Source organism: Niabella aquatica, from assembly GCF_054779315.1.
Map to the genome: position 1 here is coordinate 57672 of NZ_BAAGYM010000001.1, position 57671 is coordinate 115342.

At 42.7% G+C, this 57671-nt stretch carries 41 protein-coding genes (1 of these 41 only partly in view); 16 read left to right on the forward strand and 25 right to left on the reverse strand.

What is annotated here, in order from left to right; genetic code table 11:
* The first annotated feature begins 438 nt into the window (after positions 1 to 438).
* The 4 genes from ACYVBM_RS00270 to ACYVBM_RS00285 all read left to right on the forward strand — a co-directional run bounded on the left by ACYVBM_RS00270 (position 439) and on the right by ACYVBM_RS00285 (position 7424).
* Positions 439 to 1020 carry an RNA polymerase sigma factor gene (locus ACYVBM_RS00270; RefSeq protein WP_460683596.1) on the forward strand — a complete coding sequence of 194 codons (582 nt, stop codon included), beginning with the start codon at positions 439 to 441 and terminating at the stop codon, positions 1018 to 1020.
* Between the two features lie 47 nt (positions 1021 to 1067).
* The gene (locus ACYVBM_RS00275; protein ID WP_460683597.1) at positions 1068 to 2150 is read left to right on the forward strand and encodes a FecR family protein; all 1083 of its coding nucleotides are present in this window, start codon (positions 1068 to 1070) and stop codon (positions 2148 to 2150) included.
* A 156-nt stretch (positions 2151 to 2306) separates the two neighbouring features.
* On the forward strand, positions 2307 to 5762 hold the full coding sequence (locus ACYVBM_RS00280; protein WP_460683598.1) for a SusC/RagA family TonB-linked outer membrane protein: 3456 nt from the start codon (positions 2307 to 2309) through the stop codon (positions 5760 to 5762).
* A gap of 24 nt (positions 5763 to 5786) precedes the next feature.
* Positions 5787 to 7424, forward strand: a complete 1638-nt coding sequence (locus ACYVBM_RS00285; protein ID WP_460683599.1) for a RagB/SusD family nutrient uptake outer membrane protein — start codon at positions 5787 to 5789, stop codon at positions 7422 to 7424.
* Positions 7425 to 7941: 517 nt separating this feature from the next.
* On the opposite strand, the gene ACYVBM_RS00290 is transcribed toward ACYVBM_RS00285, so the two are convergent.
* Positions 7942 to 8292, reverse strand: a complete 351-nt coding sequence (locus ACYVBM_RS00290) for a TfoX/Sxy family protein (protein ID WP_460683600.1) — start codon at positions 8290 to 8292, stop codon at positions 7942 to 7944.
* Positions 8293 to 8400: 108 nt separating this feature from the next.
* On the opposite strand from ACYVBM_RS00290, the gene ACYVBM_RS00295 reads away from it, so the two are divergent.
* The 6 genes from ACYVBM_RS00295 (at position 8401) to ACYVBM_RS00320 (ending at position 15347) form a co-directional block, all read left to right on the forward strand.
* Positions 8401 to 9681: an ABC transporter permease gene (locus ACYVBM_RS00295; protein ID WP_460683601.1), complete on the forward strand. Its 1281-nt coding sequence runs from the start codon at positions 8401 to 8403 to the stop codon at positions 9679 to 9681.
* A gap of 108 nt (positions 9682 to 9789) precedes the next feature.
* Positions 9790 to 10698: an acetyl-CoA carboxylase, carboxyltransferase subunit beta gene (gene accD, locus ACYVBM_RS00300; RefSeq protein ID WP_460683602.1), complete on the forward strand. Its 909-nt coding sequence runs from the start codon at positions 9790 to 9792 to the stop codon at positions 10696 to 10698.
* 135 nt (positions 10699 to 10833) lie between these two features.
* Positions 10834 to 11280, forward strand: coding sequence for an SsrA-binding protein SmpB (smpB, locus tag ACYVBM_RS00305; RefSeq protein WP_460683792.1), 447 nt, complete (start codon positions 10834 to 10836; stop codon positions 11278 to 11280).
* A 13-nt stretch (positions 11281 to 11293) separates the two neighbouring features.
* Positions 11294 to 13897, forward strand: coding sequence for a phosphatidylglycerol lysyltransferase domain-containing protein (locus tag ACYVBM_RS00310; RefSeq protein ID WP_460683603.1), 2604 nt, complete (start codon positions 11294 to 11296; stop codon positions 13895 to 13897).
* 30 nt (positions 13898 to 13927) lie between these two features.
* The gene (locus tag ACYVBM_RS00315; RefSeq protein WP_460683604.1) at positions 13928 to 14590 is read left to right on the forward strand and encodes an AcvB/VirJ family lysyl-phosphatidylglycerol hydrolase; all 663 of its coding nucleotides are present in this window, start codon (positions 13928 to 13930) and stop codon (positions 14588 to 14590) included.
* A 25-nt stretch (positions 14591 to 14615) separates the two neighbouring features.
* The gene (locus ACYVBM_RS00320; protein ID WP_460683605.1) at positions 14616 to 15347 is read left to right on the forward strand and encodes a DUF481 domain-containing protein; all 732 of its coding nucleotides are present in this window, start codon (positions 14616 to 14618) and stop codon (positions 15345 to 15347) included.
* Positions 15348 to 15354: 7 nt separating this feature from the next.
* On the opposite strand, the gene ACYVBM_RS00325 is transcribed toward ACYVBM_RS00320, so the two are convergent.
* The 5 genes from ACYVBM_RS00325 to ACYVBM_RS00345 form a co-directional block, all read right to left on the reverse strand.
* Entirely contained in the window at positions 15355 to 16002 is a 648-nt protein-coding gene (locus ACYVBM_RS00325; RefSeq protein ID WP_460683606.1) for an MgtC/SapB family protein, read from the reverse strand.
* A gap of 109 nt (positions 16003 to 16111) precedes the next feature.
* Positions 16112 to 18628 (reverse strand): DNA gyrase/topoisomerase IV subunit A, encoded by a 2517-nt coding sequence (locus ACYVBM_RS00330; protein ID WP_460683607.1) that lies wholly within the window; start codon positions 18626 to 18628, stop codon positions 16112 to 16114.
* A 45-nt stretch (positions 18629 to 18673) separates the two neighbouring features.
* Positions 18674 to 19036, reverse strand: coding sequence for a DUF4260 domain-containing protein (locus ACYVBM_RS00335; protein WP_460683608.1), 363 nt, complete (start codon positions 19034 to 19036; stop codon positions 18674 to 18676).
* Positions 19036 to 19890, reverse strand: coding sequence for a DUF1835 domain-containing protein (locus tag ACYVBM_RS00340; RefSeq protein WP_460683609.1), 855 nt, complete (start codon positions 19888 to 19890; stop codon positions 19036 to 19038). Before ACYVBM_RS00340 ends, ACYVBM_RS00335 begins: the two co-directional genes overlap by 1 nt.
* 169 nt (positions 19891 to 20059) lie before the next feature.
* Positions 20060 to 21973, reverse strand: a complete 1914-nt coding sequence (locus tag ACYVBM_RS00345; protein ID WP_460683610.1) for a DNA topoisomerase IV subunit B — start codon at positions 21971 to 21973, stop codon at positions 20060 to 20062.
* Positions 21974 to 22467: 494 nt separating this feature from the next.
* On the opposite strand from ACYVBM_RS00345, the gene ACYVBM_RS00350 reads away from it, so the two are divergent.
* The gene (locus ACYVBM_RS00350) at positions 22468 to 24855 is read left to right on the forward strand and encodes a 3-hydroxyacyl-CoA dehydrogenase/enoyl-CoA hydratase family protein (protein ID WP_460683611.1); all 2388 of its coding nucleotides are present in this window, start codon (positions 22468 to 22470) and stop codon (positions 24853 to 24855) included.
* A gap of 141 nt (positions 24856 to 24996) precedes the next feature.
* Here the strand turns inward: ACYVBM_RS00350 and ACYVBM_RS00355 are convergent, their stop codons facing one another.
* The 6 genes from ACYVBM_RS00355 to ACYVBM_RS00380 form a co-directional block, all read right to left on the reverse strand.
* Complete coding sequence (locus tag ACYVBM_RS00355; RefSeq protein WP_460683612.1) at positions 24997 to 27036, reverse strand: hypothetical protein; 2040 nt, start codon at positions 27034 to 27036, stop codon at positions 24997 to 24999.
* A gap of 61 nt (positions 27037 to 27097) precedes the next feature.
* Positions 27098 to 27466, reverse strand: a complete 369-nt coding sequence (locus tag ACYVBM_RS00360) for a DUF2304 domain-containing protein (protein WP_460683613.1) — start codon at positions 27464 to 27466, stop codon at positions 27098 to 27100.
* A 7-nt stretch (positions 27467 to 27473) separates the two neighbouring features.
* A complete protein-coding gene (locus tag ACYVBM_RS00365) occupies positions 27474 to 28184 on the reverse strand; it encodes a glycosyltransferase family 2 protein (protein WP_460683614.1) in 711 nt (236 codons plus the stop codon).
* 322 nt (positions 28185 to 28506) lie between these two features.
* Complete coding sequence (locus ACYVBM_RS00370; protein ID WP_460683615.1) at positions 28507 to 30456, reverse strand: hypothetical protein; 1950 nt, start codon at positions 30454 to 30456, stop codon at positions 28507 to 28509.
* Positions 30457 to 30629: 173 nt separating this feature from the next.
* The gene (locus ACYVBM_RS00375) at positions 30630 to 31406 is read right to left on the reverse strand and encodes a LytR/AlgR family response regulator transcription factor (protein ID WP_460683616.1); all 777 of its coding nucleotides are present in this window, start codon (positions 31404 to 31406) and stop codon (positions 30630 to 30632) included.
* A 187-nt stretch (positions 31407 to 31593) separates the two neighbouring features.
* Positions 31594 to 32535, reverse strand: coding sequence for an NAD-dependent epimerase/dehydratase family protein (locus tag ACYVBM_RS00380; RefSeq protein ID WP_460683617.1), 942 nt, complete (start codon positions 32533 to 32535; stop codon positions 31594 to 31596).
* Between the two features lie 588 nt (positions 32536 to 33123).
* Here ACYVBM_RS00380 and kdsA point away from each other — a divergent pair.
* Positions 33124 to 33960, forward strand: coding sequence for a 3-deoxy-8-phosphooctulonate synthase (gene kdsA, locus ACYVBM_RS00385; RefSeq protein ID WP_460683618.1), 837 nt, complete (start codon positions 33124 to 33126; stop codon positions 33958 to 33960).
* A 540-nt stretch (positions 33961 to 34500) separates the two neighbouring features.
* Here kdsA and ACYVBM_RS00390 read toward each other — a convergent pair.
* The 9 genes from ACYVBM_RS00390 to ACYVBM_RS00430 all read right to left on the reverse strand — a co-directional run bounded on the left by ACYVBM_RS00390 (position 34501) and on the right by ACYVBM_RS00430 (position 44162).
* Positions 34501 to 35232 (reverse strand): 3-keto-disaccharide hydrolase, encoded by a 732-nt coding sequence (locus tag ACYVBM_RS00390; RefSeq protein WP_460683619.1) that lies wholly within the window; start codon positions 35230 to 35232, stop codon positions 34501 to 34503.
* Between the two features lie 31 nt (positions 35233 to 35263).
* On the reverse strand, positions 35264 to 35530 hold the full coding sequence (locus ACYVBM_RS00395) for an acylphosphatase (RefSeq protein ID WP_460683620.1): 267 nt from the start codon (positions 35528 to 35530) through the stop codon (positions 35264 to 35266).
* Complete coding sequence (locus tag ACYVBM_RS00400; RefSeq protein ID WP_460683621.1) at positions 35523 to 36011, reverse strand: GAF domain-containing protein; 489 nt, start codon at positions 36009 to 36011, stop codon at positions 35523 to 35525. The genes ACYVBM_RS00395 and ACYVBM_RS00400 overlap by 8 nt, the downstream gene beginning before the upstream one ends.
* Before the next feature lie 150 nt (positions 36012 to 36161).
* Positions 36162 to 36809 (reverse strand): LolA family protein, encoded by a 648-nt coding sequence (locus tag ACYVBM_RS00405; protein ID WP_460683622.1) that lies wholly within the window; start codon positions 36807 to 36809, stop codon positions 36162 to 36164.
* A gap of 208 nt (positions 36810 to 37017) precedes the next feature.
* Positions 37018 to 39588, reverse strand: coding sequence for a DNA translocase FtsK (locus ACYVBM_RS00410; protein ID WP_460683623.1), 2571 nt, complete (start codon positions 39586 to 39588; stop codon positions 37018 to 37020).
* A 147-nt stretch (positions 39589 to 39735) separates the two neighbouring features.
* Positions 39736 to 40119, reverse strand: coding sequence for a DUF423 domain-containing protein (locus ACYVBM_RS00415; protein ID WP_460683624.1), 384 nt, complete (start codon positions 40117 to 40119; stop codon positions 39736 to 39738).
* Between the two features lie 18 nt (positions 40120 to 40137).
* Positions 40138 to 40662 carry a shikimate kinase gene (locus ACYVBM_RS00420; RefSeq protein WP_460683625.1) on the reverse strand — a complete coding sequence of 175 codons (525 nt, stop codon included), beginning with the start codon at positions 40660 to 40662 and terminating at the stop codon, positions 40138 to 40140.
* Between the two features lie 135 nt (positions 40663 to 40797).
* Positions 40798 to 41982, reverse strand: coding sequence for an acyl-CoA dehydrogenase family protein (locus ACYVBM_RS00425; protein WP_460683626.1), 1185 nt, complete (start codon positions 41980 to 41982; stop codon positions 40798 to 40800).
* A 44-nt stretch (positions 41983 to 42026) separates the two neighbouring features.
* The gene (locus tag ACYVBM_RS00430) at positions 42027 to 44162 is read right to left on the reverse strand and encodes a M3 family metallopeptidase (protein ID WP_460683627.1); all 2136 of its coding nucleotides are present in this window, start codon (positions 44160 to 44162) and stop codon (positions 42027 to 42029) included.
* Between the two features lie 249 nt (positions 44163 to 44411).
* Between ACYVBM_RS00430 and nhaA the strand changes: the two genes are divergently transcribed.
* Entirely contained in the window at positions 44412 to 45563 is a 1152-nt protein-coding gene (gene nhaA / locus ACYVBM_RS00435; protein ID WP_460683628.1) for a Na+/H+ antiporter NhaA, read from the forward strand.
* Positions 45564 to 45598: 35 nt separating this feature from the next.
* Here the strand turns inward: nhaA and ACYVBM_RS00440 are convergent, their stop codons facing one another.
* From ACYVBM_RS00440 to ACYVBM_RS00455, 4 genes are all read right to left on the reverse strand, one after another.
* Positions 45599 to 47875, reverse strand: coding sequence for a GH92 family glycosyl hydrolase (locus tag ACYVBM_RS00440; protein WP_460683629.1), 2277 nt, complete (start codon positions 47873 to 47875; stop codon positions 45599 to 45601).
* A gap of 182 nt (positions 47876 to 48057) precedes the next feature.
* Positions 48058 to 48744 (reverse strand): basic secretory protein-like protein, encoded by a 687-nt coding sequence (locus tag ACYVBM_RS00445; protein WP_460683630.1) that lies wholly within the window; start codon positions 48742 to 48744, stop codon positions 48058 to 48060.
* A 63-nt stretch (positions 48745 to 48807) separates the two neighbouring features.
* Complete coding sequence (locus ACYVBM_RS00450) at positions 48808 to 50229, reverse strand: glycoside hydrolase family 125 protein (protein ID WP_460683631.1); 1422 nt, start codon at positions 50227 to 50229, stop codon at positions 48808 to 48810.
* 26 nt (positions 50230 to 50255) lie between these two features.
* Complete coding sequence (locus ACYVBM_RS00455) at positions 50256 to 52550, reverse strand: GH92 family glycosyl hydrolase (protein WP_460683632.1); 2295 nt, start codon at positions 52548 to 52550, stop codon at positions 50256 to 50258.
* Positions 52551 to 52571: 21 nt separating this feature from the next.
* Between ACYVBM_RS00455 and ACYVBM_RS00460 the strand changes: the two genes are divergently transcribed.
* From ACYVBM_RS00460 to ACYVBM_RS00470, 3 genes are all read left to right on the forward strand, one after another.
* A complete protein-coding gene (locus ACYVBM_RS00460) occupies positions 52572 to 53183 on the forward strand; it encodes an RNA polymerase sigma-70 factor (protein WP_460683633.1) in 612 nt (203 codons plus the stop codon).
* A 66-nt stretch (positions 53184 to 53249) separates the two neighbouring features.
* Positions 53250 to 54320, forward strand: a complete 1071-nt coding sequence (locus ACYVBM_RS00465; protein WP_460683634.1) for a FecR family protein — start codon at positions 53250 to 53252, stop codon at positions 54318 to 54320.
* A gap of 220 nt (positions 54321 to 54540) precedes the next feature.
* Positions 54541 to 57671: the 5' portion of a SusC/RagA family TonB-linked outer membrane protein gene (locus tag ACYVBM_RS00470; RefSeq protein ID WP_460683635.1), read on the forward strand. 190 nt of this gene lie beyond the right edge of the window; the window shows 3131 of its 3321 coding nt (coding positions 1–3131); it begins with the start codon at positions 54541 to 54543; its stop codon lies off the right edge, out of view.

Here is a 57671-nt window from a genome sequence, read left to right on the forward strand (position 1 = left end):
AACTAAGCGGTACTATTTTTGAACATCCTTAGAACCGGGACCCGGTAACCAAAGTTTTATTCCATCTGTCCGAGAGCCGCTGTATTCCCTCGTCCTATCTTTCTACCAATAGCATGTGGTAATGTTATTTCTGCAATATCGATGCAGTTATTCCTGCAACAGCAGAAAAAATATTATGCCGCCTCTTCACCCCTGAGGTCAAAAAACAACTCTATATTAATAAATCCCCCTTATGGAGATAACCATTTCTCCGTTTTGAAGGGCTTATAAATTGTTGTATGAAAAAAACCATAAAACCCTCGGGTACCCGGCTGCCACCGGGAATATCCAATACGATGATTTTCCCGGTGGTCACTGGCATTAATCATAAGTAAATCCACGGCTTTATCGGGATAAGTGTGGCTAAGATCAATTATACGCACGAAATGAACCAATAGCTTGAAGAAAGAATTATCGGATATATTGTATTGGCAGAAGCGGGTAGCCTATTTCAGGGATGAAAAGGCCTATAAAGCGCTATACTTTCATTTCTATACTTCCCTTCATCGCTTTGCAGTTGCCCTTTTGGGAGATCCCGAAACCTCAGAAGAGCTTGTATCTGATGTCATGATAAGGATTTGGCTGATGGAAGAAAAATTAAACAGTGTTAATCGCCTCGACCTGTACCTGTTCAAATCTGTCAGGAATGCTGCATTGGCATTCATAAATGAAAACAGGCCGGTGGTTTTGCATACCGGTAACCCTTCCTGCCAGGAGCAGACAGGTTATTTCACTGCTGATTCAAAAATCAACACCAACGAAATTAGCAACTGCATAGAAGCGGCAGTAAAGCGGCTGCCCCCCCAAAGCCGGCTGGTATTCAGGCTGGTGAAGGAGGAGGGTTTGTCTTACAAAGAAGTGCAATCGATAATGGGCATCAGCAACAATAGTATTAAAACACATATACGTATTGCCCTTAAACGTATCCGGCTGGCACTGGAAGATTTCACAAACGAAGCGAACAGGGAAAAAATAAAATAAACATCCGCTTCACCCCTGGCCCCTATATTTCGATCTATAAAAGAACAATGGATGATAATACGGTAGATATTGAATTTTACGACCTTTTAGGCTTAAAGATGGCAGGAGATGCGTCGCCTGAACAGTTAGCACGTTTAAAACAGATTTTGAACGAACATGCGGCATTATTATCCCTGTACAACCATCTGGAAAATACAGGTTATCCCCTACCCTATCCCGGTGAAGTACTGGAACAGTCTTATGCCAGTCATTATGTAAAAAAAAAATTACTCGCATCCCCGGTGCAGCATACTGCTGCACCTTCTGTAAAACGACGTACGACCAGATTCTATAAATACCTGATAATAGCAGTGGCTGCATTGATTGTTCTGACTTTTTCAAGCTATTACCTTTTTATATTAAATACGAAGCCCCCAAAAGCTTCGGACAATTTCAAAAACGAGGTAGCTACTGAAAAAGGTTCAAAATCGAAAGTAATGTTGCCGGATAGTACATTGGTTGTGCTCAACTCAGATAGCCGTCTTACTTATGACAACAGGTTTAACCAGCGCACACGCGAGGTAAGGTTAACGGGAGAAGCTTTTTTTGATGTAAAACATGACAGTGAAAAACCGTTTATTGTCCATATAGAAAAAACTGACATAAAAGTATTGGGTACCGCTTTCAATGTGCGCAATTATCCCCAGGAAGATTTAATGGAAACCTCGCTCATCAGGGGTAAAATAGAACTGACTTTTGATGATGAAAAAAACAACCGGGTGATCCTGAATGCTTCAGAAAAAATAGTCATCTCCAAAAGCGGCCTTTCAAAAAACACTAAAGAGAAGCCGATGAATGGGGAAGAAGATATTTTCAAGCTCACGCGCATCGCATTAAAAGACAGCACTATAGCAGAGCTTGCCTGGTTGGATAACAAATTCAGCTTTGTGAACAAGCCGCTGAGCCAGATAGCCAAAGAGCTTGAGCGGGAGTTTAAAACCACCATCATTTTCGGGAATGAGGCCGTGAAAAATTATAAGTACACGCTCCACAACGACAACTATGATTTGAACGAGATTATGCAGATAATAAAACTTTCAAAAGACATCAACTACAGGGTCATATCCAAAGACACACTAATGATTGAATAAAAAACCTTAAAACGATTGCCCATGCTTATTAATACAAGTTAACATACCACCCCAAAAGAAAGGAAAGGAGCATGCGCTAACATTCCCCTTTCCAGCATTACAATCACACATTGAGTTTGAGACCTTAATGTGATTTATTAATTGCAAAACGAAAATATGCAAAAAAATGTTCATTGGGGCGTAGCCAGCGCTATGCTTTTTAGAAGAATGCTTCTTTATATGAAATTGTCCCTGTTATTCCTGATAATTGCCTTGCAAGTGTCGGCCACTAATTTTGCTCAAAAGCGAATTAGCCTGAAGGCAGACAACCTTACCGTAGCGGATATTTTGAACCGCATAGAAAAAACATCGTCTTACCGTTTCAGTTATTCCAATGATGTACTACCCTCAGAAATGATTGTTTCCATCAATGTTGTCAATGCCAATATAGACGAGGTTATGTCCAAAATCTTTGAAGATTATCCCCTGCGTTGGAAAACCTACAAAAAAACCAATGTAGTCATTTCCCCGGTAGATGAAGTGGTTATTATGAAACCATCTGCTGTGGCGGAAACCATTACGGGAACTATTCTCAATGAAAAGGGAGAGCCTATTGCGGGCGCCTCCGTTACCATCAAAGGCTCTACCATTGGCACTACCACTTCATCAGATGGTAGCTTCTCCATCAATGCGAACAAAGGAGACGTGCTGATTATTTCGAGCATTGGATACACAGAACAAGAGGTAACAGTATCAGGCCAGCCCATAACAGTTGCACTTATTCCTATTGAAAACAAGCTGGAGGAGGTGGTAGTGGTAGGTTATGGCACCATGCGTAAATCAGATTTAACAGGCTCTATTGCTACTGCTAAAGGCAGCGACATTATCAAGGCCCAGTCTTTTAACGCCTTGGAAGGGCTGAAGGGTAAAGCTGCGGGGGTGAATATTTTTTCTAATACAGGACAACCCGGTGGAGAAATGCGTGTTATCATCCGCGGTCTTGCTACCATCAATGCTTCGGCAAATCCATTATATGTAGTGGATGGAGTGGTTATGCAGAACTTCCAGTTTCTCAATCCGAATGACATCGAGTCTATCGAAGTTTTAAAAGATGCCTCATCGGCTGCCATTTATGGTGCCCGTGGCGCTAATGGCGTTGTGCTGGTAACTACCAAACGTGGCGCCTCCGGCAGAGGTGGAAAAAATGCGCAAATCTCTTACGATGGTTCAATCTCTGTTGGTACAATGGCAAAGTATATGGATGTGATGGATGCCAATGAATGGATGGCAACGTTTAAACAAGGACTGGAAAACGCCAACGCATGGCAGGGCAGGAACTTTACCACCGATTTATCGAAGATATTTACAGATCCCGACCTGTTCAATACCGATGGTTCGCCCAAATACAATACAGACTGGCAAAAAGAGGCTTCCCGTACCGCTGTATCTCACAACCATCAAATCAACATTCAGCGGAGTATGGAAAATGCCTCGGTGGGTGCCTTTTTAAACTATACCGATCAGCAGGGTGTATTGCTCAACTCTTATTTCAAACGTCTCAATGCAAAGCTGGCTTATGACGATAAGCCGACCGATTGGCTATCAACGTCTGTTAATTTACTGGTAAACCATACCTGGGGCAACAGAACTTCAGACAACCCTTACGGTCAGGGTGCATTGCGTACGATGGTAGAACAATTGCCTTTCCTGCCCGTGAGGTTACCCAATGGGCAATATGCACAAACGAACGATATCAAAACAACAGCTATTCCCATAGATAAAAATAATCCCGGCGGCGCCACACAGGGATTTCAGCCCGAAGGTGTGGGCAATCCTGTTGAATTGCTGGAACGGATGCAAGCCATGCAATATCGCACACAGGTTTTTGGTAACGCGGCCCTGACATTCCATCTTACAAAAGACCTGGAACTGAAAACCCAGTTTGGTGTGGATTATCATAATAACCGCGCCGTCAATTATACCCCGTTCACTCCACGCCCACTAATCAACCAAAACTCCGAAGGATCAGCTTCGGCATCGCACTCCTCAACATTTTACTGGCAGGAAGAAACCTACCTTACTTATAAAAAACTCATCGGTAACCATTCGCTCAACGCAATGGCAGGTATATCCTGGCAGGAAAATACTTACAATTATTTTTCGGCCTCCGATAGTAAATATGTAGATGATTACTTTGGATTCTACAATATGGGAAGAGGCACCAATCGCCCTACTGTAGGAAGCGATTATGACAAATGGGCCATGAACTCTTATTTCTTTCGTGCGGCTTATTCTTACGACAGGAAATACATGGCTACCCTTACAGGACGTTACGATGGCTCCTCCAAGTTCGGACCCAACAACAAATATGGGTTCTTCCCGTCATTAGGCCTGGGCTGGCTGATTTCCAATGAAAAGTTTATGCAAAACGTTCATGGCATCAGCAGACTGAAGCTGCATTCCTCAATTGGTGCAACGGGTAACTCTGAGATTGGGACCTATGCATCCTTAGCTCGTATAGGGCAATCCAATACTATCATAGGCGATGCATTGCGTGTAGTTTCTTATTTAAGCAATATGCCCAATCCTGATTTAAGATGGGAAAGAACCACTCAATGGGATGCAGGAGTTGATCTCGGTTTGTTTAATAACCGCCTCAACCTGGAGCTTTCCTATTATTATAAAAATACCAAAGACCTGCTGCTGAGCCGCCCGCTCCCTCCTTCAGTTGGTTTCTCGTCTGTAACAGAAAACATTGGGTCTGTTTCCAACCGCGGTGTAGATATATTACTTACCGCATACCCGGTGCAGAGCAATGATTTCCAATGGACCTCAACTATTAACTTAGGCTATAACAAAAGCCGTGTGGAAAAACTGGATGAAAAAGCGTCTACTGATCCCATTACAGGTAAGCGCCAGATCACTACTGATGGCTTTGTTGGCTACGACATACTTATCCGTGAAGGTGATGAGCTTTCTGCGTTCTATGGTTACAAGCGTGCAGGCATCTATGATGGAGTTCCATCTAACTGGGATCCTCAAACCATGAATATTCCCGGCATTATTGGTGAAAAGGTTACCTATAAAGACCGCCAGGTTATCGGCCACGGCTTGCCCCGCTGGATGGGCTCGTTCATCAACACGTTCAACTACAGAGGCTTTGATCTGACTGTTGATTTACAGTACACATGGGGAGTGGAAGTGATGCAGGAATTTTTCCACTCAACAGAAGGGCGTTTCCTGACAAGCGGTATTGACCGTCTTTACCAGGAAGCATGGCATCCCACGCTCAACCCTGACGGCAAAGCACAGGCTATACGCCTGGCAAATTTCGGTATGGGTAGCAATGCCAATGCAGATGATACATGGGTTGCAGATGGCTCTTACCTGCGCGGTAATCTGTTCCAGCTGGGTTACACTTTTACGCCAAACGCTATCAGGAAAGCCGGCCTTTCATCATTCCGTTTATATGCTAATGTGAACAATGCATTCCTGATAACTTCATCCGAATACCTGGGATATGACCCGGACAACTCATCACGCCTGGGCGACAACAAGTGGGGAGCGAACCGTCAGTTCTTCACCTACCCGCGCCCTAGAACATTTACGTTCGGAGTTAATGTAACATTTTAATTCATGGTAATAAAAAATATACACATGAAAGCAAATAAAATATATATAGCAATTCTTTGTATGATCTCCTTTTCTTTACTTATGGGCTCATGCAACAAATTTTTGGAAGAAAACCCGCTGGATACGAAGATCGCCGGGCAATTCTGGAAAACCCCGGCTGATGCGCAATCGGCAGTAAACGGGCTTTATTTTGGCGGTGTCCCCTACCTGAACAATATAGATGTAGATGGGGGCTGGACTCCCAAGGCTACCATGTGGGGCGGTATCATGTCCGGGTTATTTGTAGATAAACGTAAGGACAGAACATTTACAAACGCATCTGAAAACTGTACTTTCAATATAGAGTCGTTCAACTCCACCGCCGCTAAATTGTGGAGCGAGTACTATATCGGTATTTCACGTGCTAATTTCGTTATCGCCAATATCCCCACAATGACCAGTGTGCTGGACCAGGCCACGATCGATAATTATGTATCACAGGGAAAGTTCTTCCGTGCCCTGGCTTATTTTTCGCTGGTTAAGGATTTCGGCGATGTGCCGCTCATAGATGCGCCTTTTACGTCTACAGAAGGTATTTATAAAGAACGCACTGCCTCGGCAAATATCTATAAGTTTATTGAGCAGGACCTGCTTAGCATTGCTGATGGAAGCACGCTGCCCGAAAAATCCTTCTATGCCAACGGCTGCTATGTTACCAAACCCATGGCACAATCCCTGCTGGCGCAGGTGTACCTGCAATGGGCGGGCGCGCCGCTCAACGGCGGGGCGGAATACTACAGTAAGGCGGCTGATATGGCTAAAAAGGTGATAACAGGCGGTAAACATGCCCTGATTCATCCCAATGGTACCACTGCTGATCTTAACTCTGCATTTAATATCATTAAAACAAACGAAACAGCAGCCAATACCGAAATCATCTATGCCAAAGAGTACAATATGACAAGCTATAATGTAGGAAATTCTTACGCATGCCGCTCCATAGGCGCCGATGCTTTCCAGTGGAAAGACGCTAACAACAATAGTGTATTTAAGCCTGGGGGAGATGTATTGTATAATGCCTACCTGCCTTGTAACATGCTGCTTAACAGCTACGCCCCGGCCGACATCCGCAACAAGGAAAAACAATTCTTCTTCCGTAATTATACTGATGCTACCGGCCTTACACATACGCTGAACAATGCCGGGAACTGGGCCTGGTTTGATGAAGGATCGCTGAAAAACGGGCGTGATGGCGATTACAATATGCCTATGATCCGTTATGCCGAGATACTGCTGATCGCAGCTGAAGGCCTGGCAAGGTCGGGACAGGAAGGGGATGCCAGAGGTTACCTGAACCAGGTGCGCAAACGCGCCGGACTGCCTGACGAAACCGCCTCAGGCGACGCTTTATTACAGGCTATATTGACCGAGCGCTTCCATGAACTTCCATTAGAGTTTAAAATATGGGACGACATCCGGCGCACACGTCTTTATCCTGAAGCAGACGGCGCACAATCAGGCAAGCTGAAATGGGTGCCATTTTCTACAGCAACGATCCAGAACAAGCCGGAGGGTGTTACCAAAGCCGGGGCTATTCCTGAACATGCTTTGCTATGGCCCATTCCGCTGGGTGAGATGCAGGCCAATCCGGCTATACTCAATCAAAATACAGGATGGAACTAAACATATGCTTATAAACTTCTTCTTATGATAACGAAAAAAGGAGCATGCTTTTCTGCAGCTCCTTTTTTTATTGAAATCGCCTGTTATACGTATGCCCTGTCATAAGCGCCTGCAGAGCAAACATGTCTTACATTCAAGCCTAAAGCCATTCATACGGTCAAATAATCTCCCTTTCAGGATTTAAGCAGGGTGCTATACATTTTATAATCATTGCACTGTTTAGGGATTTACTAATAACCAGGCAACAAGCCTGAAGGACTGAAAGAATTATAAAACCAAGGGCAGGCAAGCTGAAACTCCGAAAGGAGTGCACTGAGGCGTTTATCCTGTAAGGTACTTTACTAATATCAAGTACAAAACCGTTCATCACTAACTTAGCACAAATATTAGGTTTGTTTTTAGACTAAAAGTTTTATATAGTTGAACAAAAGATAAACCTGCACCGGCAGCCGCTTTAGCTCTAATCACAACAGCCAAGACAGAACCGCTATCTTATTCACTGAATGATTGTAAACTATTATCTTTTTCGCTTTTTTGATGCTTCTGCCCTTTCATTAAAATCGAGGCACAGCTTCAGCCAAAATTCAAAATCCTTTTTACTCTTATATCCGTGAGGCGCTACATAGCAGTACCCTTTATATTCCTTTCCTTTCATTTTCATCGGCAGAAATCCGTTTCGTTCAGATAGCGCTTCTGTTAATTCGGGGGCAAAACGGCACATCAGCAAACCGTCTCCAACATTGATGCACATCTTACCATTAATCATAAACGCGAGCCCGCCAAACATCGCTTTTTCTTCTATTGCGATACCCGGAACATTATTCAGATATTCCCTTACCCGATCCGAAAGATTATTGTCGTAAGCCATTGCAGTAACATTTGATCAGCAATTTAATTGAATAAATATACCTGGTCAAATATTAAATTTGCTGTTATTATTTTATGCGGTTAGCTTTACCGCACCAGGTACCGCGACATGAAATTCAGTGATACTTTTCTTTTAGCTTTTCGTACCGTTAAAGGTAATACATTGCGCACTGCGCTTACCGTAGCTATTATCTCATTTGGGATTATGGCCCTGATAGGCATTATTACCGCCATAAAAGCCATGAACCAGAAATTTACCGAGAGCTTCTCCAGTATGGGGGCCAATGCTTTCACTATACGATTTAAAGAGAGAAATATACGGATAGGCGGTGGCGGTAACAGAGATCTTACAGTAACCCAAAAAGGGAAGAAAGAAAAAAAATCAAATCTGGGCAAGCTGATCACAAAAAATGAGGCAGAATATTTTGCCAGTCATTATTTTTTTCCGGGAGCCATTAGCAGTATATCAGTGTATGGCAGCAGCAGCGCTGTTGTTTCTTTTTCCGATAAAAAAACCAGCCCGAATGTGACCCTGTTCGGAGGCGATGAAAAATACCTCGACCTCAACGGCTATACCCTGTCGGAAGGGCGGAATCTTACGCTGCAGGAAGTAAGAAATGGCCAGAACGTTTGTATATTGGGATACGACGTAGCCAAAAAGTTTTTTAATGAATCGGTTGGCAAAGCAGTGGGTAAAACCATTCGCATTAATAACCTGCCCTACCTGGTACTGGGTGTTTTAGAAAGCCGTGGCTCTACCTTTGGCTTTAGCCGGGACAATATGGCTATTATCAGCTATCGCAATCTTGCTAAAAACTTTTCGGGAGATAACTCATCTTATGTGCTGGCTGTAAAAGTAAACGATATCAGCAATATGAACGAAGCTATGGGAGAAGCTGAAGCATTGTTCAGGGGCATAAGAAAAAATAGCATTACCGAAGAAAGTAACTTCGTTTTAGATAAAAGTGACAGTATTGTAGAGCGCGCCATGAACAGCCTGGGCTTCCTTACCATCTCCGCTACTGTAATTGGCCTCATTACACTGATCGGGGCCGCAATTGGCCTCATGAATATCATGCTGGTAAGCGTGGCAGAGCGCACCAAAGAAGTAGGCCTCATTAAGGCTATTGGTGGCAAAAGCGCAGTGGTAAAAAGACAGTTTTTGCTGGAAGCCGTAATTATCAGCGTATTGGGAGCATTATTTGGGATTATTTTAGGGATATTGGTAGGCAATAGCTTCGCAATAGTGCTTGGCACCGGCTTTGTAGTGCCCTGGGGATGGGTAATATACGGCATACTAATTTGCAGCGGCGTTGGCCTGCTGGCAGGCTTGTATCCCGCCATAAAAGCCGGTAAGCTTAATCCTATCGAGGCATTACGTTATGAATAAGGCGGCAATGCAGCTTATCTGCCCATATTCCTTCCACGGCACATTATATACCTATGTACATTACAATTCTTATATTTGTGTTTCATCTAAACATATTCAATAATAAATATGGCTGAAGAGATAGAAGATTTTGATGCCGACCTGGCCGGAGAAGAAGGTAAAGATCAGAAAACAGGCTGGTTCAGAAGGATCAAAAAAGGCATACTAACGAAGACTTCAGAGAAAAAAGAAACGCAGGAAGGCCTTTGGACCAAGTGCCCCGAATGCAACTACATTTCCACTTTTATAGAATTGAAGGAGCAGTTATATGTATGCCCTAAATGTGGATACCATCACCGGCTGAACAGTAGCCAGTATTTTGAAGTGCTTTTTGATAATAACGAGTACGAGGAACTCTTCACCAATATAAAAAGTAAAGATCTTTTAGGTTTCACCGATCTGAAACCTTACAAAAAAAGACTCGAAGACATCTGGAGCAACAGCAATCTCAGCGATTCCATACGGGTAGCTGTTGGTAAGGTAGATGGTGAAGAAATGGTTATTGCATCTATGGACTTTGAATTTATCGGTGGTTCGCTGGGGAGCGTAATGGGTGAAAAATTTGCACGTGCGGTTGATTATTGCATTAAACACAAATTACCATATATGGTAATTAACAAAAGCGGTGGTGCGCGTATGATGGAGAGCGCGTTCTCCCTTATGCAAATGGCAAAAACCAGTGGCAAGCTTTCTCAGCTAAGTGATGCAAAGCAGCCTTATATATCGCTACTCACCGATCCTACTTTTGGAGGAGTATCAGCGTCCTTTGCTATGCTGGGCGACCTTAATATAGCCGAGCCAGGGGCCCTTATTGGTTTTGCCGGCCCGCGCGTTATTAAAGAAACGATTAAAAAAGACCTCCCTGAAGGATTTCAGCGCAGCGAATTTTTATTAGAGCATGGCTTCCTGGATTTTATTGTAAACCGTAAAGATCTGAAACATAAATTAGGTACAGTTATACGCCTGTTCAGGAACTGATTAATAAAATTGATTCTGCTGCTGTATACAGGGCAGCAGTATTATATTGCACCCTTCAACTGCTGAACACAACAACACAACGAGATATTCTTTGCAGCATCGCATCAGATTTTTAAACTTTCAATTTTTAAGCCTATCAACAATTCTGTCTCCATAAAAAACCGTTCGGCCTTTCATGAGTATTTTATTGACGATACTTATGTAGCCGGTATGGTATTGCTGGGAACAGAAGTAAAGTCTTTGCGTGAAGGCCGGGCCAGCTTTAACGATAGCTATTGCATCATTCACAAAAATGAGATGTGGGTCAAAAGCCTGCATATATCTCCTTACTCTCACGGAACAGTAAACAACCACGATGCGGACAGGGATAAAAAGTTACTGCTTCAAAAAAGAGAAATAAGAAAAATACAGGCAAAGCTTAAAGAAAAAGGCTATACGCTGGTACCGCTCAAGATCTTCATGACCGCTCAAAACTTCATCAAAATAGAGATCGGTTTAGGTAAGGGAAAAAAATTATACGATAAACGCGAGAGCATCAAACAAAAAGATGTGGAGCGTGAAATGAAAAGATATCTGAAATAAGATATATATTATTATGGCTGCCGGAAGCAACTCCATACAATTCTTTCTAAAAAAAATAACTTCTTTTTCTCCTAAAACATACTGGCGGGAGATACTGGCCCTTGTAACGCTCCTGTTATGTTATCTTTTCTTCAGAAGCGAAAGAAAGGAAATTGTGGGTCTATTGCCACATTTGAAGGAGGCGCAGCCTGAATGGGCCGTGATAGGCATTGTGGTAACAGTTATATATATCTTCTTTCAAAGTATGATGTATGTGTACAGCTTTAAGACCATTGGCTCCCGGCTATACCTTGCAGATGCCGCAGAGCTCTTTTTAAAGCGTAATTTTCTGAGCGTATTTTTGCCGGCAGGTAGTATCAGCTCTTTAGCTTATACACCTTCCCAGTTAAGAAAGCGCAATCTTAGTAAGGCACATATTCACCAGGCAGGAGGTATTTATGCGTTTGTAGGTATGCTTACCGTGTTTATTATTGGCATACCGGTTATTCTGCATTCCATATCGCATATCCACCAATTGCATAATGCATGGGCCGGCCTGCTTGTCATATTTATAATACTGGCATTTGTTGCTGTTATTTATTACTCCATAAAAAACAAAGGCTTTGCTTACCGGCTTATAGTCAGGTATTTTCCATCGTCCATACATTTCATCGAAGAGTTCCGCTCTTCGCAGTTTAGCAAAACCAACTATTTTGTTACCATACTTTATTCCCTGGGAATTGAGCTTACAGGTGTAGCGCATGTGTATATTGCTATGATGGCGATGGGCTGCCAACCCTCTGTGGAAGCGGCTTTTATGGCATATACCATATCTGTTTTGCTAATGATCATCTCCCCGTTTTTACGGGGCCTTGGCGCTGTGGAGTTTTCGATGATCTATATCCTGCATATTTACGGTTACAACAAAGCAGAAGGATTAGGCATCACTATCCTTTACCGCATATTCGAATTCTGGTTACCTTTATTAGGAGGCATATTTGCCTTTGCGTGGCGTGGCAAGCAATTATTTATAAGGCTGATACCGGCTTTAGCCATTTTCGGATTAGGTATAATTAATATTCTCTCTGTGCTTACCCCTCCCATTGCCGAACGGATAAAGCTTATGAGAAAGCACCTGCCGCTCGAAGTAATACAGGAAAGCAAGCTGCTGGTACTGTTTGTAGGGGTTGGGCTAATTATTACAACCGCATACTTAATAAGAGGCTATAGAAATGCGTTTTATACAGCGATATTATTTTGTATACTATCACTTGTTGGTAATATTATCAAAGCATGGGATTATGAAGAAGCCACCATATCTTTCATTGTGCTGATATTATTATTTATTGGCCGAAAAGAATACCGGATTCAATCCAGTATTAAATGGATGCGCATTGGCCTTATCACTGTTTTTACAGTGTTGGGGATGGTTTGCCTGCTGGGCATCATCAGTTTCTATTTTATTTCCAAAAGGCATTTTGGTGTAGACTTCGACTGGCAGGGGTCTGTTATACACACACTCAAAAGTTTCTTTCTTTTGTATGATGATTCATTAGATCCCAAAACCCATTTCGCGAAAGACTTTTTGGGTATCTGCCGTATAACCGGTATGCTATCATGGGGTTTTTTATTATTTGCCCTTTTAAAGCCCAGGCCTATAAAGCCTTTGGCAGGAGATAAGGAACGTAACAAAGCCGCTTCCTTACTAAAAAATTACAGCAGCTATGCAAATGATTATTTTAAGATCTATTACGACAAACTTTTTTTCTTTTCTTCAATAAACGAGGGTTTTATTTCTTACAAAATAGCTTCGGGCTTTGCGATTTGTTTAGATGAGCCCGTGTGCGCTCCTGACGATAAACTTGAAGTTTTACGGGAATTCGAAATATTCTGCAAACAGCAGGGTTTAAAAACCATTTATTACCGCGTTGATGAAAACAGCCTGCCATGGTTCAATGCCATGGGCAAACAAAAAATTTTTATAGGCCAGGAAGCTATTTTAGAAGTTCCGAAATTTGTACTTACCGGCAGGGACAAAAGCTCTTTACGTAATGGACTGAACAGTCTTAAAAAGAAGAACTATGTTACCACTATTATAACTGCCCCGCAAAATGATGCATTCGTTAACGAGCTGAAAGCTTTGTCAGATGAATGGCTGGAAGAGTTTGACAAGGAAGAAATGGTATTTTCGCAGGGAATGTTTATAGCTGAAGAAATAAAACAGCAGGACATTATTGTTACCCAGGACGAATACGGGAAAACAAAAGCCTTCCTGAATATCATTCCCAATTTTGCACCCGACGAATGCACTTACGACCTGATAAGAAAAACAACCGATGCACCAGGCGGTTGTATGGACGCACTGATTGTAAAACTTATCGAACACGCAAAAGAAAAGAATATACAATTTCTCAACCTTGGGCTCGTTCCTTTAACAGGCAATGACCACCCGCAATCTCCGGCAGAACAGGTAATGCGTTTTGCATCAGAAAAACTAAAACGGTTCAGGAACTATCATACCTTGCGGAACTTTAAAGAAAAGTATGCGAGTGTATGGGCTAATAAATATATAGTATATGGTAAAGATTTTGATCTGCTCCAGCTACCTGTTATTTTAAATAAAATAATGAAGCCCTGAACCAGAAACCGACTAAATAATCTCACCGGTATGAAGTTACTACTTATATCAATCCTGTTACTGGTCATCACCAAGAGCGTTCCTGCACAGGACAATACTATAAAAATATACCCTGGCGCTGATCATCAAAAGCCGCTGATATGCTATTTTTCTGGTGATGGCGGCTTCAATGCTTTCAGCAATACCATTTGCGACGATCTTTCTAAAAACGGGTACCTGGTTATTGCCCTTAATTCAAAATCCTATTTCTGGAAAAAGAAAACACCGCAGCAAACCGCGGCATTTATTGAACCTTATATACAAAAATATCTGAAAGAGCAAAAACAACCCTCTGTTGTACTGATGGGCTATTCGTTTGGTGCTGATGTAATGCCTTTTGTATATAACAGCCTGCCCAAAACAGTTCAAAAAGTAACCAACAAAATACTGTTGCTGGCGCCCTCTCCCACCACCGATTTTGAAGTACATATGCTTGATATGGCTGGTGGCGTTGGTGTTTACAATATGGATGTTGCCTCGGAGATCAACAAAATACAAGATGCTGAAGTATATCTTATCAATAGTACTAAAAGTGATTTCCCTGTAAATAAAGTAAAGATCAAAAATGCTTATACAACCGTTATAAAAGGGAATTTTCATTTTGACAAAGACCCTAAAGCTGTATTATCATCAGTATACAGGTCGTTAAATTAGTAGTGTTCATAAATTTTCAACGGGTATGAAGTTAATCTTTACTTTTTGCTTTGCCTCTTTCTGTTTGTCATTTTTAAATGCACAGTTTACAGATAGCACAACAAAGTTCGTAAAGGTATCATCCGGAGGTTCTGCCAACAAAACAAAAGATGGCTCCAGCTACCTATTCAATAACAACGGGCAATTTAACGTAAAGAAAAAAAGAACTGTACTGAATGCTTCTGCAGCATGGCTTTATGGCATGTCGCCCGAAAAGCTGACCAATAACGATTTTACTTTGTCAAGCAATGTAAACCTGTACAGGCATTTTACAGACTTCTACTACTGGGCTCTGGTAAATTATACCACCAGCTACTCCCTCAATATCAAAAGCCAGGGACAGGCTGGTATTGGCATCGCCTATAATTTTTTGAACAAACCCAACATCTGGCTGAACATCAGCAATGGAATGATAGGAGAGCTAAGCAGGATTATCGAAAACGATACTGCTGTCATTAATTATCAAACCATCCGCAATTCTTTACGCATACAATTTATGTTAAAAATGGGCGACCGATTTACTTTTAGAACCGGTAATTACTTTCAGCCTTCGCTAGAGTATATCAGCGATCATATTATTTCAAGCGATACCGAGCTCACTTACCAGCTCTGGAAAGGCCTGAGCCTCCATACAAGACTTTTGTATAATAAAATCAGCAGAACCGAAAAAGAAAACCTGATCCTTACTTACGGATTGGGATACCAGAAATATTTTTAGACAATGGCTACAGCTCAAACTCCAGGATCTCGTTTTGCGCGAGCAGTAGGTTTTCAAACTCCAGCAACCTGCTATTTTTAAGTGTAATATCAAAGAAGATATAGATCTTATTATCTTTAACTTTAATTCTCCTTTCTTCAATTTTATCCAGGAATGGCTTCATTTTGTAAACCAGAGGCTGGCGCACATCTGACCTTTCCTTTTCAATGCAAATCGTTAGAATACGGCTTATTTTGAAATCAGGAAAAAGGCTGTTGATAATACTTCCGAAATGAATAAGGATAATGGATATGCCCAAAAACAGAAGCGCCAGGTAAACCAGCCCGAAACCTATGGACATGCCTACTGCACTGGACAGCCAGATAACGCTTGCCGTGGTGAGCCCACTCACATTCACCCCGTCTTTGAAAATAACACCAGCACCCAAAAAACCTATGCCACTTACAATATACGAAGCAATACGTGTGGCCTCGTTATTAGGCTGACCGATATTGTACGAAATAATAGCAAATAATGCTGACCCCAGGGTTATAAGAGAAATGGTTTTGAGTCCTGCAGCCTTGTTTTTCAGCTCTCTCTCAAGCCCCAATACGATACCTGCGGCGAGCGCCATGATCGCTTTGTAGATATCGTCTATATCCCAGTAATCAAACATCCTATAAAGATACTAATGTTGTACCAATAGAAAATTGTTGTATGCCCCCTAATGATAGAAGCGTCTTTACACCCAATATGCACTGTTCCATCAATCAAGGGTCATTTTTCTAAAACAGCTCCTGCTGAGGCGATGCGCTTTCTTTGGTTTCCAGCCATTCCATCGAGATGCTTTTATTATAATCGGTAAGCTTGGCCCCTACTGCTTTCCAGCCCATCACATCGGTTACTTTAGCCAGCTTGAATTTAGCGCTGCGCACCTGGTCACCCCGGCCACTATGCACCTGTAAAACCGGTTCTGCAGCAGTTGTAACACATTCCAGGTAATTACCATCACCTTCTTTTATAAATAAAAATTTATTCCGGAGTGTGGTGGTTTCTATTTTAAAGCGTTTTACATTATACTGCAATTTATCCATATCGGCATAAACCGCGGTAATGATGCTTTCGGGATCGTAACGTTCGATCAGCAACACTTTTTCGGGATCAAACTTTTGGGTCATTTCCTGGTCTGTTAACTCGTAATAACCATCACTATATATTACCAGTAACTGATCGGCAGGATCAAACATTCCGAGGTATAGCCCTTTCTCTTCCGTATTCAGGCGACCGAACTTATCGTCAAACCAAAGCTTTTTACCGCTTAAAGTAGCCCGACCTGCTTCCTTAAACTTAACTGACTTTATCGGATACTTGGTAACCTGGTTGCCCATACTGCTGCGGCCTTTAATAGCCAGCTCTTCAAAATAAAAGTCCAGCTCCTTAATACGCGCTGTACTGTTGGGGCTCAGCACAATTTTCACTACTTCAGCTTCGCCGTTAGGATTCACGGTAAAATAATGCACTTTGCTCTTCTCATCGCCTTTGGTAAGATCATAAACACGCTCTCTTGTAATGCCTGTTACATTAAATCTTTTCGCATAGCTCACACCGCTCTTACCATCTGCATAAATCATGTTGTAAGTAGTGCGTTCATCATTCTTCTGGAATACTGCAGCATGTATGATATCTTTTCCAACGAAGGTTTTATCAGCGATTTTGATCACTTTCATAATACCCCGCTTGGTAAAAACAATAATATCATCCAGGTCTGAACATTCAAACAACAGCTCGTCTTTCTTTAAACTCGTTCCAATAAATCCTCCTGATCTGTCCACATACAATTTAGTATTGGCGATAGTTACATGCTTGGCTTCAATAATCTCAAACTGTTTGATCTCTGTTTTCCTTTCACGTCCTTTTCCAAACTTCTTCAGCAGGTTCTCAAAATATGCCACGGCATACGCTACCAGGTTATCCAGGTCGTATTGTACCTGTTTGATATCTGCTTCCAGCCCCCTGATCTGTTCGATCAGCTCATCAATATCTAACCGGTAAATGCGGCGTACGGGTTTTTCTGTCAGCTTCAGGATGTCTTCACGCGTCACCTCCCGTTTCAGCTTTTTCTTGAACGGATCAAACGCTTTATCGATCGCTGCAATTACCTTTTCCCAGGTCTCATGCTTCTTTTCAAGCTCTTTATATATTTTTTCCTCAAAAAATATTTTTTCCAAAGAGGTATAATGCCATTTTTCGTTCAGTTCGCCCAGCTTTATCTCTAATTCCTTTTGCAATAAATCTTTTGTATGATCTGCTGAAATTCTTAACAGTTCATGCACGGTTAAGAATTTGGGCTTCATACCTACGATCACACAGGCATTAGGCGATATAGAAGTTTCGCAGGCTGTAAATTTATATAACGCATCAATCGTAATATCAGGAGATATGCCAGGCGCCAGGTCTACCTGCACTTCCACATCAGCTGCTGTATTGTCCGTAACCTTTTTGATTTTGATCTTACCCTGGTCGTTGGCCTTTACAATGGATTCAATCAACTGATCTGTGGTAACGCCATAAGGCACACTTTTAATCAGCAAAGTTTTCTTATCTGCCTCCTCAATATGTGCGCGCACTTTAACCTTTCCTCCTCTTTTCCCCTGGTTATAGTCCGCCACATCGATCATGCCGCCTGTCTGGAAATCGGGGAACAGTTCAAATTTCTTCCCTTTTAAATATTTTACAGAAGCGTCTATCAGCTCGCAAAAATTATGAGGTAATATTTTGGTTGAAAGTCCCACTGCAATACCCTCGGCGCCCTGTGCAAGCAACAGCGGGAATTTCATAGGCAGGGTGATCGGCTCATTTTTACGGCCATCATAGCTCAGTTGCCACTCTGTGGTTTTATTATTAAAGGCCACCTCTAATGCAAATTTGCTCAGCCGCGCTTCGATATAACGGGGAGCTGCAGCATCATCGCCGGTACGCACATCTCCCCAGTTGCCCTGTGTTTCGATCAGCAGATCTTTTTGCCCCAGGTTTACCAAAGCATCGCCAATGCTGGCATCACCGTGAGGGTGGTATTGCATACTTTGCCCGATGATGTTGGCCACTTTATTAAAACGGCCATCATCCATTTCCTTCATCGCATGTAAAATGCGGCGCTGTACCGGCTTTAATCCATCTTCAATAGCCGGAACCGCACGCTCCAGGATCACATATGAGGCATAGTCCAGGAACCATGTTTTAAACTGGCCCTGTATACCGGTTCCGTCATTATGCTCTATATTATCTACAATTTCTTCTTTCATTTTTATTCCGTTCGATTAACATATCACCGCTATGCGGCTATCTCTCTATTCCGAATTATTTTTTCCTATTATTCCCAGATGCGTAAATTCAAAACCTTTTTCATACTTTAACCCATAACCAAATATCCTGTCCAGAGATGAATGTCCAAACAATACTATTCCCACCTGTTGCAGCAGTTCGTTATCCCAATAAATTCCTGACACGAACACAATTATTGCTACGCCTTTGTGGTGAAACAGGTTATAAAAAAAGGCACCGGCTTTATTACTTATCATATAACCCACCATACTGATATCGGGCCCTAACAGTAATAGCAAGTACCAGAACCAGGAAGCATTGCTGTTCCACAGCAGGAAGATGCTTAATAAAACCATCACTGTTTCTTCCAGTTTTAGCAAAATTTTCATTACGATGTAGTTTCTGCACCAGCGGATGCTTCTGCTGTTGGCTTTAAAGCGCCGGCAAGCTTAATATCGAAAGATTTCCATTCCTTATTGACATCCCCTTCAGCAATAATCTTTCCCTCCCCGATCAGGGTTTTAATACGTCCCATTAAAAATACATCTCCTGTTTTTACCTTCATCCTGTGAAGCGTATTTTGTAATACCCGCGTGGCTTTTTGCCAATCGCCCGTGATATTTTTTAATATTTCAGCATCATAAAAATCAGCATCTTTACTGGTTATCTTTTTGCCCCCTTCTAAAATACGCACTGCTGCATTCTCATGCATCAGCCTGCTCCACTCATCAGGGTCTACCTCGAACTCACTTAAAGTAACAGGTCTTGCCAGTTTTTTTGCTTTCAGGAATTCAGATGGCTGGATCTCGCTCAGCCATGACGGATAGAATATCTGCCCTTTTTCATTAATAAAAGGCAGGTTGTTCATGTATAACACCATTACCCTTCCCTGAAATTCGCGCAGCTGTGGCATCAGCCAGTAATATCCGTAGACATCATGCTGGTTCTGCCCCATCCATATCCAGGCCGCTTCTTCCCCGTTTTCCCGTAACTGTTTTATCAGATGATGGACGGTTAACTTATCATCAACCAGATCTGCTTGTTCTTTATAAGGGGAGTTCTCCAGCAGTTGCTTCCACCAATCACGACGCTGCTGATAGCCTTCTGTTTCATAAATATGTTCAATGGGGCCTACTGCATAATCGTCTTTCACCAGGATGACCTCTCCCGAAAGGGTGTCATCCAGCTCCTGGACCTTTTGCATCAACCCTACTTCTGCTTCATTAAAAACTATATGTATCATTTGTAATTATAATAATTAACAATCAGCAATTAATTATATCTGCAACTCACTCTTTAATGAGTTAGTAATGGCTGTTCATATGTTATAATGCTTTACAACCATTAATCAAAACATTAGTAACAATCTTGTCCGAAATTTCAACATCACTAAATAACCTTAACCAATATCACTAATTACTAATCACTTCTTCCAGCTCCTCCTCTTTATCAATCTCTACCACCAGATTATTAATAATAAACTCCTGTCGTTCCATGGTATTTTTGCCCATATAGTATTCCAGTAATTGCTGAATATGATCTCCATGCTCCACTCTCATCAACGCCTTTCGCATATCAGACCCGATAAATTGTGCAAACTCATCCGGGCTTATTTCGCCCAAACCTTTAAAGCGCGTTACTTCGGGCTTTCCGGATAGTTTTTTGATGGCAGCCCTCTTCTCTGCTTCACTATAACAGTAAATAGTCTCTTTTTTATCGCGCACGCGGAACAGGGGTGTTTCCAGCACATATACTTTTTCCTGCTTTACCAGGTCAGGAAAAAACTGCAGGAAGAAGGTCATGATGAGCAAACGGATATGCATACCGTCCACATCCGCATCGGTTGCAATTACAATATTATTAAAACGCAGCCCTTCCATCCCTTCTTCTATATTCAGGGCATGCTGTAACAGGTTAAATTCTTCGTTTTCATACACTACTTTTTTTGTAAGCCCAAAACTATTCAATGGCTTACCACGCAGGCTAAATACGGCCTGTGTTTCCACGTTCCGGGCTTTGGTAATCGATCCGCTGGCGCTATCGCCTTCGGTAATAAAGATAGTAGTTTCGGCCTGTTTAGCTATAAACTCTTCTTTGTTTTTAGAAGGAGGTTCTTCGTTCAAATGAAAGCGGCAATCGCGCAGCTTTTTATTATGCAGGTTGGCTTTTTTAGCTCTTTCATTCGCCAGCTTTTTAATTCCCGCCAGGTCTTTTCTTTCACGTTCGCTTTGTTCAATCCGCTTCTTTAAAGCATCGGCAACAGCAGGATTCTTATGCAGGTAATTATCCAGCTCCCGCGAAAGAAAATCGCCTACAAACTGGCGCATGCTGGGGCCGTTTATGTCTACGTTCTGGGAGCCCAGCTTGGTCTTTGTCTGGCTTTCAAACACCGGCTCTACCACCCGTACACTAACGGCCGCAACAATGCCGGTTCTTATATCGGAAGTATCATAATCTTTCTTATAAAAATCCCGGACAGTTTTTACAAATGCTTCCCTGAATGCCTGCTGGTGCGTACCTCCCTGGGTAGTATGCTGCCCGTTCACAAAGCTATACAGCTCTTCACCATAGTCATTCCCATGCGTTATGGCTACCTCGATATCATTACCTTTTAAGTGAATAATAGGGTAGCGGATCTCATCCGGATTGGTCTTCCGCTCCAGCAGGTCCAGCAGGCCATTCCGGCTGATATAGGTTTTACCGTTGAAAATAATCTTTAGCCCTGCATTTAAAAAGCAATAGTTCCATATCAGGTTTTCCAAAAATTCATGATGAAACTTAAAGTTTTTAAAAATCGTGTCATCAGGAATAAACGTAACCGTGGTACCATTTGCTTCAGAAGTCTTTCCTTCCTTATGTTCCGTTACCAGGATACCACGTTCAAACTCTGCAACTTTTTCCCGCTGGTCACGTACCGAAGTCACTTTAAAATAGTTACTCAACGCATTCACCGCCTTGGTACCCACGCCATTTAACCCAACCGACTTCTGAAACGCCCTGCTGTCGTACTTTGCACCGGTATTGATCTTACTTACTACATCCACTACTTTGCCCAGCGGAATACCACGGCCATAATCGCGCACGGTAACTGTTTTTCCATCAATAGCAAGCTCTACGGTTTTTCCATAACCCATGGTATATTCATCAATACAGTTGTCCATCACTTCTTTCACCAGCACATAAATACCATCATCGGAGCTGCTGCCATCGCCCAGCTTACCAATATACATACCCGGCCTCAGGCGGATATGCTCTTTCCAATCAAGACTTTTAATACTGTCCTCGTCATAATTACTTCCGGGTGTAATAACTTTTTCCTTTGCCATGTATCCAATCCTTTTTCTATATATTATTCGGGGATACCAATTTTTAATTCCTGCATCTCCTTTATCGAAACACGCAAATATAATAAAACTCATCTCCTGTAAGCATTTGAGATTTATGCACAATTGTGAAGAAAGTAAAAAGAATAAATTTTATCCCTATCATGTTGATTTTAACCCAATGAGATCAACATAACAGCATTGTATTCTTCCGAAGTATCAATTAAGCAAATCCTGTGCTTTATAAAGCTTTCTTCAAAATACTTCTGCTATCAACACGCATATTTTTAGAAAAAATAAAAGTCTTTCACATTCAATAAGCGCCCACTGTTAAATTGCCTCCCATCAACCAGCCTCATTCAATGTTATTCATCAAAATGCTTATCTTCATAAAAGATAGTTGTTTAGCTAACTAAATCGGAACAATACAAACCCGGTCAGGCTGTTGAGTAGTATTTCGCAGACATTAAGAGTGCGGGTTGATAAATAAATGTAGCATGAAGCGTATCATTAAAAGAGTGGCTGTTTTAGGTAGCGGGGTGATGGGGTCCCGCATTGCCTGTCATTTTGCAGGTGCGGGAGTACCGGTATTGCTTTTAGATATAGCTGCCCCCAGCCCTTCGGAAGGGAAGCAAAAAACTTATGAGAAGAATAGAGTGGTAAACAATGCGCTGCAGGCCGCTTTGAAAAGCCATCCTTCCCCTGTTTATACGTCGGATGTGGTCAAAAAAATCACTACCGGCAATTTTGATGACCATATGAAAGATATTGCCGGTTGCGACTGGGTCATTGAAGTGGTAACAGAACGTTTAGATATTAAAAAGCAGGTATTTGATAAAGTAGAACAGTTCCGAAAACCAGGAACGCTGGTTACTACCAACACCTCGGGCATACCCATTCATTTGATGACTGAAGGCAGAAGCGATGATTTTAATAAGCATTTTTGCGGAACCCACTTCTTTAATCCGCCCCGGTACCTGCGCTTGCTGGAAATTATTCCCGCACCCCAAACCGACCCACAGGTAGTTCAGTTTTTAATGGAGTACGGCGATGTGATACTGGGAAAAACCACGGTGCTTTGTAAAGATACCCCTGCGTTTATTGGTAACCGTATCGGGGTGTATAGCATCATGTCTGTTTTTTCTTTAATGGATCAGTTAGAGCTTACTATTGATGATGTAGAGGCATTGACCGGCCCGGTCATCGGCAGGCCCAGGTCTGCTACTTTCAGAACAGCGGATGTAGTAGGAATCGATACCCTGGTAAAAGTAGCCAATGGGGTGTATGATAATTGCCCGGCCGACGAAGCCAAAGCTGTTTTTAAAATACCCGGCTGGCTGGATAGAATGATTAACAACCGATGGCTGGGAGATAAAACAGGTCAGGGTTTCTTTAAGAAAATTTCTGCCGCCTCTATAGGAGAAGCCCCAGAAATATTAACCCTAAACTTAAAAACCTTTGAATACGAGCCCCGCGTAAAACCAAAATTTGCTTCGGTTGATGCAGCAAAGCCGGTAGAGGACCGCTCCGCAAGAATTAAACTGCTGATGCAATCGCAGGATAAAGCAGGCGCCTTTTTCAGGCATTTTCATTATGGGCTATTCTCTTATGTCAGCCATCGCATCCCTGAAATAAGCGAGGAGTTGTATCGTTTAGATGATGCGATGAAAGCCGGCTTCGGGTGGGAAACTGGCGCTTTTGAGACCTGGGATATATTGGGAGTAGTTAACACCGTAGAAGCCATGAAGGAAGATGGATACAGCGTAGCGCCCTGGGTAGAAGAAATGATAACCGCAGGAAATCAAAGTTTTTATCATCCGGATAACGGTAAAAAGCTATTTTATGATATAGCATCAAAAAGCTACCTGCCGGTTCCGGGAGATAACGCTTTTATCATACTTAAAAATTACAGCCACAGGCTGGTTTGGAAAAACAGCTGCTGCAGGTTGTATGATACAGGCGATGATGTGCTGGCGCTGCAATGGGATACCAAGATGGGCACTATTGGCGGGGATGTGCTAAGCGGCATACAAACTTCTATTGAAAAAGCAGAGAAGGATTTTAAAGGGTTGGTAATTGCCAATGACGGAGCTAATTTTTCTGCTGGCGCAAACATCGGAATGATCTTTATGCTGGCGGTAGAGCAGGAGTATGACGAGCTGGACTTAGCGATCCGTACTTTTCAGAATACCATGATGCGCGTGCGTTACTCCGGTATACCAGTAGTAGTAGCACCACATAGGCTGGTATTAGGTGGCGGCTGCGAATTGACCCTGCATGCTGACAAAATTTGCGCTGCTGCAGAAACCTATACAGGGCTTGTTGAACTTGGAGTAGGCGTAATACCGGGTGGTGGCGGCACGAAAGAATTTATTTTGCGTGCCAATGATGAAGTGCAGCTGGGAGAACCGGAAAATATCCCTTTACAAAACCGCTTTTTAACCATTGCCACTGCAAAGGTGGCTACCTCAGCTTATGAAGCATTTAGCATGGGCATTTACAGGACAGGGCTTGATGAAGTAATAATGAACCCGGACAGGCGTATTGCAGAAGCCAAACGCAGCGTGATCGATATATACAACAGCGGTTATGTAATGCCTGTGCCACGCAGCGATATTAAAGTGCCCGGACGCAGCGTTCTGGGCGCTTTGTTCGCAGGTATACATGCCAGGGAGCAAGGAGGCTATGCTACAGCACATGATGCCAAAGTAGCCCGCAAGCTTGCTTATGTAATGTGCGGCGGAGATCTTAGCGAACCTACGCGTGTAAGCGAGCAATACCTGCTGGACCTCGAACGCGAAGCTTTTCTTTCTCTATGTGGTGAAAGGAAAACGCTGGAAAGATTACAAAGCGTGATTAAAACAGGAAAACCCGTAAGAAATTAGGAATTGGTTCATAACTCATAACCGACCTAAAGCTGATGGGATAAAAACAACCCAAAGCCTGCAAGCAAAAATATTAATTACCTGTACCGTCTGATAGGAGAAAGAGAACAAAAATTACCAGGCTTTATAGCAATGCTACAGCTATTCCTGTTCCTGCTTGAGTGCCCATTGCAGGTTGGCTGCCGCGTTTGGTTGCTGAGGATTTAATTCCAGAGCCTTTGTACAGGCTTCTTTTGCCTTATCCCACTCTTTCAGCATATTATAAGCCGCACAAATATTATTGTAAGCATCAGCATAATCCGGTTGTAAGGCCAGGGCATTTTTACAGGCAGCAATACAATCTTCATACAGCCCTGCATTATACATTACAAGACTTAAATTCAGATAGTCTTCTGCTGTTTTCAATCCTATCGGGCTCACAGATACAGCCTGCTCTTTTTTATCGGCGGCTTTCAGAAAAGCAATGGCGCTGGAATCCCCGGGGCTAATATCAAGTGTATGAGCAGCGGTTTTCTTCAGATCGTCCCAAAGCGCTAAACCCTGGTAGGCTGCCATAGCAGCATTAAGCGCCATCATGTTCTTTTCATTTAAAGCAAGTGCTTTTTCTGCTATTAATTTAGTCTCAGCCCATTTTCCCTTGCTGGCCAGGTAACGCGCATAATAAGTGTAGGAGTTATAATCATTAGGCGCCCAGCTTATTGCTTTTTCAAAATTTTCAACAGCCTCCCTGTCCCGTTTCAAACCTGCATTTGCAATACCCATATTAATAGCAAGAAAACTATAATTATTAAGTAAAGTCTCTGCTTTTTCAAAAATCTGCAGAGCAGAAAGATAATCACCCCTGCTCATTAATGCCAGACCGTAATTCATCCACCCCCTCCCGTTTTCAGGACTTTTCTCTGTAACGTCTTTCCACAACGATTCCTCGGTATGCCAAACCTTATTGCGTTGGTATACGCCATAAGCATGCAAGCAAAGTACCATCCATGCTGCTGTAATCAATCCTTTTTTATACCATCCTCCCGCTAAAACCGCTCTTTCGTTCTTCACTATCAACAGGCCAATGGTATATACCACCGCCAGCGATAGGCCTGTAAAAGCGAAATACATCCTGTGGTCGTTCATCACCTCGGCAAAGGGCAGTAAGGATGTGGGCAATAAAGAAGCGGCAAACCATATCAGGCCCAAAGCCACAGGCCGGGTTTCTGCGTTTTTAGATGTTTTAATGATAGTAATCAGTAATAAAACCACAAAAGATATTCCGGCAATGATACGCCAGTCTGATATCCGGGTTATTACAGAAAGGTCTGTATCTGCGCTTAAATGCAGCGGAAGAAAGAATGCTGTAAAATACCGGAGCCATACGTAAGTTTGCGTAAGCCAGTAATAAACCACAGGATTGGTTAAACCGGCATCTTTGGTTTCTGTATTTACACGTGTTAATGTGTAAAACTGAACCACGGCAACAGCAATAAGTAATGGCATCAATACCCCTATTACCCTGATCACCCTATTCAGGTTTTTGGGTTTAACTATTTGTGCGATGGACAGGTTTTTCTCGAAAAACAGGATATAGAAAAACAAAATAATCAGCAGTACCGGTACTGTTTCTTTGGCCAATACTCCTGTTACTGCTGCCAGGATATAAAACCCCCATTTTCTCTTTTGAGGGAATTGTACATACAGGAAAAGCGAGAGCACAATAAAAAAGGTGGAAAGCACATCCGACCTGGAAATAATATAATTAACCGTTTCAGCAACAGCCGTGTGCAGGCTGAAGAGCGCCGCGGCCGCCAATGCAATAAGATCTGCCCATCGATGTTTTAGGACGTTGCCGGTAATTTTCCGGTAAACAAAAAACAGCAGGATACATAATCCAATATGCCATAAGAAAGTAGATAACTGGAAAAAAAAGGGATACAGTCCTCCGCCCAACCAGTAATCGATAGCAAGTGTGGTGGTAACCAGAGGACGTAAATGATGATGTTGCGGGTTAGCGCTGAACATCGTGGGGTCAGAAAAAAAATCCGGAATATTTTTTATATGTCTGATAGCCATATTTTCCTGGATGGTATGGCTGTCATCAAAATGAAAAGTGTTATTAAAATGATTGGCGTACGCCAGTACCAGGAGGAGCAGGCAGGTTATGATTTCTGTACGCAAATGTTTTATTGAGGCCATACTGTATTATATTTCGGATAAATCGGATATTGTACCTGAAGCAAAATAGAAAGAAAGCATTTTACTGCTCAGCAATTTCTGTTTTCTCTGCATTATCTTTTTCTATAGACTCTTTCATTATAGCAATTTCCTGAGTGAGACGGGTAATATGCTTTTGGAGCCTGGAATTAGCCAGTGAAAGATGCAGCAGGTAAATCAAAACGATAAAAATCAAAACAGAAAAAACCAGATTCGGCGCCATATAAACGCCTAACGAGTGGGCAATTACTTCTATTCCATTGTCCCAAATAGAAAAAACAAGCAAAAGGCCGGCACATACCCACCATATGATAGCATATTCCTCCCTTAATCTTCCCCTGATGATAAGCCGGGAGGTATAAATAAGAAATAAGAAATTAATTACGATGGCTATAATTTGTATCCGTGTCATGCTTGTTTCAGATTTTTCTGATATACGAAAGAAACATACTCAATGTTACTTTTACCATATAATATACAGATGAAAATTTACCAATGGAAGATACTCCCCCCTGGCGCTCCCGCATTATTACCGGCACTTCTTTAATCTGTAACCCCGCCCTGGAAAAAAAGACCAGGGCTTCAGGTTCGGGATAATCATCCGGGTAGTATACTGCTGCCAGGGCAATAGCCTTTTTACCCAAAAGCCTGAATCCAGAAGTGCTGTCATATATGTTTTTACCGCTCAGCAGCCGGTTCAGCCAATGAAAATAACGTATCCCCAATCTTCTCCAAAAGGATGTTTGAAACCCTTCGCCATTTAAAAATCTTGAACCAATCACCACATCGGCATCTGTATTCACAACAGCCTGCAGCAATATATTCACCTGTGAGGGAGGATGCTGGCCATCTCCGTCCATTTGCAGGACATAATCAAACCCATTCCTTTCGGCATATTTAATACCGGCCTGTACGGCACCACCAATACCCAGATTGTTGATCAGGCTCAACACCTTTACGCCACACTGCCTGGCAACACGTTCGGTATGATCTCTTGAGCAATCATTCACAACCAATGGCACCAGTTCAAACCCCGGCAAAGGAGTAACCAACCTCAGCTCATCCAGCAACCTTGGCAAAGCAGCTTCCTCGTTATAGGAAGGAATAACAATTAAGAGCCTTTTGCACATAAACGTAAACAAAAATAAGCCAATGAGTATTAAAAATGCTTTGGAAGGCTTAACATTTTTGAAAACCGCAATACGTAATTGCAGATCATACCGTTACTGTAACACATTAAAAGTCTGCCCTTTACAGTTCCTCTTCCACGGGTCTGTACGGCTACCTGCCAGCGCGTGTATAACGCTGACTCTACGCCCTGTACACGTCATCCATCACGAGTCTCCGCTATGATAAATTTTAGCCGGATAATCAATAAGTATATAACACAAAAGTGGGCTGTAATGTACAGCCCACTTTTTAAAGCATCAGTTTATTAAAAACTTTCTGCTATTATTTTAATGTTTCAGCAAATTGTGCTAAAGCATCAGGATTGTTAACATTGATGCCTTTTGCAGCAGCAGCCTTAACAACATCACCAGGGATAGCAAATACCTGTAACTGTACTAACGGTAAGCCAGCAAAGTCAGCAGCAGGACGTCCATCTGCATATTTGGTCATGTTAATAGAACCTAAACCAGTAATAGGCCTGTTAGATGTTAAAGAACCAGGAGCTTTGTAATAGATATCAGCAATAGTGTTATCGCTCCAGTAAGGTCTTGTCATATCTGTATAGTTGTAATTCCAGCCTGTAGCTAAAGTTCCTGCAGGGCTATTCAGACTCCGTCCTACAACATCGTAGTAACCGGTTCCGGTAATACCTACATTAGGATCTGTTCCGGTGTAAGCTACATTGTTCAAAGTAATAGGGCCAAATTTGAAGGCTGTAGGAGTGCTTGCAGAGTTTGTACCAGAGTTGATAGTCCAGTAGAACTTCATTTGACCGCTTCTGAACTGAGAAGCTGTTGGAGTAGCTGCAGTAACAACGTTGTTAGCGTACGGAGTGAATGTAAATCCTGTGTTACCTAAGTAAGTACCACCAACAGGGTGATTGTTAGTAGTAAACGGATTACCATTATAACCACCAACAGGGAAAGTAGTTGTATAGGCAGGTACATTACTAGTAGTGTATGCAGCGCTCGGACCATATGTTGCGCCACCTACAGTGTATTGATGCAGGTAAGTAGAAGTTAAATCTATCCAGCCAACTACACCGGTAGTTTCATAGTAAGGAGCTTTAGTACCAGGGTTTACATACCTGTATTTCAGGTACACTTTACCATCTTGCTTGTAAGATTCGATCTTGTTTCCTAAACCAGGAATTGTGTTCAGGTTGATGTTTGTTTCTGCTGTATAATTAGCTCTGTAACCATCTGCATCAGTACCGGTTTGAATATTAACATTCTTGGTACGATAGAAAGTCAGGTTCTGACCTAATGCTACTGTAGCAGGAACTGCTTTAGCATAAGTTAAATAACCAAATGCGGCACCATTATCAGCTGTTAAGCGATCGATGTCTTCTGCAGTCAAAGTAAATTCTGCAGTAGGATTGGTAAAGTTCTGAGTATAACGGAACTTAGCACCTACACGGAATATTGAAGCTGCATTACCACCTGTATTCAGCGGAGAAGGACCCCATGTACCAGGTAAGCCATTTTGAGGAATTACATCATAGATACCAGAACCAGGAACGGACTGGAAGATCATTTCCCTGTTATCGCCCCAACCAGGATACTGGTTGATACGGATCATATCATTTTCCAGCACTTTGTAAGAAGAGAAAATTTCAGGATTTCCCCAGCTAGATACCGCTACTTCAGATACTAATTTAGAATTGGGAACCAAAGTTACACTTTCCAAACCAGCAGTGATGTAGAAGGTTTTAGCTGCATAAGCAGAACCCAGAGGCATTTGGTTAGTACCCCAGCTGCCTGAAGTTTTAGGACCGTAGAAAATAGAGGTATTGGTATCAAAGTAAAAATCACCATCAGCACCAACGCCTGCTGCGGGAGCACCTGTACCACTAATGATCTTTGTGCCTGGCGTTCCAGCCACGCCTGTATCTCCTTTAGGACCAGTTACACCAGCAGCGCCGGTTGCGCCAGCTAAAACAACACCAGTTCCCCATCCTGAAGAGGTTTTAGGACCGTAAAGTGTTTTAGTGTCGGTAGCGAAGAAGAAATCTCCCTCATTACCTCCTGTAGGAGTACCTGTGCCTGAAAGAATTTTTGTGCCGTCTTTACCAGCTGTACCGGCAGTACCAGCGGTACCAGGTGCACCGGTATCGCCTTTAGGGCCTGTAGGACCCGCAGGACCAGCATCACCTGTGTCCCCTTTTTTACAAGATTCTACTCCCACGATCAGTGAGGCTAGAAAGAGAACGGATAAGAAGGATCGTCTCATAGTAATTAAGTTTTTTAATTGATTAATTATGTTTTTGTTAAAAAATGATGCCTACTCTAACTTGTCAAAATCTGCTTTTCGGCTTACGCAGGAATATATTTTGGGCAAGATTAGCATTTTATTTGACTTTAATTAACAAAAATGAAATAAAGTGCTTTTTAAAGGACGAAACATTATAAAATAACATTTTGTCCTTTTTCTTTTACCTTATTTGACACAATTTTATATAAACGGCTCATCGCTATTTTACTTAACGACTTGGAGATCTCGTGGCCGTTATCCAGCCTCAGCCGGCACTCCTTATTGTATTTGTCGCCCCCCAGGTATACTATTTTAGACAGGTTTATGATGGAGCTTTTATCAATGCGCATCAATTCTTTAACGAGCAGCCGCTGGTCAATGCTGCTGATACTTTCATTTACGGTACGATGGCTGCCGTCTTTTACAGTAATGGTACAAATGTTGCGGTTCGATTCAATAAAAAGAATATCCTGCTGGTTCAGGTAAAGTAACGAGCGGTTGGCTTTTAAAGTAATAAAGTGGCCGTCCGTTCTCCCGTTATTATCACTGTCTATTAAACTGGTTACACGCTGAATGGCCCTGGCCAGGTTATCGGTATTTAAAGGTTTCATTACCAGGCCCGAAATACCCATCTCTACAATACGCTGAATACCCTCCAGGTGATTGGCCGCCGCTAATATAATCAGCTTGGGCCGGATGATATTCTGGTAGAAAAGTTTTTCCATCACATCCAGGTCATAACTATAGATCACTTTCAGATCAGCAATTAAAATATCAGGTTTATGTAAAAAAAAGGCCCCCACCGATTCTTCTACAGACGGGAAAAAGGGCAAAAAGTCCAGTTGCTTATCGCTTGCGCTCTCTGTTTTATACTTAACAAGATCCCAGGCAGCCCTGTTTTCTTCAATGATCTGAATTTTGGTTCCCATAGTTCTTTCGTTTGGCATAAGCGTTTAGTCAATCTTCTGCCAGCCTGCTCTTTAAAGGAAGAAAGCAATCCGGCATAATAAATTGTTAATATTAAACAAATATAGTACTAACCCGCCACTTACAGGACAAAACGTAAAATATCAGGGACTTAAAGCAGGAAGTGTGAGGGTCTTTAAGTATCCGGCCTTACACTAAGTTCCTGAGCATATCTTCCGTCATCATGTCCAGATCAAATACTGGTTTCCAGTTCCAATCCTTTCTGGCTACGGTATCGTCTATGCTTTGCGGCCAGCTATTGGCTATAGCCTGCCGGTAATCCGGCTGGTATTCGACCGTAAAATCCGGTATATGCTTTTGTATAGCGGCTGCAATTTCTTTTGGGGCAAAACTAAGGGCTGCAACGTTATAAGAAGTACGCACCGATATCTGATCCCGGGGCGCTTCCATCAGCTCTATGGTTGCCCTTATGGCATCCGGCATATACATCATAGGAAGATAGGTATCTGCAGCTAAAAAGCTGATATATTTTTTTTCCTCCAGCGCTTCCTTAAACATTTCTACTGCATAATCGGTAGTGCCTCCGCCGGGAGCGGATTTATAGGATATTAAACCGGGGTAGCGCATACTTCTCACATCTATCCCATATTTAAGATGGTAGTAATTGCACCAGAACTCGCCGGCATATTTGCTGATACCATATACTGTAGAAGGCTCAATAATGGTTTGCTGGGGGCAGTTCTGTTTAGGTGAGGTAGGCCCAAATACCGCTATTGAGGAAGGCCAGTACACTTTATGCAGATTTTCTTCGCGGGCAATATCCAAAACATTGAGTAGCCCCTGCATGTTTAAATGCCAGGCAAGGCCGGGGTTCTTCTCTCCCGTAGCAGAAAGTATGGCAGCCAGCAAATATACCTGTGTTATATTTTGCCGTATAACCTGCACATGCAGCATTTCCTTATTCATTACATCAATGCTGACATAAGGTCCGCTGCCTTTAAGCAATTCATTTTCCTCTCTCAGGTCAGATGCTATTACATGATTATTACCATATATCTTTCTCAGTGCCAGGGTAAGCTCTACTCCAATCTGTCCCGAAGAGCCTATAACTAGTATTTTGTCTTTTGCCATATAAAGATTTGTTTTACAAACATATCGAAAATATCAGGCGCGGGCCCCAACCTGTGCAATCGTTTTCACATTTAGGCATTACCACCTGTTCAATAAGCAATGTCGTGGTGAGGCAAAAATAACAGGAAAATTGAGTTATTTGCAATGACAAATAAGTACCGTCATTCCGGTTGGATCCTGCCCAAGCAGGTGGAAGGAGAAATTTCCTGGGGTTTAGAAGGTTTCTACCTACGGTCGAACAGCGACAATTAACCATATAATTTACAATCTATGATGATACTTGTCAGCACCTATAAAAACGTTTTTAAGTTCTTTGAAATGGCAAGTTTATAGAATCCTTGTAGAAACAGATACCTCATTTCTTTCTTTTCTACTTTTTTGTTTGCCTAAAAAAGTGGAGCAACCCTGCCTTGCCGGCAGGCAGGAAAGGGCAGCCGGAAATTGCCGCGGGCTATTGGTATTAGCTCATAGGCTATATGGAATAAGGGAATAAGAATTAGGAAGTAGTAAGCAGGAACATTTACTTTTGGCCTCTGACTCCGGGCGCCCCGACTTTCCTGACTTCGCGACTTTTCAATACATTTGCCCATGCAAACATTTTTAAAAACGCTATTCAGTAAACAGTCTTACGATACAAACAACTTCTTTCTTTTAGCAGGGCCCTGTGTGATCGAAAGCGAAGCTTTAGTGATGGAAGTAGCCGGCAGGGTTTCTGAAGTTTGCCGCAAGCTGAAGATTCCTTATGTATTCAAGTCTTCTTATAGAAAAGCGAACCGTACAAGCGCTCATTCTTTTACAGGTATTGGTGATGAAGCGGCGCTGAAACTATTGAAAAAGGTGGGTGAAGCTTTCTCGGTACCCACAGTTACAGATATTCACCTCCCTGAAGAAGCAGCTATGGCTGCGTTATATGCCGATATACTTCAAATACCGGCATTCCTGTGCCGACAAACAGACCTGCTGGAAGCTGCTGCTAAGACAGGAAAAATCGTAAACGTAAAAAAAGGCCAATTCCTTAGCGGCCCCGCCATGAAATTCGCTGTTGAAAAGATCAGCAGATCCGGTAATGATAAGGTGATGCTTACTGAAAGAGGAAATAGTTTTGGTTATACTGACCTGGTGGTAGATTACAGGAATATTCCCTGGATGCAGGAACATGGCGTGCCTGTAGTAATGGACTGTACCCACAGCCTGCAACAGCCCAACCAAAGCACAGGAGTTACAGGGGGTAATCCGCGGTTGATCGGTACTATTGCTAAAGCCGCTGTTGCTACAGGAGCCGATGGCTTGTTTATTGAAACCCATCCCGAGCCTGCGGTTGCAAAAAGTGATGGCGCTAATATGTTATCACTGGATCTTTTAGAAGGTTTGTTAACCGAACTTATAGCCATCCGCCAGATAATTGCGCCGCATAAAAATGTGTAACATGCACCTTGAGTGGATTTGTGCATCTAAAATGCCGGTGACTTTTAATTGAGTGCTTCTTAAAGATAAAACATGCGCCGGCATTAAGTTTTAAGAGATTTTAACAGCCGAAAAATGAGCTTTTTCCGATTAAAATTCTCAACGTCCAGAATTTTCTGGAAAACCTTTTCCGGTATCTTATTCAGGGCTGATCATACCAGCAGTATCTTTTAGCTCCAAAAAGGGCCTATTACAGATGTAAAATCGGCATAAAATCTATCCTTTGAAGCCAGGGCGTACTCAGCCCATAAAAAAAGCAGCTTTAAAAAGCTGCTTTAAAAACTTAATTATTTACTACTCTAAGCTTCTTCTCCTTCATTGAGAAAGAACAAGATACAAACTTTTTTTGAATAAAAAAATAATTATTCATTTTTTGTACAAAAAGCCGGATTCACGTGCTAAAACAGCGATAATAGGACGCGTGATCACTCAAATAAATGAATACTCAACCATCTCATCCTGTTTATAAGCACCTCACTGTTCTGTTGAACCATCTCCCATTTATAGCGCTCTTATCCAAATATTTCTAAAACTTACTGCATCTCCATGATCCTGTAATATTAAAGGAGCCTGGTCGCTATGCATTTCGTTAGTAGCAATGCCTATATATTGGGTAGCGCCCCATATAGATACATTATTTTGCACCAGCACACCGTTATGGAGCACCGTGATTCTTGCCTGGGATTTCAGCGTGCTGTCCTTATTGAATTGGGGCGCTGTAAAAATAATATCATAAGTCTGCCATTCGCCCGGCTTTCGCGAAGCATTTACCAAAGGCGGCAATTGCTTATAAATGCTTCCAGCCTGCCCGTTGCTGTAAGTGCGGTTATTATAACTGTCCAGCACCTGCAGTTCATATCGGCCCATCAAAAAAATGCCGCTGTTGCCTCTTCCCTGTCCCTCTCCTTTTACTATTGCAGGCGTCCGCCACTCAATATGCAACTGGCAGTCGCCAAAAGATTTACGGGTTTTAATTTCCCCGGCACCTTTAGCGACCGTCATTACATCGCCTTCTAATTTCCATTTAGCAGGAGTTCCGTCTTTTGCCTGCCATTCATCCAGACCTTTTCCGTTGAAAAGAACAATCGCATCGGCGGGAGCCGCCGCTGCTGTTATACCGGGAGTAACCACACGAGGTTCAGGTTGCCAGATTTCTGTTAAACGCGGATCTTTATCCTGAGCTGCTGCAGACAGGCTGATCCATATCACCGGTAAAACCGCAATTTTTCTCATAAAAGTTTATGTTTTATTTTATTAATAAATCTTACAAAATAGAAAATTCCCGGTATTCCTGTAACGGTAATTCTATTACTTCGATCCCCTTCACTTCCGCTGCAGGAGGTCCCTGCCGGCACCATCCGGTAAATGCGGCTAAATGCGCTTCACTTCCTGTAGCGATAATTTCTACCTCATTGCCGGTATCCAGATTTCTAACAGTGCCGGTAATACCCGCTTCTTTTGCTTTTTTTCTTGCAGATTGCCTGAAAAAAACGCCCTGCACTTTTCCCTTCACTATAATTTTCTTAGTCAACAACTGTTTGAAAATTTATCATTTCCACAATTTGCTGAAGATACCACTTATCGGTTTCATCGAAATGATCATAATGCTCACTGTCAGCATCCAGCACTGCCATTACTACTGCGTTTTCGATAACCGGCACTACAATTTCCGACCGTGAAGCGCTGCTGCAGGCAATATGACCAGGAAATTGCTCCACATCAGGAACGATAAATGTTTCGGCTTTTTCCCAGGCGCCACCACAAACTCCACGACCCTTTTTAATTCTGGTACAGGCTACCGGCCCCTGGAAAGGTCCCAATACCAATTCACTACCTTTTACTATATAAAACCCTACCCACCACCAGCTAAACTGTTCTTTTAATGCGGCCGCAACATTGGCCATATTGGCCACGAGGTCATGCTCCCCCTGTAACAGGCCTTGTAATTGTGGTAACAGCGACTCGTATTGCTCCGCCTTCGTTCCTTTTATAATGGATAGATCTTCTGACATCTACAAACGTTTAACTCGAACCAATGGGATCCTCTTTACGCCGTTATCGGTAACAATCCATCTATTCTGTTCAATAAATCAATACTCAATGCATTCCGTAAAATGATCATTGAGTATTGCATATAGCATATTTATTTATTGCTGTTCTTGCTATCTCAGATCCACCACTTCTACTCCCGGGTATTTGGATTTATTAAAAGTAAAATCAGCATCAGCCATTGCCGTATTTGTTTTAAAATTACTGATATTATAAACATACCTGTTACCCGATTTTTCTATTACCGTGGCACTCACAATATTTTTCGTTGCCTTATCAATTGCCAGGTAAACCCTTGCCAGCGGCTTTGACTTATCAATCGGCTGTAATACCACTTTATTTACTTCCCGTCCGCCCACTTTATCATCTTTTTCCATTGCATACATAAAATCTTTGTTATAAAAATCTGTAAATAATTTTTGTGGCGTTATGGTACCTTCCGAAGCAGTGGAACTATTAACGGTTACTTCTTTGGCAGCGGGATCATAATTCCAGGTAGTAGTGCCATCGCTCATAATTTTATTACCGCCCAGATTGATTACATAACTGTTCCCTTTCATTTGAACCGTTCCTGCTTTTTTTGACAATACCTTGCTTGCAGCATTCCTGATCTCATAAGCAAAACCTGCGCTAACGGTTTTATAAGACTTAAACTTTGCGCTTACCTCATCCAGCAGGGCTTTAGCCCGGGGGTCTCTTTGCTGGGCGAATGTAAATGCAGCTATTAATAATCCAATTCCTGTAAATAACAACTTCTTCATTTTTAATATTTATAACGGTTAATTTTCTTAATAAGACGCCAATTTTCATGCCGCGGTGCGGTGGTTAACATTAATTAACAATTCAACCACTCCCGAAGACTGTCTCAAAGGTGTATCAGCCTGAACTTCTCGAATGCTAATACTTGAGGTATCGATCTTTCGTCAAGCTCAATATGATCCTCCAATTGACTTCTGAGACAGCTACCTGTTACCCCAGCATATCCAGGTGCTGCTGCAGGTCGGCGTCGGTTTTTATTAAAACCTCCCGGGCTTTGCTGCCCTGGTTAGGACCTACTATTCCTGCCTGTTCCAACTGGTCCATCAACCGTCCGGCACGGTTATAGCCCAGCTTCATACGGCGCTGAAGCAACGAAGTGGAACCTATCTGATTGGCTACAATTAAGCGAGCCGCTTCTTCAAAAAGGGAGTCTCTGTCGCCCAGGTCCAGATCACCGCTTTCGAGCTCTTTTTCATCTACATACTCGGGAAGCAGGAACGGCTGCGGGTAACCTTCCTGAAAACCGATGAATTCAACAATTTTATCTACTTCCGGTGTATCTACAAAAGCACATTGCAGCCTCGCGATCTCTCCGTTTAGGCTTATCAGCATATCGCCTTTCCCAATCAGCTGTTCGGCCCCGCCGGCATCCAATATGGTACGGCTGTCAATTTTGCTGCTTACTTTAAAGGCTACCCGTGCGGGGAAGTTGGCCTTAATGGTACCGGTAATAATATTTACAGACGGTCTTTGCGTAGCAATAATTAAGTGAATACCCACTGCACGTGCCAGCTGTGCCAGTCGCGCTATTGGCATTTCCACTTCCTTACCGGCGGTCATAATAAGATCTGCGAACTCATCTACCACCAATACTATAAATGGTAAAAACTGATGCCCTTTCTCCGGATTCAGCTTGCGTGATGTAAACTTGGCATTGTATTCCTTAATGTTTCGGCATCCCGCTTCCTTCAGCAGATCGTAGCGGTTATCCATTTCAATACAAAGTGCATTGAGCGTATTGATTACCTTTTTGGTATCGGTAATGATCGCTTCTTCTTCGTTAGGTAATTTAGCGAGGAAGTGGCGCTCGATATGACTATATATACTCAACTCCACCTTTTTCGGATCGACCAGTACCAGCTTTAATTGTGAGGGATGCTTTTTATACAAGAGCGAAACCAGAATGGCATTAATACCAACTGATTTACCCTGGCCGGTGGCTCCTGCCATAAGCAGGTGAGGCATGGTGGCCAGATCAACAATAAATAATTCATTATCGATCTTCTTACCTAATGCAATAGGTAAAGAATGCGTACTGTTCTGGAATTTGTCTGAAGACAGGAGGGTCTTCATGCTTACAATACTTTTCCTGGCATTAGGTACTTCAATTCCAATTGTACCACGGCCCGGAATAGGTGCAATAATACGGATACCTAATGCAGAAAGACTCAATGCGATATCATCTTCAAGATTTTTGATACGGGAGATGCGTACTCCGGCTGCAGGTACAATTTCATATAAGGTAACGGTTGGCCCGATGGTAGCGCTGATGCGCTGGATTTCTATGTCGTAGTTACGGAGCGTGGTAATAATCTGGTTTTTATTATCTTCCAGTTCCTGCGGGTCCTGCTCTATTTTTTCTGAGCCATAAGAGGCCAGCAAATCCAATGTAGGTTTTTGATAATCACGCAGATCCAATGTAGGCTCATAGGCGGCCCTGGCACCTTCTGCCGATGTGGTTATTTTTGCTTCTTCCTCGGTTTTGGGCAATGGAGCATCGTTGATCTCCAGCTTTAGCCCCTCGTCCGCAGCCGGCCTGGCCGTGCTTTTCGGTTTTTCGGCTTCTCTCTTAGATACCGGCTCCTCGGTCTTAAAGGTTATCCTTGCTTCCGGCTTTAAAACAGTAATACCCTCAAAGCCATCCGCTTCTTCTTTAGAAAGTACGGCTTTTTCCTTTTCGATTAAACTAATGTTATGTTTAGGCTCACCTGCATCTTCCTCAACAATAAGCTTTGCCCCATCCTTGGGAACTGTTACAGGATCAGATTCACCGGTTTCTTGCTTTACAAAATCATGATGCGATAAAGGCAGCTCTTCTTTTGGTATATCGGGGTTTTCTGCCACAGGCGCCCCAGGGGATTTTACCAGCTTTTTAGGGAAACTGAATACCGGGTTAAACTGCCAGATGAGATAAGCTACCACTACCAGCAATAAAATGGCTGATGCCCCTACAAAACCCAGCGAGGCCAGTAACCAGTCGCTGATCACATTGCCAACGCCTCCGCCCCAGCTAAATTCTTCTTTTCTCAAAATAAACGCCAGTATGGTAGATACTGCAAGCATCCCCAGCGTGACATACTTTAAATTACGCCAGATGGAGAATACACGCCTGCGCCATAACAGGTTAACACCTACCACAAAGAAGAAGGTGCATATGAGCACGGAAGCTACTCCAAATAATTGATAAATAAAAAGATGGGAAACGAGTGCGCCGGTTTTACCCAACAGGTTTTCAGCAGTAGTATCAAAATCCTGTAATATCTCGGGGCCCCTCGATACCTGCACAAAATCCTGCCTCCAGGTAAAAAAGTAAGAGATAAACGCGATAATCAGGAAGACAGAGATCAGCAGGGAAGAAAGGCCCAGTATTTTCCAGGTCCGTTCGTCTTTGGCCAATTGCTTTATCCTGATCTTTTCCTCCTTTTCTGTTTTAAAACCGGTTCCGGTGTCTTTTGCCTTAGCTATGGGTCTATTGTTCTTCGATTTGCTCTTATTCGCCATAGGGACAAAGATACTTTAATGGTTTAAAAGTTGAAAGGTTTAAAAGTTGATGAGGGAGGTTACCGGTTCCCGATTTCATGTCTCAGGCTCAGCAAGGTTTACTATACCCAACCGTTTTTCAACTTATCATCCTGTAAGCGCATAAGTTCACCGCTTCAGCAGTCCTACTACCAAAGCTATCCAGCCGGCTACAAAAAATAAACCACCAATGGGCGTAATAATACCCACACCCCCCAAACCTACTTTACCAGATGCTTTCAGGGCTGTAAGCGCATACAAAGAACCGGAAAAAAGCAGTATGCCTATCAAAAAACAAATACCTGCCCAGTTCATGGCTTTTACGGGAAATTTTTCGAACAGAATGCCTACCATCAGCAAGGCAAACGCATGATACATCTGGTATTGCACGCCGGTTTGAAAAGTAGGCACTGAATCGGGCGCTACCGATTTTAACCCGTGCGCGCCAAACGCACCTAATATCACTCCAAGCCCTGATAATATACCGCCTGATAATAAATACAGCTTATTCATATTAATATATTCAAATGATTATTGCGCACTGGCCGCCATCTCTTTCAGGATCAGTTTTGTAAATTCTTCCAGCTTCAGGCCCGAATCGTCTATTCGCACCTTTGCCCGTTCATAATATATGCGGCGGTCTGCATTTTTTTTAACAATGTAGGCTTTCAATTGTTCATCATCAAGATTTTTTAAAAGCGGTCGTTTATCCTTATGCTGCCTCAGCCTGCCCAGCAAAATTTCAAAAGGCGTGTCTATCCATACCGTTATACCCTTCCCGTTCATGTAATCTATGTTATTAAAAAAGCAGGGGGCGCCACCACCGCAGGACAAAATCATAGATTCATGACTCTCGCTCAGCAAATGCAGCACTTCGCGTTCTTTCATCCTGAAATGCTCTTCTCCCTCCTGCTCGAAAATACGGCCAATCGTTTTTCCCGCGTCCTGCTCTATCACTTCATCGAGATCAAAAAACGGAATATGCATTCTTTTACTGAGCTGCCTGCCCCAATGCGTTTTGCCCACGCCCATAAAACCTATTAAGTAAATACGCATTTTTATTTCGATTTATTATTTTTTGTTTTATCATCTGAAGCCCAATACTCATCTGTATTGCATCAAACCTTTGTTTGCAGTACATCGCCGGGTTTTTCGATTTCTACAATGGTCAACCCAGGGCGGTGAGACCAGCTATTTAAACGCATTCAATCCCGTAATGTCCTGGCCTGTAATCAACAAATGTATGTCATGTGTGCCTTCGTAAGTAATCACACTTTCGAGGTTCATCATGTGGCGCATCACGGGATATTCGCCGGTAATACCCATACCACCTAATACCTGCCTTGCCTCCCTGCAAATACTGGTTGCGATTGCACAGTTATTCCGCTTAGCCATACTTACCTGCTGGGGTGTCGCTTTTCCATCATTCATCAAAACTCCTAATCTCCAGTTCAGCAATTGTGCCTTGGTAATTTCCGTTACCATTTCTGCGAGCTTCTTTTGCTGCAGCTGAAAAGCAGCGATAGGCTTACCAAACTGCTGCCGTTGTTTAGCATAGCGCAGGGCGGTATCATAACAATCCATTGCAGCGCCTGTAACGCCCCAGGCAATACCATATCTTGCTTTGGTTAAACAGCTTAGCGGTCCTTTCATTCCTTTTACCGCGGGTAAAATATTTTCTTTCGGCACTTTTACATTATCAAATACCAGCTCACCGGTAGCCGATGCACGCAGGCTCCATTTACTATGGGTTGCAGGTGTTGTAAAACCATCCATTCCACGCTCTACAATTAAACCCTGCACTTGAGCCAGCTCGTTCTTTGCCCAAACTACAGCTACCTGCGCGTAAGGCGCATTACTGATCCACATTTTGGAACCATTTAAAACAACATGATCGCCTGCATCTTTAATATTTGTAAGCATACCTGCAGGATCGCTGCCATGATCGGGCTCTGTTAAGCCAAAACATCCCAGCCACTCACCGCTTGCCAGCTTAGGCAAATACTTTTGCTTCTGCGCTTCACTGCCATAGGCATCAATGGGAAACATAACCAGCGAGCCCTGTACCGATGCGGTAGAGCGCACGCCGCTATCTCCCCTTTCCAGTTCCTGCATCATCAGCCCGTAACTTATATAATCCAGGCCTCCTCCTCCGTACTGCTGCGGGATTGTTGGCCCGAAGCACCCCAGTTCACCCAACTGTTTTACTATTTGCTGCGGAAATGCTGCACGCTGCGCATAGCTTTCAATAACCGGAGTAATCTCTTTTTTTACATAAGCCCTCACCGCATCACGTATCATCAGCTGCTCTTCTGTAAATAGCTCATCTACATTAAAGTAATCAGGGCTCTCAAACAGATCTTTTTTTACCGACATAAGGGGGGAATTTAATAATTAGAAATTAATAATACCGTCCGTCTTTACATCACTCCTTTATTCTGTAGCATATATTTTATTACCGGTTCTTTTCCCCTGAAATGCCGGTATAGCTCCGCAAGCTCCTGGGTGTTGCCTTTCGACAATATCATATCCCTGAAATGCTGCCCGTTCTTCCTGGTAAGCCCTCCGTTTTCTTTGAACCATTCAAACGCATCATGGTTGATCATATCAGCCCAGCTGTAAGCATAATAACCTGCAGAATAACCATTTGACCAGATATGCAGGAAGTACGATGACCGGTACCGGGGCGGAGCATAAGATATAGCTACTCCTGTCTTTTGCAAAGCTGATTTTTCAAATGCGTCCACGTCTTTAACCACACTGTCCTGTGCCGAAAGCGAATGCCATTGCATATCAAGATTGGCAGCGGCCAGCAGCTCTGTAAAGGCATAGCCCTGGTTAAACGTTCCGGCAGCCTTAATCTTATCAATTAATGTTTGGGGAATGATCTCGCCGGTTTGATAGTGCTTTGCATAATTTTTCAGTACCGTTGTATCTAATGCCCAATGTTCGTTGAACTGCGAAGGCATCTCTACAAAATCTCTTGCTACATTAGTTCCCGATAGTAATGGATATTGCTGATCCGCAAACAATCCATGTAAAGCATGTCCAAATTCATGGAACATAGTAGTTACATCATCAAAACTGATGAATGAAGGCTGCCCCAGGGCCGGTTTAGGGAAATTGCAAACATTATAAATTACCGGTTTTTTATCCAGCAGCTTAGACTGTTTTACCATATTGCTCATCCAGGCCCCTCCCCGCTTGTTATCCCGCTTATACATATCCGCATAAAACAAGGCCATTGGCGCCCCGTCTTGATCAAAAACTTCAAACACCCGTACATCTTCATGATATACAGGAATGTCCTTGCGCTCTTTAAAAGTAATACCGTACAACTTCTCTGCAGCGAAGAATACTCCATTTTCCAATACACTGTCTAATACGAAATAAGGCTTTACTTCACTTTCATCCAGATCGTATTTCTGCTTGCGCACCTGCTCTGCGTAAAAATCCCAGTCCCAGGGCTGCAGTTCAAAACTATCTTTTTGCGCTGCCATTAAGACTTTTATATCGTTTGCCTCCACAGCTACTTTTTTAACGGCAACCGGGGTAAGCTGGCCTAAAAAATTTTCTACTGCCATGGGCGTTTTTGCCATTTGGTTCTGCAATTTCCAGGCAGCATAGTTAGGAAAGCTGAGCAGATTAGCCTTTTGAGTTCTTATTTCAGCAAGCCGCAAAATATGGGTACGGGTATCATTACTATCGCCTTTTTCGGCCCGGGTCCATGAATGCTCAAACAACTGCTGCCTGGTGGCCCGGTTTTTTAATGACATCAAAGCCGGCTGCTGGGTGGTATTGATAATAGCCAGCTGGAATTTTCCCTCCTTGCCGTTTTTCCTTGCCGTTTCCGCAGCGGCTTCCAGCGCTCCTTCGGACAGACCGGCGAGCACCTCTTTATTGTCAGCTATTAGGGCTGCATTTTTTGCGGCACCCAACAACTGGTTAGAAAATTTAGTGGTGAGCGCGGCCTCTTCTTCATTTAGCTTTTTCAATGCGGCTTTTCCAGAATCAGGCAGATTTGCTCCCGCCATTACAAATTTTTGATGATACACTTCTACCAAGCGTTTTGACTCGGCATCGAGCTGTAAGGCGGGCAGCTGCTGGTACAGCTCATCTACCTTTTTGAATAATTTTTCGTTGAGATAAATGCCATCGCTATGGGCCGCCAGCACCGGTGCCATTTTTTCTTCGATCCTTTGGAGCCTGTCGCTGGTATTAGCACCCGTTAAAACATAAAACGCTGCACTGACGCGATTGAGCATAGATCCGCTTTTTTCAAGCGCTACCAATACGTTCTCAAATGTGGCCGGGGTGGTATCATTCGCAATTTTATCTATTTCATTTACATGCAGCTTCATTGCTTCCTCAAAAGCAGGTTCAAAATCGGCCTCCTTTATTTTATCAAAAGGAATCGTATGATAGGGCAGGCCGCTTTCATTTGCGAAAGGATTAGACAGGCTATCATAACTCTCTTTAGAGGTACTTCCATCTGCGCCTGCATTACACGACGCAATAACAGATGACATAAGTATTACAAAAGGCATATACTTCATGTATTATATTTTAGATATAGATAATAATCCGTCAACAAATGTAATACGGATAATCTATATCGGGTAAGAGGCTCTAAAAAAATCAGGAAACAGGTATCGGTTGTAAGTTACCAGCTCACCGGTTGCAGTAATCTGAAACCGACCATACAGGTATTTCCATAACCAGCACGTCCGGTTGCCTTATATCCTGAAAATTATATATATTGTCCGGACTATTTACTATACCCGGTTGTCTAAGAAAAAATAACAATGAGATTAACTCCTTTATTCAGAAAGTTTTTTGAAAGCGAAAAGGCTGGCGGACTTATTCTTATTGTCTGCACTATTGTTTCTATAATACTCTCCAACTCATCTCTTGCAGAAAGCTATCATGCTATATGGCAGAAAAAAATTGGAGAAGGCAGCATAGAGCATTGGATCAACGATGGGTTGATGACTATTTTTTTCCTGCTCATTGGCCTGGAGCTTGAAAGAGAAATTTATAAAGGCGAGCTGTCGAATATAAAAAATGCCATGTTGCCCATATTCGGAGCTGTAGGCGGAATGATTGTTCCTGCGGGATTGTACCTTTTGCTCAATGCCGGCACAGCTACCCAGTCGGGCGCAGGCATACCTATGGCTACAGACATTGCTTTTGCATTAGGGGTGCTCTCACTATTGGGGAAGCGGGTTCCCGTTTCTTTAAAAGTATTCTTAACAGCGCTGGCTGTTATTGACGACCTGGGCGCCATTTTAGTAATTGCATTTTTTTACGCTAAAGGAGTACTATGGACCAACCTTATTATTGCGCTCGGCATATGGGGAGTGCTGCTTGGGTTCAATCGCCTTAAAATAAGGAACCTGATACCCTACATAGCAGGCGGCATTGCTATGTGGTGGTTTATGTTGCATAGCGGCGTACATGCTACCATAACAGGCGTCTTGCTGGCCTTTGCCATACCTTTCGGAAACGGGGACAAAAAATCAACCTCCTATATACTCCAGCATTTTTTACATAAGCCGGTAGCTTTTCTCATACTCCCGATTTTTGCACTGGCCAATACTGCCGTTGTCATAAGCGGTGATATGAGCAGCCTTATTAAGGAAAAATATACTGCCGGAATTGCTTTGGGATTAATAATAGGAAAGCCGATCGGGATTTTGTTATTAACATTTATTGCCGTTAAAATAAAAATATGCAGGCTTCCCGGCGATATTAACTGGAAGCTCATTGCAGGTACAGGCTTTTTAGGCGGTATAGGATTTACCATGTCCATTTTTATAGCGCTGCTGGCATTTGATCAGCCGGAAACAATTAATAATACCCGGCTTTCCATATTGCTCTCCTCTTTAATAGCAGGCACGCTGGGCTTTTTTCTGCTGAAATTATTTTTGGGGAATAAGCAAACAGCCGGGAGCTGAAAACTTCCGGTTGTTAAAAAAATAATACTTGCACTCTAATTGTTCAGGCTCATAGAAAAAGGATAGTCGGATAACAATATGCCTCTTTTCACGTTGGGTTGTGCTCCCAGGCCAAAATTAATGGAGCCGCCCTTCAGCAATTCAAAATGATCGAAATAATTTTTTGTACTTACTTTACCATTGATGTTTACAGACTGTACATACCTGTTGGCGCTGCTATTCTGAGGCGCATTGATTACTAATTTTTTTCCATTTTCAAAATGAACTTCAGCTTTCTTAAATAAAGGAGTTCCGATAACATATTGGGTACTTGCCGGGGTAACCGGGTAAAAGCCCAATGCTGAAAATACATACCAGGCAGAAGTTTGCCCGTTGTCTTCATCCCCGCAATATCCATCGGCAGATGAATTATACAACCTATTCATTACCTCGCGCACCCAGTACTGCGATTTCCACGGCTGGCCGGCATAGTTATATAAATAGGTCATGTGCTGTATAGGCTGGTTGCCGTGCGCGTACTGCCCCATGCCCATTATCTGCATTTCGCGCATTTCATGAATGATGGATCTGTAATAATTATTGTCCCCGAAATCCGGCGGCATTATAAAAACAGAGTCTAACATGGTAACAAACATTTTATTGCCTCCCATTAACTGCTTCAGCCCTTCAATATCCTGGAACACGCTCCAGGAATAATGCCAGCTGTTCCCTTCAGTAAACGCTCCGCCCCAGGAATACGGATTAAAAGGAGCAGTAAAACTGCCGTCTTCATTTTTAGGGCGCATCAATAAAGTTTGCGGATCGAACAGCTTCTTATAGTTCATCGCTCTTTTCTTATACACATCTGTTTCTACGGCCGGCTTGCCCAATGCTTTTCCAAAAGCATAGATCGCATAATCGTCGTATGCATACTCTAATGAGCGGGCTACATTTTCATTAATTTTTACATCATTGGGTACATATCCCAGCCGGTTGTAGTATTCCACGCCCCGCCTTCCTGTGGCATTAGGGCCTTCATTATTAGCGCCATGTACCAGTGCCTGCCACAGTGTTTCTACATCGTAGCCTCGTAAGCCTTTTAAATAAGCTTCCGATACCACCGATGCTGAATTATTACCCACCATAATGCCCCGATAGCCGGGAGAAGACCATTCCGGCAGCCAGCCGCCTTCTTTAAAATCGCTGATAAGTCCCTGTTGCATCTCTTTTGCAATAGAGGGATATACAAAATGAAGAAAAGGATATAAAGCGCGGAAAGTATCCCAAAAACCGGTACCGGCAAATTTGTATCCCGGCTCGGTTTTGCCGGTATAAGGGCTGTAATGCACTGTTTTACCATTTGCATCTTTCTCATACATCCTTAAAGGAAAGAAAACCATGCGGTACAGGCAGGAGTAAAAAGTACGCATCTGCTCATCCGTGCCTCCTGATACTTTTACACGGCCCAATACATCCTCCCATATTTTTCTTCCTTCATTCTTTACTGCATCGAAACTTTTATTACCGATCTCCGAGTTTAAATTTAAAGCAGCCTGCTCAAAGCTGATAAATGATGATGCTACTTTTGCATTTACCACATCGCCTCTTTTCAAACCTTTAAACCCGATCACGGCTCCTGCGTGTTTGCTTTTCACTTCTTCATTAGCGGTAAATTCATTTTCGTTCCAGGTGGCTTTATAGTCAAAACTCCTGTCAAACTGTATCACAAAATAATTTTTAAAATTTTCGGACACACTGCCGCTGTTGCGTGTACTGTAACCAATGATCTTATTTTCCGAAGGAATGATTTTTATATAAGATCCCCTGTCAATAGCATCTATAACTACGTAAGCGCTGTCCGTTTTAGGAAAAGTGAAACGGAAGCGGGCGGCACGCTCGGTAGGCGTTATTTCTGTTGTTACATCAGCATCTGCGAGGTACACTTTATAGTAGTGCGGCTGCGCCACTTCTGTTTTGTGCGAAAACCAGCTGGCACGTTCTTCTTCCTTAAACCGCATCTTCCCGGTTACGGGCATTATCGCAAAATACCCGTAATCATTCATCCACGGAGAGGGCTGATGCGTTTGCTTAAAGCCAACTATCTTATCCTCACTGTATTTGTAGGCCCAGCCATCGCCCATTTTACCGGTTTGCGGAGTCCATAAATTCATACCCCAGGGCAACCCGATAGCAGGATAAGTATTGCCATTGGATAATTCAAATTTTGACAGGGTACCCATCAGCGGGTTTACATAATCAAGTGGTTGCTGCGCGTTGGCCGAAAGGCTCCCCAACACAAGGCAAAAAGCGAAGATTTTTTTAACTGCGTTCATTACTAATTCATGTTTTAATAAATACATTTTTTATTGTGCAGGTATATAATATATAGCAGCGAAATTGCGACACTCCGTTTTATCTGTACCATATAGCTCAGCCCATATCAGCGATACCCTGTTATTGGTCAGACGGAGAACGTCAGACCGGGTTAATAGCATCAACTACTCATCAATACATTTTAAATAGAGGGCGATGCTAAATAATCACTCCAAAGTTCATCAATAGTTTTCCCTGTCAATTGCGTCCATAAGGCATCGGCATAAAGGGCTTTATTTAGCTGTTGATATAATTCGCGAACAAACCCTTTTTTTACTTTACTATCCACCCACGTAAGAAACCGGCCTGTTGTACGATAGCCATAAAAATATTTTTCGTAAGGCAACGGCGCATTAAAAAACCAGTTAGCTGCTTTATTATTAATCCCATATTTAAACCTTGCATAATCTGAAATACCCGTTTCTAACCAAAACGGAACCTGGTAATTATCGTAACCCTGCAACACATTCATTAAATGATGGGTAAGAACGTCAATGTCTTCAGGTCTTCCTTCTAACCACTTAGGATGGAGCCGGATAGTTGAGCCTGAATTGTTCCCCACTACGCCCAATAATGAATCAATTGTCAAAGTAACTTCTCTTTTTGCAGTTGGATTAAATTCTTTTACCAAAGCCGGATACACTTTAAAATATGTTTCAACAAGTTTTTGTTTTATCTCCGGGTTAAACTTTCCTGCAAAGTTTTGAAAATTGAACGTGTACCCTTCATATTTGTACTGGTTTAACGATGGGTCATACTTAAATTCCTGTGATGCCCCCTTCAAATAAATTAGTAAGAGGATACTGACAATTCCAATAATTCTCTTCATGGTTTTTAATTTAATCGAATTAAGATATTCTGCTATTGGTCAGACGGAGACCGTCAGACCAGGTTATACAAGCAAGTGCGGCTTTTCTTTAAACGTTCTCCACAACAGCTCTCCAAATAAAGTATTGCTCCATGCGAACCATTCACGTGTAAATTTTTTAGGATCATCTTTATGGAACGATTCGTGCATGAAGCCCGTTCCGCCATGCGTTTTTTGCAATATTTGAATACACTGCCTGATCTCCGCATCATTATCCGATGTAAGCGCCTTCATGGTAAGGCTCATGGGCCAAATCATATCCAGGCCTATATGTGGCCCGCCAATACCCTCGCCTGCCGAGCCTTTGAAGAAAAAGGGGTTTTCTTTCGACCATACAAATTTCCTGGTATTGGCATATACCGGATCGTTTGAGGTTACAGCACCGAGGTAAGGCAGTCCTAAAAGGCTGGGCACATTGGCATCGTCCATCAATACAGCGCTGCCATAACCGTTCACTTCAAAAGCATACAGCTTGCCAAACTGCGGATGCGTGGCTACTCCGTGTTTTTTTAATGCGCTTTCAACTTCTGCAGCCAAAGCGGCAAGCTCAGCAGCCAGCTTTGCATCTTTAGCTATTTTAGAAACCATCTCTGCCGCCTGTTTAAGACTTACCACCGCAAAAAAATTAGAGGGTATAAGATAGGCAAAAATAGTAGCGTCATCGCTGGGGCGGAACATGGAGCAAATAAGCCCGTTGGGTTTTACAGGATACCCGTAGCCAGCCATAGGCACGCCATCTGTGGCCCACGCCGTTTCCCTTTGAAAACTATAAGGGCCCTTTCCTTCTTTACGTTGTTGCTCTTTAAAGGTTTTTAAGGTTAAAGCGATGGCTTCTTTCCAAGAGGCATCGAACGGAGCCGTATCGCCGGTTTGCTTCCAAAAATGATATGCCAGCCTTACAGGATAACAAAGCGAATCTATCTCCCATTTACGCTCGTGTATACCGGGCTTCATATCTGTTTTATCGCTTTCTTTCCATTTGCTGATTTTGGCATCATCATTATAAAAGGCATTGGCATAAGGATCTTTCAGAATAAAATGCGTTTGTTTATTAATAACCCCGGCGATAAGCTTATGCAGGGCTTTATCTTCCCGTGTGAACTGAAGATAGGGGAATACCTGAGCCGAGCTGTCACGAAGCCACATGGCATCAATATCTCCCGTAATCACATAGGTGTCGGGCTTCCCGTTGTTTTCAGTATAAAACACAGTAGTGTCTAACGTATTAGGAAAACAATTATTGAACAGCCAGCCCAGCTCTTTGTTTTTCACTTTTGATTGAAAAGTTTTAATTGCGTTCTCAATAGCGGCGCTTTTAAAATGCCTTTCAGCCTCAGGCCAGCGTACCACAGGAAAATCCTGTGCTGGCTGCGCAAAAGAAAATTTATTAAACGCTAACCCCGCGCTTAAGACTCCTGTGTTTTGAAGAAATGTTTTACGATCCATAAAATAAATTTATATAAATACCTGTTTTATTTACCCGGTGCATCCGTAAAAATCAAAAGATCTTTACCCTGCTGCAACTGTTTATGCTGAATAACGTAGCTATCTATTTTTTGGCCGTCATACATTATTTTTTGTATGCGCTCACCATTCCCTTTTTTCAGGATATTGAATTTTATGCCGTTCAGGTCAAATACTACTTTATCAAATAAAGGTACGGTAATAAGATATTCCGGGTCTGCGGGTGAATAAGTATATAACCCTATTGCATTGAGCACATACCAGGCCGACATTTCGCCCGCATCATCCATACCTGCATAAGCCAGCCGCTCAGGGCCCATCCTGTAATATTTATCCAGTATTAAATTTAATATACGCTGCGCTTTTTCCTGCTTGCCTGTAAAATAATACAGATAGGGCGAGCTATGACCCGGCTGATTTCCATGACAATACTGGCCGATAAAGGTAGTAAGATTATGTGCCTCGTAACCTTTCCAGGGGATAGTAAACAAAGAGTCCAGCTTTTTTTCAAAAGTTTTTTTATCAGGGTACAGGGCAATAAAACCCTGGGGATCGTGTGGCGCAAAAAAAGTGGACTGCCACCCATTGGCCTCGCGGTACATATACTCGAAATAAGGCTGCTCGGGATCAAAAGGCGTGATCCATTCTCCGTTAGCCAAACGCCCCCGCATTAATTGCGTGGAGGGATCAAAAAGATGCTTATAACTATCCGCTCTTTTCATCAGCTTTTTATAGTTTTCCTCATCATTCAATGCTTTTGCCAATAATGCTGTGGCATAATCATCATACGAATATTCCTGTGTTTTGGTAACTGCTGCTTTGGCTACGGTTACCAGTTCAGGATTTTGAACATCCATTTCCGATATCCAGCCCCGTTTCATATATTCTTCAAGGTGCGGCCGGCCTCCTTTACCGTCCACAAAAGCATTGTTCAGCAACAGTCTGTAGGCTTTCTGAACATCAAAACCTCTTATGCCTCTCAGGTAGCTTCCTGCAACAAATACAGAAGCGTGATCTCCGTGAAAGAAGGTAGGCATGTACCCTTTTATCTCACCGCGATCGGTTATGGACCGGATCACATCAGTGGCTACATCAGGAGCGATCATACCCAGCAGTACCAGCTTATTCCTGTAGTCGTCCCAGAAAGACGGATCGCTGTAATACCTGAAGCCTTTATTTACTACTTCTCCTTTTACGTTCCTGAAGGCTCCGTTCACATCGCTTAACAGCACAGGCCACAGAAAGGAACGATACAAGGTAGAGTAGAATGTTTCCTTTTGATCAGCCGTTCCACCGGTAACCTTTATTTTAGATAACAGCGTCTCCCAGGTATTTTCAGCACCTGCCTTTACCTGGTCAAAGCTTTTAGAGATCATTTCTGATTCGAGATTCATCTTCGCATGCTCAATGCTCACATAGGAAAAACCGAATTTTATTTCCAGCGGATCACTTACATTTTTATTATCAGCATAGTTGACAATAGTTACTTCTGTGTCTTCGTCTTTAAGCGGTTCTATATTCTTTATCCTGTGATTGGCCACAGCATAAAAGAAAAAAGAAGCCCCGGTTTTTTGATATCCTGCGAAACTGTTTTCTCCTTTTTGTTCTATTTTCCAGTCATGCACTTTTTCATTGGAACGCGAGAGATCAGCAAGCAGTTTTTTATCCTGTCCCTTCCTGTATGAGTATTTGTGATAGGCGCACCGCAAGGTAGTAGTTACTTCTGCATTGATCCCGTACTTTTCCAGGTACACCTGGTAGTAACCGGGGCTGGCTGATTCATTGGCATGGGTAAAACGGGAATAATAAGTTTTTGGATCCACATCACCACTAACGGCAATGAAAGGGGCATAACAAAGATTCCAGTGGCCTTTGCTGGTATGTGCAAAGGCGTAAATGACTGTATCCTCGTATTGATAGCCCGAGCCGCTGCGCCACATGGTTACGGGCGTGGCCTGCACCATAGCATTGGGTAAAGAAGCTCCCGGAAATGTTTCTCCGCCCCATGCCCTGTGCGTTGGCTTATAGCCCAGGTCTGCGCTATCCCATAAGGTAGTGGTTCCTATAAACGGGTTTACAAAACCTGTTAAACGCGGTTTCTTTTTCTGTGCCAGGCTTGTTGATGCTACCATTAACAGGCATACTAACCAAAAAATATGTACCGGCCTGGTACCTGTTTCATTTTTTATAAAACAATAAGATTCATCCCCGCCTGGAAGTAGGCGGCCATTGCTTCTGTTACATGCTGAAAAAGAGAGTATTGGCAAAATCGTTTTTGCCCTAAAGATAAAAAATTTATTCAATAAGCAAAAATTATCTGTCTTATGTTTCAGCGATCTTTGTATTTTCGCTGGTCAATGAACGAAAGCCGTAGAAAATATTTGCTGCATGCGATTGCCGAATATAACGATCAGTCTGCCTTTGACGAGCTTTTTACCTTTTACTTCCCGGCGCTGGTTTCATTTGCAAATAACATTGTTAAAGATGTGCAACTGGCAGAGGAAGTGGTGGAAGATGTTTTTGTGAAGCTATGGAACAACAGAAAAACGATGGTATCTATCAGAAGTTTTTCACATTATATATATACAGCCACCAAATACACTGCCATCAGCGCTTTAAAAAATCAGCGTACCATTCTCTACGACGACTTTTCAGAAGACCTCCGGTTAACCTATATCAGCCCCGAAACCATTTTTATCAGCAATGAAAATATTGCAGGGATAGCATTGGCTATCAATGAACTGCCGTCAAAATGCAGGCTGGTATTCAGGCTGATAAAGGAAGAAGGGCTGAAATACGAGGAAGTAGCACAATTACTCCAGATCTCTGTTAAAACAGTTGAAAGGCAAATGTCTATTGCCACTAAAAAGCTGGTTATTGCATTGCAGGGCATGCTTCCGGAGCTGCGGGACCATCTCAAACAAAAAAAAGCTTAAATTTTTTTTACTCCTTTTGAGGGTTTTGTCATTTCTAACCCGACTATATATATAGAACCGGTTAAAATGGACAAAAACAGGCTTATTGAGCTACTTACAAAAAAAGAGTCGGGAATCATAACACTTCCTGAAACCCGTGAGCTTAATGAGTATTTAATCAATAACACAGATGATAAAATCATCGCCGATGCATTAACTACTGTGCTGGCGGGGTCTTTTATTGTTGAACAGGCTTACCAGCCAGATGAAATTCAGCGCCACGTTAAAAACCTTCATGATAAGATTAATACGGACCTCCATACGCTGCTTTCTGCCAGGAAGCCCGGCAAAAGCAGGCTTATTATAATGATAAGCACCATTGCGGCTTCACTGATATTAGGAATTGCCGGTTATTATTTTATTTATTCGGGCAGGCAGTCCCATACAGTGGCAAAAAATGTACTGTCAACAAAAAAAGGCTCTAAATCAACATTAGAACTGCCCGACGGTACTAAAGTATGGCTAAACGCTGATACCAGGCTCACCTACGATAAAAATTACGGTGAAAAAACAAGAGCGGTGGAGCTTACAGGAGAGGCGTATTTTGATGTGGTTAAAGATGCAGACCACCCGTTTATTGTTCGTACAAAATTTATGGATGTAAAAGTATTAGGCACGGCATTTAATGTAAGGGCGTATGATAATGAAGTAAATACCCAGGCTACTCTCATCAGGGGGAAGGTAGAAGTATATCTCAGAAATAAGACCAATGAAAAAATAATCTTAAAGCCCAATGAGAAAATCATTGTTAAGAATAATGAATTTCATAATAACAACGCTCCTGTTCCCACATCCAGGAACGCGCCTGAAATGTCTGTAATAAACATACAATTAAACAACACAGCTGATTCAACGGCAAATGAAATACAATGGACGAAAAACAGATTAATTTTTGACCAAACAGATTTCAGTGAAGTCATCCGGGAGCTTGAGCGATGGTATGGCGTAAAAATAATGGTAAAAGACTCCTCTGTTTTAGAAAGAAGGCTAAGCGGCATATTCGAAAACGAAAGCCTGCCGGAAGTGCTTGAATCCTTTAAACTGGCAGCCGGATTTAACTACCGGATCTCTGACAATATCCTAACGATATATAAATAATATTTTTTAACTATAAACCCTTTAGGCAATATGAGTAAATAGACTAATTAAAAAAATGGCGAAAAATGCTCGCAACATTTTTCGCCTGAAATAAACAGACAGAGACATTGCACCGCTGCAATATTCTATCACATTTTTAAATCATAACGAAAATATGAAAAAAACAGATTGCCTTGCCGTCTGCCGGAGAAGGTATAGGATCATTAAATTTCTGCTGCTGATGAAACTATCATTGTTTATCGTGCTCTTCACCGCATTTCAGGCATTAGCCTATTCTGGCGCTTCACAGGAGCGGATCAGTCTCCATTTAAAAAGCACACCGCTTTCTGCTGCACTAAAAAAAATAGAATCAACCTACAATTACCGGTTTGTTTATACTGAAGGGGTAGCGCTTACAAACGAGAAAGTGAACCTGAATGTCACCAATGCCACCATAGACAACGTAATGTACCAGTTACTGGTAAATACCGCGTTTACATATAAAAAAATGAGCAAAGACCTGCTGGTTATTATTCCCGCTGACAAAAACAAGCTGCAGCTAACAGTGCAGGGCAAAATTGTAGATTCAGCAGGAAACGCTTTGTCTGGGGTAAGTATTTTGGAAAAGGGTACCAGTAACGGAACCACTTCTGATACTGACGGGCGTTTTTCTCTTAAACTCAACAGCAATACAGCCGTTCTTGTAGTTTCAAGAGTAGGATATGAAACACGGGAAATACTGGTAACAGGCGAAGAGCTAGGCCCCATTGTATTAACAGTAACGGAAGAAAAGCTGGATGAAGTAATAGTGATCGGTTATGGCACCACCACACGTAAACAAATTATAGGCGCCGTGGACCAGGTATCTTCAAAAAATATCGAGAACCGGCCTGTAGGCAACCTTACCCAGGCATTACAGGGCGCTGCGCCAAGCCTCATGATACAGCAAAAAAGTATGGATCCGAATGACAATTCGATGAATGTCAATATACGCGGCGTCAACACATTTACCAATGCCAGCCCGTTGGTGGTAATTGACGGGATGATCTCCGATATCAGTAATATGAATAAGCTGAACCCGAATGATGTTGATAATATCTCTGTGCTTAAAGATGCCGGTACCGCTGCGATTTACGGTTCCCGCTCCGCAAGTGGCGTTATCCTTGTTACCACCAAAAAAGGAGCTAAAAATTCAAAACCGCAGATAAAGCTGGGCGCTTCTTACGGCGTACAGCAGGCAGATATTCTATATGAACCGGTAGAAGGATGGCAAAATGCTACCTTATTAAATGTGGCTTTGGCAAATGGCGGGCAGGCGCCTGCTTATACACCCGGACAGATCCAGGATCTGAAGGATCATGGAGATGCTGAATGGATGATGGACTATATTTTTAAAGATGCGCCCCAGCAGGCGTATGATGTTAATATCTCAGGCGGGTCTGCCAACAGCACTTATATGATATCCGGCGGTTATTTTGACCAGGGAAGCAACTTTATAGGCCCGGGATACGGAATTAAAAGGTATAACCTGCGTACAAAATTAACTACAGAATATAAAAGGTTTAAGGCAGATATATTTTTAGGTTACGTAAGAACTGATATTAAAGGAGACGAAGCCAACCAGGGCTTTAAAATTGCTGATGCCAGCCGCACCCCTAAGTATTACTATAACGTTCCTAAAACAGCAGACGGAAGATACCTGATCAGTTCAGTAGGTACCAACGTTGCCGCACAACTGGAACAGGCGGGGTACAACAGGCACAACAACGACTGGATCAATATAGGAACCACGCTGGAATTTAAAATCACCAACGACCTTAAAGCAAGAGCAGTGTTTGGTTCTGATATCAGTTCCAACTGGCGTTTTATCCGCAGGCTGGAATATCCTACCTATAACAGCCCAGAAAGTACCACCCCTGTTATGAACGGCACCAACCGCGAAACGGAAAATTATGCCTTTAAAGGGGTTTTTATCAACTCCCAGGTTTTACTGGATTACAATAAGCATATCGGCAAGCATAACATAAGCGCCATGGGAGGCGTATCGCAGGAAGTGCTGAACAACCGCGGGTTCGACGCGAAAACACGATATACAGATCCCGATCTCGGCATCGTAATTTCTAATGGCGAAGAGGAAAACTTTTATGAAGGCACTACAACAGAGTTGAATGGTACGCTTAAACGCGTTATCCAGTCTGCTTTCGGGCGGGCCAACTATAATTATGACAACAGGTATTCCGCTGAGTTTACATTACGGGCAGACGGGTCAAGCCGTTTTCCGAAAGAGAACCGCTGGGGAACTTTTCCTTCCGCTTCATTAGGATGGACGGTTTCGGAAGAGAACTTTATGAAGGGCTACCAGAATAATATCGGTGATCTGAAGCTGCGCGGCTCTTGGGGTATTCTAGGCAACCAGGAAATAGCAGACTTTCAATATTTCACCACCTATACTGTTTATAATAACCAGGTTGGTTTTTCAAACACTGCGGCTTCCGGTACAGGTTTCCAGGAAGCCAGCCCTAACCTGAAATGGGAAAAGGTAAACAGCAAGAATATAGGGCTGGACCTGTCTTTCTTAAAAAGAGCGCTCAATGTTAGCTTCGATGTGTTTTTAAATAAAACCACAGACATTTTGCTTACCCCTATCACACCAAGCGTGTATGGTACCGTATTAGGTGTGGTAAATATCGGTTCCATGCAGAACCGTGGGTGGGAGCTGAATGTTAATTATCGGCTCGCCACCGGAGAGGTAAACCACAGCATTGCTTTCAATATCGGCAATACACAGAACAGGGCTTTGGACTTAGGCAATCCCGAGATAAGAACTGTGGATAATATCGGTTTTATCAGGCGCAACGGGCTTCCGTTAGGCGCTTATTACGGGCTGAAAACTGACGGTTTATTCCAGAGTTATGAAGAAATAGCCAATGCCGCTGTTCCGGTAGGTACTTCCCCACAACCAGGCGATGTAAAATACGTTGACAGGAACAATGACGGTGTCATTAACAATGATGACCGTTTTTATCTTGGAGACGGCTTCCCTCACTATAACTTCGGTTTCTCTTATAATGCCAATTATAAAGGCTTCGACCTTTCAGTGCTGGTTCAGGGTGTGGGCAGAAGACTGCAATCGCTCAGGGGTGATATTTATACGCCCTTTCATAACGGCGGTTGGTACCCTGTTATCTTTAAGCACCAGTTAGATACATGGTCGGTTACTAATACAGATGCCCGGTTCCCCAGGCTCAATACCAATAGCGGCTCCTCTTATTCCAACAACTGGGGGCAGGCATCAGATATGTATCTCCTCGATGCCAAATATATACGCATTAAAAACATACAGGTAGGGTATACGCTGCCGCAGCAGGTTGT

Coding starts and splice junctions, on each gene's coding strand:
- ACYVBM_RS00275 (WP_460683597.1), top strand. CDS start 1,068: ATGGATGATAATACGGTAGATATTGAATTTTACGACCTTTTAGGCTTA.
- ACYVBM_RS00280 (WP_460683598.1), top strand. CDS start 2,307: ATGCAAAAAAATGTTCATTGGGGCGTAGCCAGCGCTATGCTTTTTAGA.
- ACYVBM_RS00285 (WP_460683599.1), top strand. CDS start 5,787: ATGAAAGCAAATAAAATATATATAGCAATTCTTTGTATGATCTCCTTT.
- ACYVBM_RS00290 (WP_460683600.1), bottom strand. CDS start 8,292: ATGGCTTACGACAATAATCTTTCGGATCGGGTAAGGGAATATCTGAAT.
- ACYVBM_RS00295 (WP_460683601.1), top strand. CDS start 8,401: ATGAAATTCAGTGATACTTTTCTTTTAGCTTTTCGTACCGTTAAAGGT.
- accD (WP_460683602.1), top strand. CDS start 9,790: ATGGCTGAAGAGATAGAAGATTTTGATGCCGACCTGGCCGGAGAAGAA.
- ACYVBM_RS00310 (WP_460683603.1), top strand. CDS start 11,294: ATGGCTGCCGGAAGCAACTCCATACAATTCTTTCTAAAAAAAATAACT.
- ACYVBM_RS00315 (WP_460683604.1), top strand. CDS start 13,928: ATGAAGTTACTACTTATATCAATCCTGTTACTGGTCATCACCAAGAGC.
- ACYVBM_RS00320 (WP_460683605.1), top strand. CDS start 14,616: ATGAAGTTAATCTTTACTTTTTGCTTTGCCTCTTTCTGTTTGTCATTT.
- ACYVBM_RS00325 (WP_460683606.1), bottom strand. CDS start 16,002: ATGTTTGATTACTGGGATATAGACGATATCTACAAAGCGATCATGGCG.
- ACYVBM_RS00330 (WP_460683607.1), bottom strand. CDS start 18,628: ATGAAAGAAGAAATTGTAGATAATATAGAGCATAATGACGGAACCGGT.
- ACYVBM_RS00335 (WP_460683608.1), bottom strand. CDS start 19,036: ATGAAAATTTTGCTAAAACTGGAAGAAACAGTGATGGTTTTATTAAGC.
- ACYVBM_RS00340 (WP_460683609.1), bottom strand. CDS start 19,890: ATGATACATATAGTTTTTAATGAAGCAGAAGTAGGGTTGATGCAAAAG.
- ACYVBM_RS00345 (WP_460683610.1), bottom strand. CDS start 21,973: ATGGCAAAGGAAAAAGTTATTACACCCGGAAGTAATTATGACGAGGAC.
- ACYVBM_RS00350 (WP_460683611.1), top strand. CDS start 22,468: ATGAAGCGTATCATTAAAAGAGTGGCTGTTTTAGGTAGCGGGGTGATG.
- ACYVBM_RS00355 (WP_460683612.1), bottom strand. CDS start 27,036: ATGGCCTCAATAAAACATTTGCGTACAGAAATCATAACCTGCCTGCTC.
- ACYVBM_RS00360 (WP_460683613.1), bottom strand. CDS start 27,466: ATGACACGGATACAAATTATAGCCATCGTAATTAATTTCTTATTTCTT.
- ACYVBM_RS00365 (WP_460683614.1), bottom strand. CDS start 28,184: ATGTGCAAAAGGCTCTTAATTGTTATTCCTTCCTATAACGAGGAAGCT.
- ACYVBM_RS00370 (WP_460683615.1), bottom strand. CDS start 30,456: ATGAGACGATCCTTCTTATCCGTTCTCTTTCTAGCCTCACTGATCGTG.
- ACYVBM_RS00375 (WP_460683616.1), bottom strand. CDS start 31,406: ATGGGAACCAAAATTCAGATCATTGAAGAAAACAGGGCTGCCTGGGAT.
- ACYVBM_RS00380 (WP_460683617.1), bottom strand. CDS start 32,535: ATGGCAAAAGACAAAATACTAGTTATAGGCTCTTCGGGACAGATTGGA.
- kdsA (WP_460683618.1), top strand. CDS start 33,124: ATGCAAACATTTTTAAAAACGCTATTCAGTAAACAGTCTTACGATACA.
- ACYVBM_RS00390 (WP_460683619.1), bottom strand. CDS start 35,232: ATGAGAAAAATTGCGGTTTTACCGGTGATATGGATCAGCCTGTCTGCA.
- ACYVBM_RS00400 (WP_460683621.1), bottom strand. CDS start 36,011: ATGTCAGAAGATCTATCCATTATAAAAGGAACGAAGGCGGAGCAATAC.
- ACYVBM_RS00405 (WP_460683622.1), bottom strand. CDS start 36,809: ATGAAGAAGTTGTTATTTACAGGAATTGGATTATTAATAGCTGCATTT.
- ACYVBM_RS00410 (WP_460683623.1), bottom strand. CDS start 39,588: ATGGCGAATAAGAGCAAATCGAAGAACAATAGACCCATAGCTAAGGCA.
- ACYVBM_RS00415 (WP_460683624.1), bottom strand. CDS start 40,119: ATGAATAAGCTGTATTTATTATCAGGCGGTATATTATCAGGGCTTGGA.
- ACYVBM_RS00420 (WP_460683625.1), bottom strand. CDS start 40,662: ATGCGTATTTACTTAATAGGTTTTATGGGCGTGGGCAAAACGCATTGG.
- ACYVBM_RS00425 (WP_460683626.1), bottom strand. CDS start 41,982: ATGTCGGTAAAAAAAGATCTGTTTGAGAGCCCTGATTACTTTAATGTA.
- ACYVBM_RS00430 (WP_460683627.1), bottom strand. CDS start 44,162: ATGAAGTATATGCCTTTTGTAATACTTATGTCATCTGTTATTGCGTCG.
- nhaA (WP_460683628.1), top strand. CDS start 44,412: ATGAGATTAACTCCTTTATTCAGAAAGTTTTTTGAAAGCGAAAAGGCT.
- ACYVBM_RS00440 (WP_460683629.1), bottom strand. CDS start 47,875: ATGAACGCAGTTAAAAAAATCTTCGCTTTTTGCCTTGTGTTGGGGAGC.
- ACYVBM_RS00445 (WP_460683630.1), bottom strand. CDS start 48,744: ATGAAGAGAATTATTGGAATTGTCAGTATCCTCTTACTAATTTATTTG.
- ACYVBM_RS00450 (WP_460683631.1), bottom strand. CDS start 50,229: ATGGATCGTAAAACATTTCTTCAAAACACAGGAGTCTTAAGCGCGGGG.
- ACYVBM_RS00460 (WP_460683633.1), top strand. CDS start 52,572: ATGTTTCAGCGATCTTTGTATTTTCGCTGGTCAATGAACGAAAGCCGT.
- ACYVBM_RS00465 (WP_460683634.1), top strand. CDS start 53,250: ATGGACAAAAACAGGCTTATTGAGCTACTTACAAAAAAAGAGTCGGGA.